The sequence below is a fragment of the Geodermatophilus sp. YIM 151500 genome, assembly GCF_025716945.1.
Taxonomy (GTDB): Bacteria; Actinomycetota; Actinomycetes; order Mycobacteriales; family Geodermatophilaceae; genus YIM-151500.
Genome location: NZ_JAOVZT010000008.1, coordinates 1 through 57,295, shown reverse-complemented (window position 1 = coordinate 57,295; position 57,295 = coordinate 1). Strand labels below are relative to the sequence as shown.

The following is a 57,295-nucleotide window of genomic DNA, read 5'->3' as shown; positions in this document are numbered from 1 at the left end:
CCGGGCTCGCGCGGGGGGTGGCTCCTGATCGCGGTGTCGCGACGTGCGGGAGCCGGAGGCTCCCCCGAGGAGTGACGGGAACGGCTCCGCGCGACGGGGGCCCCTGATCGCGGTGTCGCGACGAGCGGGGGGCCGCAGGCTCCCCCGAGGAGTGACGGGAGCGGCTCCGCGCGCGGGGGGTGGCTCCTGATCGCGGTGTCGTCCGGTAGGACGACCATGTGATCGCGTGGCTGGACCTGTCCGCGGGCGCGTCGGGGGACATGCTGCTCGGCGCGCTCGTGGACGCCGGCGTGCCGCTCGACGTGCTGCAGGCGGCCATCTCGGCGCTGCCCGTCGAACCGGTCACGCTGTCGGCCGAGCCGGCCGCGCGGCACGGCCTCGGCGGCACGCGGGTGGTGGTGCACGCGCCGGCGTCCGACGTCCGGCGCACCTGGGCCGACGTCCGGGCCCTGCTGACCGGAGCGCCTCTGGACGCCGCAGTGCGGGACGGCGCGCTGGACGTCTTCGCGCGGTTGGCTCGCGCCGAGGGGCGGGTGCACCGGGTGCCCGCCGAGGACGTGCACTTCCACGAGGTGGGGGCGCTGGACGCGCTGGCCGACGTGGTGGGCGTCGTCGCGGGGCTGGCGCACCTGGCGCTGGACCGGCTGGTCGCCTCGCCGATCGCGCTGGGCAGCGGGTCGGCGCGCGGCGCGCACGGCGTGGTGCCGATCCCCGGCCCTGCGGTGCTCGAGCTGCTGACCGGGGTGCCGGTGCTGGCCGGGCCGGTCGCCGCCGAGATGTGCACCCCGACCGGCGCGGCGCTGCTGGCCGCCAGCGTGACGGACTGGTCCGACCTGCCGGGGATGCGGGTGCAGCGGGTGGGCGTCGGCATCGGCGGCCGCGACCCCGCCGAGCTGCCCAACGTCGTGCGCCTGGTGCTCGGCGAGCCGACCGGCGGGGACGGCGCGGCAGGGGCGGTGGTGCTGGAGGCCAACGTCGACGACCTCGACCCGCGGCTGTGGCCCGGCGTGCTGGACGCCCTGCTCGCGGCCGGCGCCTCGGACGCCTGGCTGACGCCGATCCTGATGAAGAAGGGCCGCCCGGCGCACACCCTGTCGGTGCTCTGCTCCCCGGCGGCGGTCGAGCGCGTGCGCGCCACGGTCTTCGCGCACACCTCGACGATCGGGCTGCGCACGCTGCCGGTGGGCAAGGTGGCGCTGGAGCGCACGACGGCGTCGGTGGAGGTGCTCGGCGGCCGGGTCGGCGTCAAGGTGGCGTCGTCCGGAGGCCGCGTGCTGAACGTGGGCGTGGAGTACGAGGACGTCGCCGCATTGGCCCGGGAGGCCGGCGTCCCGGTCAAGGAGGCCCTGCGCGCCGCCACGACCGCCGCGGAGTCGGCCTACCCGGTGGCCCGCGACGACGACCAGGTCACCCGTCCCGCGACTCCGCCCACTCGGCCAGGCGCCGTTCCGCCTCCTCCGGGCTGACGTCCTCGACCCGGGTCATCACCGCCCAGCGGTGCCCGAACGGGTCGTAGATCGACGCGAAGCGGTCGCCGGTGACGAAGGTGCTCGGCTTCTCCCGCACCGTGGCGCCGCGTTCGACGGCCGCGGCGAACACCGCGTCGACGTCCGGCACGTAGATGCAGGTCGAGCCGCTGACCCGGTCGTCCGCGTGCCCGGTGGGAGCGGCCAGCCCGTACGCGTCGTTCGGGTCACCCAGCTGCAGCCGCCCGGTGCCGTAGTCGAGTTCCGCGTGCACCACCGTGCCGTCGGGGCCGTCCATCCGGCTGACCGTCGTGGCGCCGAAGACCTCCTCGTAGAACCGGATGGCCTCCGCGGCCGGCGCGCAGACGAGGAAGGGGGTCAGGGTCGTGTAGCCGTCGGGCCGGCCGTCGGTGATCGCCATGTCCACCACCCTGCCTACGCTGCGGCCGTGGCGTCTTGGACGAATGCGACGACCTCGCCGACCACGCGCGGCGTGCTCCGCCCGGCCGAGACCGAGCGCGTGGCCGGGCTGCGGCGGGACGCGCCGGTCGCGCCCGAGGTGGCGCCGTTCGTCGAGCGGTACTGGTCGGTGCGCTGGGACCGCACCGGTAAGCCGCCGTTCCGCTCCGAGGTGCTCAGCCACCCCAGCGTGAACCTGTCGGTGGAGAGCGGGTCGGAGCCCCGGTTCGGCGTGGCGCTGCCCGCGGTCCTGCTGCACGGGGTCGTCACCCGCCGGTTCACCGTCGACCTGGTCGGCACGGGGCGGGTCACGGCGGCCAAGTTCCGCCCGGGCGGCTGGGTGGCCTTCGGCGGCCGGCAGCCGGCGCGCAACGGCGTCGCGCCGCTGCGCCGCGAGCTCGACCTCGACCTCGACGCGGGCCGCCTGCTCGCGGAGGTGCTCGGCGAGGCCGACGACGACGCGCGCGCCGCCGTCCTCGACGCCGCGCTGGCGCCGCTGGCGCCCGAACCGCCCGCCGCCTACCTGGAGCTGCAGGCCCTGCTCGACCGGATGATCGAGGACCGCTCGCTCGTCCGCGTCGACCAGGTTGCCGCGCTGGCCGCGACGAGCACCCGCTCGCTGCAACGGCTGTTCGCGGGCTACGTCGGCGTCAGCCCCAAGGCGGTGCTCGCGCGCTACCGGCTGCAGGACGCCGCGGCGACCATCGACGCCGGCGGGGGAAGCGACCTCGCCGGCCTCGCCGCGTCGCTCGGCTGGTTCGACCAGGCCCACTTCAGCCGCGATTTCCGGGCCGTCGTCGGCATCACCCCGTCGCAGTACCACCGACAGGCTCGGCAGGTCCCGCCGGCACCCTGACGCGCAGGCCGGCGGCCACGACCGGGACGACGACGAGGAAGACGACCGCCACCGCACCGGCGCCGCCGAGCGCCGTCCCCCCGCCGAGCGCCCACGCGGCGAACACCGGCAGCGACGACAGCTCGACGCCGAGCCCGGCGACCGAGGTGATCGTGGCCCGGTGCGGTCCGGTGATGCGGTGCTGCAGCCGTGCCTCGGCGACCACGAGCACCGCCAGGTACAGCCCGTACGAGACCGCGACGGCGGCCAGCGCGGCCGGCCGCGCCCACACGGCCGCGGTCAGCAGCAGCACGCCGCTGGCGGCCAGCGCGGCGGGCAGCGCGGACGACGGCAGCCGCTCGGCCCGCCCGGCGAGCGCCGCGCCGGCCGCGCCGGCCAGCGCCATGGCCAGGACGGCGAACGGCACCGCCGCCGTCGGCACCCCCCAGTCGCCGGCCATGACCGGGAAGTACTCCTCGACCGCGTCGAGCCCGCCGACCAGCGCCGCGGCGAGCACGACCGTGCGCAGCCCCGGGGTGCGGACGGCCTCGGTCACCCCGGCGCGCAGTGTCGCGAGCACCGGCTCGGGCTCGTCGTCGTCGACGGCCCGGGGCGCCTCCGGGAAGCGCAGCGCCAGCGCGGCGGCGGCCAGGCACACGGCCACGCTGGCCCAGCCCACGAGGGCGTAGCCGCCGACGGCGAACAGCAGGCTGGCGGCGACCGCGGTCGGGATCTGCACCAGCAGCTCGGCCGAGGTCATCCAGCCGTACACGCGGGCGTAGGAGCTCGCCGCGCCGACGTCGGCCAGGCCGTCGTAGACCAGCGCCTCGGCCGCGCCGGAGACCAGCGCACCCGAGACGCCCCAGACGACGAAGCCGACGGCGAAGGCCCACAGCGCGGGGGCCGCCGTCCAGAACACGAATCCGGCCGCCTGCAGCACCCCGGCGAGGACGACGACGCCGCGGCGGGACCAGCGGTCGGCGAGCGCGCCGGCGGGCACCTCGGTCACGAAGCCCGTGACCGACCACAGCGCGAACAGCACCGACACCTGGGCACCGGAGAGCCCGGTGTCCAGGAAGAGCAGCGCGTACAGCGGGTAGTACGGCACCAGCTCGGACAGCGCGGCCCAGCCCACGGCCAGGCGGGCCAGCGGACGCGCCGCCGGCGGCAGGGCGGACGTCGAGGTAGTGCGTCAACGGAACGGCATGCCCGGAACCGTAGCGTCGTCCGGGCGTTCCGGTCACGCCGATTAGGCTTGCCGGCCGGTGCCCGCGGACGTCCGGGCCGAGGGGGGCCCGTGGTCGCGTCGGTCGTGCTGACCGCCTTCGTGCTCGTCCTGCCGGTGGAGCTGCCCGACAAGACCCTGTTCGCCTCCCTCGTGCTGGCCACCCGCTTCCCGCCGCTACCGGTGTTCGTCGGCGTGGGCACCGCGTTCGGCCTGCAGGTCGCCATCGCGGTCACCGCCGGCTCTCTGCTGTCGCTGCTGCCCGATGCCCTGGTCAGCGGGCTCGTCGCGGTGCTGTTCCTCGCGGGCGCGGTGCTGCTGTGGCGCAGCGCGTCGTCCGGTCCCGAGGAGGCCGGCGAGGCCGCCGACGCCCGGGAGCGGACGTCGTTCCTGCGCGCGGCGACGATCTCCTTCGGCGTGCTGTTCGCCGCCGAGTGGGGCGACCTCTCCCAACTGGCGACCGCCGGGCTGGCCGCCCGCCTGGAGGAGCCGCTGTCGGTCTTCGCCGGTGCGTGGGCGGCGCTGCTCACGGTGAGCGGGCTGGCGGTCTTCCTCGGCCGCACGCTGGCCGACCGGCTGCCCGTGCCGCTGATCCGGCGGGTGGCGGCCGGGCTGTTCCTCGTCTTCGCCGTCCTGGCCGCCGTGGAGACGGTGCGCACGCTGGCCTGACCGCCGATCCGACCGCACCGACCGCACCGCGTGGCGCCCGACCTCGCGCTGCAGGGTGAGGTCGGGCGCCACGCCGTGCGGACGGCGGGTCCCGCGGCGGTGGGAGCATGGCCCGCGCGATGGAAGCCACCACTCCCGACCACGCCGATGACGGCGCCGCGCCCGCCCCTCCCGGGCACCCCGCCGCGTCCGCCCCTCCCGACCACGCCGCCGTGCAGGTGACCGACCTGGTCAAGCGCTACCCCGGCCGGCCGGTCAACGCGGTCGACGGCGTCTCGTTCGAGGTGCGCCGCGGCGAGGTCTTCGGCCTGCTCGGCCCCAACGGCGCGGGCAAGACGACGACGGTCGGCATCCTCACCACCCGGGTCCTCGCCACCAGCGGGCAGGCCCGGGTCGCCGGCGTCGACGTCCGCACCGACCCGGTCACCGCCCGCAGCCGGCTGTCGGTCGTGCCGCAGCGGCCCAACCTGGACCGGGCGCTGACCGCCCGGCAGAACCTGGTCTTCCACGCCGCCTACCACGGCATGGGCCGGGCCGAGCGCAACCGGCGGGCCGACGAGCTGCTCGACCTGCTGGGGCTCGGCGACCGCGGCGGCGACAAGGTCGACGACTACTCCGGCGGCATGGCCCAGCGGCTGCTCATCGCCCGGGCGCTGATGCACGGCCCGCAGGTGCTCTTCCTCGACGAGCCCAGCACCGGGCTGGACCCGCAGGCCCGCCTGTTCGTCTGGGACCGCGTCCGCGAGCTGCGCGACCAGGGCGTCACCGTCGTCCTCACCACGCACGACATGGACGAGGCGGCCGAGCTGACCGACCGCGTCGGGGTCATGGACCACGGGCAGCTGCTCGCCCTCGACACGCCCGCCGCGCTCACCCGCGGCCTGCCGGGCAGCGCCACCCTCGAGGTCGACGTCGAGCGGGCGGACGACGACACCGACGACGGCGTGCTCGCCGCGCTGGCCGGCCTGCCGCAGGCCGAGCGGGTGGAGCCGGTCGCCGACACCGGCGCCCTGCGGGCCCGGCTCTACCTCTCCGGCGACGCCGCCGCGCTGGTCGGGCCGGTCTCCGACGCGCTGACCGCCCGCCGGGCGCGGCTCACCGGCGTGCGGCTGGGCGAGCCGAGCCTGGAGGACGTGTTCCTGTCGCTGACCGGGAGGGAGCTGCGGTGACCGCCGACGGAGGGCCGGCCGCCGGACCGCTGACCGCCGGGCCGGTGCCCGCCACCCCGACGCCGGCCGCGGTGCCCCGCCCGGACGTCGGACGCGCCTTCCGCGCCCTGGTGTGGAGGGACCTGTTCGTCACGGGCCGGGAGTTCGTGCCCTTCCTGCTCCAGGTGGTGCTGCAGCCGGTCTTCCTGCTGTTCGTGTTCGGCAAGGTGCTGGTCGACCTCGGCTTCACCGACCAGCGCTACGCCGACGTGCTGCTGCCCGGGGTGGTCGCGCTGGCCGCCTTCCTCACGGCGCTGCAGAACACCGCGTTCCCCCTGGTCATCGACTTCAGCTTCACCAAGGAGATCGAGGACCGGCTGCTGGCACCGCTGCCCACCTCCCTGGTGGCGCTCGAGAAGATCGTCTTCGCCACGCTGCGGGCCCTGGTCGCCGCGCTGGCCATGTTCCCGATCAGCTGGGGGGTGCTCGGGTCGCTGCCGGTCGGGTGGGACGACGTGCCGGTGCTGGCGCTGTTCCTCGTGCTCGGCTCGCTGGTCGGCGCGGCGATGGGCATGACACTGGGCACCTTCGTCCGGCCCAACCGCATCAACGTCGTCTTCGCCGTCGTCCTCACCCCGCTGCTGTTCACCGGCTCGACCCAGTTCCCCTGGCCGTCGCTGGACTCGCTGCGCTGGTTCCAGGTGGTGTGCGCGGTGAACCCGCTGACCTACGTCAGCGAGGCGCTGCGCGCACAGCTCGCGCCCGGGCTGCCGCACCTGCCGCCGTGGCTGTGCGCGCTGGCGCTGCTCGGCTTCCTCGCCGTCTTCGGCGTCACCAGCCTCGTCGGGTTCCGCCGCCGCGCGCTCGACTGACAGGCTGGGCGCCATGCGGTTCCGGACGACGGTGGTGCTCGGCGGGCGGACGGCGACCGGCCTGCAGGTGCCCGACGAGGTCGTCGAGGCCCTCGGCGCCGGCAAGCGGCCCCCGGTGCGGGTCACCGTCGCCGACTACTCGTACCGGACGACGGTGGCGCCGATGGGCGGGGCGTACTGGGTCCCGCTCGCCGCCGAGCACCGGGAGGCCGCCGGCGTGCGGGCCGACGAGGAGGTCGACGTCGACATCGAGCTCGACCACGCGCCGCGCGAGGTGACCGTGCCCGACGACCTGGCGGCCGCCTTCGACAACGAGACGCGCGCCCGCTTCGACGCCCTCGCGTACACGCACCGCAGGGAGTGGGTGCGCTGGGTCGAGGAGGCCAAGAAGCCCGAGACCCGCGCCACCCGCATCCAGCGGACCGTCGAGTCGATCCGGGCGGGCCAGCGGGTCCGCTGAGCAGCGGTCCCCGGCGCCGCTGCGCGGTCCGCTCCGGGCAGACGCGAGGCGCGGCGGGCTACGGCAGCGAGCGGATCCAGTCGGCGAGCGCCCGCCCCATCTCGTGCGGGGAGTCCTCCGGCACGAAGTGCGAGCCAGGCACGGTGACCTCCGTCAGCGCCGGCCAGGTGCGCACGAACATCCGCTGCCGGCCGGTCAGGATCGAGCCGGGCTCGGCGTTGACGAAGAGCTTGGGCAGGTCGCTGCGCCGCAGCCACTGCGCGTACCGGTCGACCAGGTCGTGCACGCCCGGCGGCACGTGCTCGATCGGGATCTGCCGCGGCCATTCGAGGGTGGGCCAGCGGTCGTCGCGCTCTCGGAACGGCCGGCGGTAGCGCTCGTGCGCCTGCGGGTGCAGCCCGCGGGCGACCGAGGCCGGCAAGATCTTCTCGACGAACACGTTCCTGTCGAGCACCGCCGCCTCCCCGTCGGGGCCGCGCATGGTCTGGAAGATCTTCTTGGCGGCCGGCGGCCAGTGCGCCCAGATCAGCGGCATCACGATCGCCTCGGTGAACGCGATGCCGCGCACCCGGTCGCGGTGCCGCTCGGCCCAGGAGAAGCCGAGGGCCGAACCCCAGTCGTGCAGCACGAAGGTCACCCGGCCCACGGGGACGACCGCGTCGAGGAACGCGGCGAGGTGGGCGGCGTGCGTGTCGAAGGAGTAGGTGCCGGGCCCCGGAGCGGGCAGCTTGCCCGACTCGCCCATGCCGACCAGGTCGGGCGCGATGCAGCGGCCGAGCCGCTGCACGTGCGGGACGACGTTGCGCCACAGGTAGGACGACGTCGGGTTGCCGTGCAGGAAGACGACCGGAGCACCCTCGCCGACGTCGACGTAGGCCATCTCGACCGGGCCGAACCCCGCCGGCTGCACGGTGACGCGCTGACGCGGGAACGGGTCGTCGGGCGAGATCTCGTCGGCCATGCCCGGGATCCTCACACCGCCGTCGACGGGCCGCCGTCCGGCGGTGGACGGAACCGCCGCGCCGCCCGTTCGATCCGGTCGCGGTGCGCGGCCAGCTCGGCGGCGGTGCGCGGGGGGATGTTCGGATCGCCGGTGCGCTGGCCGTGCGCCCCGTCGACCAGCTCGCGCAGGATGTCGGCGTGCCCGGCGTGCCGGGCCGTCTCCACGCACAGGTGCACGAGGACCCGGTGCAGGGTGACCCCCCGCTTCTCCGGCGCCCACCACGGAACCTCGCCCACCGCGTCGAGGGGCAGCGCCTCGATCGTCGCGTCGCCGTGCGCGGCCGAGAAGCGGTGCAGCTCGACGATCTCTTCCAGCGTCTCGTCGGCGGGCACCCACAGGTCGGCGTCCGGCTCGGCGTCGTCGGCGAACCAGGGCAGGGAGCGACCGGAGGGCCGGCCGAAGACCTCACCGAGGTAGCCGAGCTCGACGCTGGCCACGTGCTTCACCAGGCCGAGCAGGTTCGTGCCGGTCGCGGTCATCGGCCGGCGGACGTCGTACTCGTCGAGCCCGTCGAGCTTCCCCAGCAGGTCGGCCCGCAGGCGGCGCAGGTAGGCGTGCAGTGTCGTCTTCTCGTCGTCCACGGACGGCATGTTCGCAGCACACGGACAGCTGTTCACCAAGGTGAATGGCGTCTACCGTGGTGAACGTGGGGACGGAGGAGTTGGGGATCTCGCTCGCCGCCGCGCGAGCGGCCCGGGGATGGTCGCTGCAGGCGGTGGGCGAGGCGGCGAAGCTGTCGCCGGCGTACCTGCACAAGCTCGAGGCGGGCCGGGTGGGCAGCCCGAACCCGCGGCTGCTGGCGCGGCTGGCCACCGCGCTCGGGCTGTCGTACCGGCGGCTCATGGCGCTCGCCGGGTACCTGTCGGGCGACGCCGAGGAGGACGTCGACGCGTCGTCCGGGACCCCGGTCGGCGACGCCGCGCCGGCACGCCCCGCGCCGGTGGGGCGTGGGCTGGTGGGGCCTGGGTCGGTGGGGCCGGGGCCGGCGGGCTCCGCGCCGCCGGGTTCCGCGCCGCCGGATTCCGCGCCGACCAACGCAGAGCTGCTCGCCGCGCTGGTCGACCTGCGGCGGCTGCTCGGCGACGTCCGGGCGGAGCAGGCGCGGCTGGCGGACGAGGTCGCCCGGCTGGCGGCCCGCTGAACGCCGTCCCGAATTCCTCCTTGACCCTGACGCCACGTCAGGCCGCACGCTCGTCCCCGTACAGGAGGGAGGAGCCGTGAACGTGGGCGAGGTGGCCGCGCTGGCCGGGGTGACGGTGCGCACGCTGCACCACTACGACCGCATCGGTCTGCTGTCGCCGTCCGGGCGGACGGCGGCCGGCTACCGGCAGTACGCGCCGGCGGACCTGGACCGGCTGCACCGCGTGCTGATGTACCGCGAGCTGGGCTTCTCCCTCGAGGACGTCGCGGCAGTGCTCGACGACCCGGACGCCGACCCGACGGTGCACCTGCGGCGGCAGCACGCGCTGCTGCGGGAGCGGCTGGAACGCACCCGGGCGATGCTCGCGGCGGTGGAGAAGGAGATGGAGGCACAGCACATGGGCGTTCCGTTGACGCCTGAGGAGAAGTTCGAGGTGTTCGGCGGCTTCGACCCCGACCGGTACGAGGCCGAGGCGGAGGAGCGCTGGGGCGACACCGACGCCTGGGCGGAGTCCAAGCGCAGGACGTCGTCCTACTCGAAGGACGACTGGCTGCGGATCCGCGACGAGCAGACCGCGGTCGACGAGCGGTTCGTCGCGGCCATGCGGTCGGGCGCACCGGCCGACTCGGAGGCCGCGATGGACGCGGCCGAGGCCGCCCGGCAGTCGATCAGCCGCTGGTTCTACGACTGCCCGCCGGAGATGCACGCCGCCCTGGGGCGGATGTACGTCGAGAACGAGCGGTTCACCGCCACCTACGAGACAGTCGCGCCCGGCCTGGCGCAGTACGTGAGCACCGCCGTCCAGGCCAACGCCGCCCGCCAGTCGGACTGACCGCGGCCGCGACACGGTGCGCGGATGTGCACGTACCGAGCCGGGAACCGCACATCCGCGCACACCGTCGCGCCGCGGCGACGCCGGCGCTGTGCCAGCCTCGGGCCCATGACCCCGCCGCCCGCGTCCCCGAGCAGCGACCCGACGCCCGTCGTCGGCGCGACCACGGAGGTCGGCCGGCTGCGCACCGTGCTGCTGCACCGCCCCGGCGCCGAGCTGCGGCGGCTCACCCCGCGCAACAACGACCAGCTGCTCTTCGACGGGGTGCCCTGGGTGGCCCGGGCCCAGGAGGAGCACGACGCCTTCGCCGCCGCCCTGGCCGATCGCGGCGTCGAGGTGCTGCAGCTGGACCGGCTGCTCGCCGACGTCCTCGCGCTCCCGCCGGCGCGCGAGGAGCTGATCGCCGCGGCCGTCGACGACCCCCGGCTGGGCGCCACCCTCCGGCGCGACGCGGCCGCGCACCTGTCGGCCCTCGCTCCGGAGGACCTCGCCGAGGCGCTCATCGCCGGCCTCGCGCACGACGAGCTGCGCGACGGGCACGGGCTGGCCTACCGGCTGATGGACCGCGGCGACTTCGTCGTCCCGCCACTGCCCAACCTGCTGTTCACCCGCGACTCCTCGGTCTGGGTGGGCGACCGGGTGGCCGTGACGTCGCTGGCCATGCCCGCCCGGCACCGGGAGAGCACCATCACCGCGGCGGTCTACGCCCACCACCCGCGGTTCGCCGGCGTCGAGCGGCTGTACGGCGCGCACCTCGAGCACCTCGAGGGCGGCGACGTGCTGCTGCTGGCCGAAGGCGTGGTCGCCGTCGGGGTCGGCGAGCGGACGACGCCCGGCGGAGCCGAGCGGCTGGCCCGGCGTGCCTTCGCCCGCGGGCTGGCGCACACCGTGCTCGTCGTCCCGATCGCCCAGCGGCGGGCGACCATGCACCTGGACACGATCGCCACGATGGTCGACGCCGACGCCCTCGTCATGTACCCGGCCGTCGCCGGCTCGCTGTCGGCGTGGACGGTCACCGCTCCCGACGGGATCGCCGACGACGAGGACGGCGCCGAGCTCGCGGTGACCGGGCCGCGCCCCTTCGTCGAGGCGGCCGCCGCGGCGATGGGCATCGACCGGCTGCGGGTGATCGACACCGGCCTGGACCCGGTCACCGCCGAGCGGGAGCAGTGGGACGACGGCAACAACACCCTCGCCCTGGCACCCCGGCTGGCGGTGGCCTACGAGCGCAACACGGTGACCAACGCGGCGCTGGAGGCGGCCGGCATCGAGGTCGTGCGCATCGCCGGCTCGGAGCTGGGGAGCGGCCGTGGCGGGCCGCGCTGCATGTCGTGCCCGGTGACCCGCGACCCCCTCTGACGACCAGGGCATTGGAAGCTTTGCCTGCATCTCAGCGCCCGTCCTGCCGGCAAAGCTTCCAATGCCTCGTCGAGTTCTATGCCTCGTCGAGTTCTATGCCCTCGTCGAGTCCGATGCCCTCGTCGGGCCGGACCCGCCGGGGGCCGGTCAGCGCAGCGTGATCTGGCGGGAGAGCAAGCCGGCGCGAGCGCGACGCTGGTCGGCGTCCAACGGTTCGGACGACGCCAGCGCCTGCTCGAGCCGGGTCTGGAACTCCGTCGCCGGGCCGGTCCACTCCCCGGCGGGGGTGTCAGCGGGCAGGTCCCACACCGGGACGACGAGACCGTGGGCCCGGAAGGCACCGGCGTAGCGCGTGCCCTCGCCGAGCAGGATCTCCCCCGACGCCCGCAGCCGGGCCAGCGCGTCGAGCAGCTGCTCCTCCGGCTCCGGGCGCACCCAGCGCAGGTGGGCGCGCTCACTGCCCGGGCGCACCCAGTAGGCCGCACCCAGCCCGGCGAGCCGGACGGTCGGCAGGACCGCCTCGTTGGCCCGCTCCAGCATCGCCTGCGCCTCCGGGCCGGCGCCGGTGCCCTCCAGCCAGAAGCTGAAGTCGTCGTGCACCGTCACCTCGAGCGGGGCGTCGAGGTCGAGCAGCTCCTGCAGCCGTGGGCCGGCCGAGCCGGCGCCGCCGATCGGGCCCGGCTCGACCGGAGCACCGGCGGGCGCCTCGAGTGCGGCGGCCAGGGCGGTCCCGAGGTCGCGGCTGACGTCGTCGGAGGAGGTCTGCAGCTGGGCGCCGAGCAGGATCTCGCGGTTGGCCCGGACGAGGGCGGGCGCGCCGCCGGGCAGCACGCTGGCCAGGGTGGCCGTGCGACCGTCGGCGGTCTTCAACGGTGCCGTGGCGGCCGGCACCAGCTCGCGCAGGGCCACCCAGTCGGCCTCGCCCGGCAGCCCCTCGAACGGCCGCGTGACCGGGGGCGCGTAGCCGGAGCCGTGGCAGTGCTTGTACCGCCGGCCCGAGCCGCACGGGCACGGCGCCTTGGGGTGGACCGCTCCCGCGGCGGCGGTCTTCCCGGCGGGGGCAGCCGGGGCGTTCGGGCGGCGGGTCGTCGCGGAACGGGCCATGCCGACGAGCGTAGGTGCCGGCCGGGAACGGGCACCGCCGGGTCGGCCCCGGCCCGGGGCTCGGTCGCCGGGCCCGCAGGCCGGCCCCGGCCCGCGGGTCGGTCGCCGGGCCGCCCGCAGCTCGGCTGCCGGGTCGGCTCCGGGCCCGCGGGGAGCGGACCCGGAGCCGGCCGGGCCGAGGGTCAGTGGCCGGTGGCCGCCGCCCGGCGCCGGGCCAGCGCGTCGACGCTGGCGGCCAGCAGCAGCACGCCGCCGGTGATGATGAAGTTCAGGTACGCCTGGACACCCAGCAGGCCCAGCCCGTTGGCGATGATCGCCACGACGAGGCCACCCAGCAGGGCGTCACGCACCCTGCCCCGGCCGCCGAAGAGGCTGGTGCCGCCGATCACGGCGGCACCGACCGCGTACAGCAGGGTGTTCCCCGCGCCGGAGCCGGGCGTCACCGACCCCAGGCGGGAGGCGGCGGCGATGCCGCTGATGGCCGCCAGCGTCGAGGCGATCACGAAGACCGACACCCGGATCCGGGTGACGTTGATGCCGGCCCGGCGGGCGGCCTCGGCATTGCCGCCCACGGCGTACACGTGCCGACCGAAGCTGGTGCGGCCGAGCACGAAGGTGAGCACCAGGAGGAGCACCACCACCAGAGGCACCGCGTACGGGATGCCGGCGAGGTCGACCGCCGCCGAGAGCGCCCGGTCGATGCTCAGCAGAGCGGTGATCCCGAGGGTCACCGCGGCGATGATCACGATCCGCCCGACCACGATGACGGTCGGCTCGGACGCCAGGCCGCGCGACCGCTGCCGGCGCAGGCGGTTGAGCTGCAGCGCCGCGTAGACCAGGACCACGGCCAGGGCGAGCACCCAACCGAGGACCACCGGCAGGTTCTGGTTGCTGACCCCGATGATCACGGGGTCCCGCACCGGCACCGTGCCGCCCTGGCCGATCAGGCGCAGCGTCACGCCCTGCCAGCCCAGGAACAGCGCCAGGGTCACCACGAACGACGGGATCCCGATGACGCCGACCAGGCTCCCGGTGAACAGGCCGATCACCGCACCGGTGACGATCGCGGCGAGGACGGCGACGTACCACGGTGCCCCGGCCTCGGCGAGCAGCTGGGCCATGACGGCGGCGGCCACCCCGCTGACCACACCGGCGGAGAGGTCGATCTCGCCCAGCAGCAGGACGAAGACCAGGCCCATCGCCAGGATGGTGATCGGCACGGCCTGGACCAGCAGGTTGGTGATGTTCAGCGGCGTCAGGAAGGTCTCCGGCCGCAGCGCCGCGAACAGGATGCCCAGGACGACGATGCCCAGCACCGCCGGCAGCGCGCCCAGGTCGCCGCCCCGGATCCGGTCGACGTACCCGCGGACGATCCCGCCCAGGGAGGTGTCGTCGCGGCGATCGCCCTCGAAGCCGGCCGGGGCCCCGCCCGGTTCCTTGTCGCTGGTGGTGGTCGAGACCGTGTTGCTCGACATCTCAGGCCCCCACTTCGGCGACGGCGGACTGCAGGCCCAGCTCGCCGGACCGTCCGGCGGTGATCAGCTCGATCACCTGGCTCCGGTCGACCTGCGAGATCGGGACGTCGGCGGCCATGCGGCCGAGGTAGAGGGCCGCGACGCGGTCGGCCACCTCGAAGACGTCGACCATGTTGTGGGAGATGAAGACGACCGCGTGACCGGTGTCGGCCAGCCGGCGGACGAGGTCGAGGACCTGTCGGGTCTGCGCCACGCCGAGCGCGGCGGTCGGCTCGTCGAGGATGACGAGCTTGGACTCCCAGAGCACCGCCTTGGCGATGGCCACGGTCTGCCGCTGGCCACCGGAGAGGCTCGACACCAGCTGGCGCACGGACTTGAGCGTGCGCACGGAGAGCTTGGTCAGCGTGTCCCGGGCCGCCTGCTCCATCGACGCCTCGTCGAGCAGGATGCCGTTCCTGCGCTCGCGGCCGAGGAACATGTTCTGGACGACGTCGAGGTTGTCGCACAGGGCGAGGTCCTGGTAGACGACCTCGATGCCGAGCGCGGCCGCCTCCCGGGGACCGGCGACGGTGACCGGCCGCCCCTCGAAGAGGAACTCACCGGCGTCGATCGCGTGGATGCCGGCGATGGACTTGATCAGCGTGCTCTTCCCGGCACCGTTGTCACCGACGAGAGCGGTGACCTGGCCCGGGTAGACCTTCATGCTGACGCCGTGCAGGACCTGGACGGCCCCGAAGCTCTTGTTGACGTCGCGCAGCTCGAGGGTGGGCGTCGTGGTGGACGTGCCGTCGTCGGCGGATGCGGTCGGAGCGGACATGTCCCTCCTTCCTGGGGGCCGACTCGGGTGGGCCGGAGCGGTGACGGGGCCGTGGGACGCCGGCCCCGTCGGACGGGGCCGACGACAACCGTCGGACGGCGCCGTTGGACGGTGCCGTTGGATGATGCGCCGCCCGGGCTCCCGTGGCGAGGTCTCGCGCGGTGCCCGGCGGACGAGCGGCACCGCCGGGGCGCCCCGCAGGGCGCCCCGGCGGACCGGGTCACTGGATGCCGAGCTCGGTGCAGGCCGCGGCGAACTCGCCGGTGCAGAGGTCGGCGGCGGTGACGAACCCGTCGTCGACGACCTCCTTGACGTTGTCACGGGTGACCGACACCGGGTCGAGCAGGACAGCCGGGACGGAGCGACCGCCCTCCGGGTCCTCGGCCTCCCCGTTGGTCTCGCCCTCCTCGCCGTTGATCAGCGCGATGGCCAGCTCGGCGAGAGCGTTGGCCTCCTCGGCGATCGGCTTGTACACGGTCATGCACTGGCTGCCGGCGAGGATGTTCTGCAGGCCCTCGACCGTGGCGTCCTGCCCGGTCACCGGCACCTGGCCGGCGACGTTGTTGCGCGCCAGGACGGAGATGACGGCGTTGGCCAGCCCGTCGTTCGCCGCGAGGACGCCCTGGATGTTGCCGTCGTTCTGGGTGTACATCTGCTCGAAGATGGTGGCCGCCTGCTGGTTGTCCCAGCCGGGGACCGCCTGCTCGGCGACCTGCGTGTACTGGGTCATCGCGTCGAGCACCTCGTGGGCGCCCTCGGAGAACAGCGTGGCGTTGTTGTCGTCCGGCGAGCCGTTGAGGAAGGCGATGTTGGCCGGCTGCTCGCCGAGGCACTGGGCCAGCCCCTCGCCCTGCAACCGCCCGACCTGGGTGTTGTCGAAGGACACGTAGTACTCCGCCTGGCCGCCCAGGGTCAGCCGGTCGTAGTCGATCGTCTGCACGCCCTGCTGGGCGGCCTGCTGCTGGATCTGGGCGCCGGAGGCGGAGTCGAGGTTGACGATCGCCAGGACGGTCACCCCACCGGTGATCATCTGCTCGGCGATGGTCGCCATCCGCTGCGCGTCACCCTCGGCGTTCTGGATGTCGTACTCGACGCCGGCCTCCTCGAAGGCCGCCTCGAGCAGCGGGCGGTCGGCGGACTCCCACCGCACGGACGACTCGGTGTCGGGCAGGATCACGCCGACCTTGCCGGCGGCCTCGCCGCCGCCACCACCCCCGCCGCCTCCGGTGTCGCCACCGCCACCGCCACCGCAGGCGGCCATGGTGAAGAGCACAGAGGCGGAAACCGCCGTGGTGAGGAGCCGCCGTCGCACGATGTAGCCCTGCCGTTTCGTCGAAGTTGCCGGAAGACCGTCGCGTAGTGTCTGTGCCCGCGGTCACGCCCGGCAAGATCGCGGGCAACCTGTTGCCGATCCGTGACCCGCGGCACACGAGCCCGAGATCGCCGGGCGTCCTCCTACCCTCTGCCGGGTGACCGGTCCCGTCCCGCTCGACCTCGCCGACCCGACGGTGGTCGCCGATCCGTACCCGGCCTTCGCGCGGGCGCGGGCGGCCGCGCCGGTGCAGTGGCACGAGGGCCTGCGACTGTGGCTGGCCTTCACGCACGCGGAGGCGAACGCGGTGCTGCGCGACCGTCGGTTGGGGCGCATCTGGGTCGACCGCTCCCCCGCCGACCGGTTCGCCGCGTTCAACCTGATCCACCGGAATGCGCTGCTGGAGATGGAGCCGCCCTCGCACACGCGGCTGCGACGACTGGTCAGCGCCGCCTTCGCCCGCGGGCACGTGGAGCGGCTGCGGCCGTGGGTCGCCGGGCTGGCCGGCCGGCTGGTCGACGAACTGGTCGAGCGGTCCGCCGGCACCGAGCCGGTCGACCTGCTGCCCGGCCTGGCCGAGCAGCTGCCCGTCGCGGTGATCGCCGAGCTGCTGGGCGTGCCGGAGGCCGACCGGCCGCTGCTGCGCCCGTGGTCGAACGCGATCGTGAAGATGTACGAGTACCAGCGCACCTCCGAGCGGGAGACGGCCGCCGAGCGCGCGGCCGACGAATTCGTCGGCTACCTGCGCGCGCTGGCCGCCGACCGGCGCCGGCACCCCGGGGACGACCTGGTGAGCTCCCTGGTGGCGGTCCGCGACGCCGAGGGCGACCGGCTGACCGAGGACGAGCTGGTCACCACCTGCATCCTGCTGCTCAACGCCGGCCACGAGGCCACCGTGAACGTCACCGCCAACGGCACGCTGGCGCTGCTGCGGCACCCCGACCAGCTGGCCCGGCTGCGCGCCGACCGGGCGCTGCTGCCGGCGGCGGTCGAGGAGCTGATGCGGATCGACTCCCCGTTGCAGCTGTTCGAGCGCACCGCCACCGAGGTCGTCGCGATCGGCGGGATCACCGTCGAGCGGGGGCAGAAGATCGCCGCGCTGCTCGGCGCCGCCAACCACGACCCCGCCGTCTTCACCGACCCGGCGTCGCTCGACGTCGGCCGGGCGGACAACCCGCACGTCTCCTTCGGCGCCGGGGTGCACTTCTGCATCGGGGCGCCGCTGGCCCGCGTGGAGCTGCAGGCCGCCTTCGGCGCGCTGCTCGACCGGACGTCGGCGCTCGAGCTCGGCGGGGAGCCGGTGCGCCGTCCGGAGTTCGTCATCCGCGGCCTGGCCTCGCTGCCCGTCGTCCTCGCGCCCTGACCCGCGCCGGAGGTCAGGACGCCGACGCCCGGACGACGGCGGCGACCGCCGCGGCGACCCCGGCGGGGTCCTCGTCGACCGACAGGTGCCCGGCACCGGCGAGCTCGACCAGGTCGGTGCCCAGGCGCTGCCGGACGGCGGGCCGGAGCAGATCCGGTGGCAGGAAACGGTCGAACTCCCCCGTGAGCACCGCGCGCGGGACGCCCGACCACCGGCCGGTCACCGCCCGGGGGAGCGGTCCCGGCGCAGTCGTGGGCCGCGTGTGCCGGGCGACGACGGTCATCCACCCGGCGAGCGCCGGGTCGACGGGTCGCCCGGGGGCGACCATCCGGGCCAGGAGGGCACCGGACCGCTCGGGCGTCGGCCGCAGCAGCCAGGGCACGGTCGCGCGGAGAACGGTCGCCGGAACCCGCAGCCGCACCAGCCCGGCCGGATCGACCAGCACGAGCCCGGCGATGCCCACGGTCGGCGCGGCGAGCGCCACCGCCCCGCCCAGCGAGTGGCCGACCAGGACCAGCCGCCCGGGCGCGCCGGCCGAGACGGCCCCGACCACCTCCCCGGCCCAGCCGCCCCAGGCCCGCAGCCGGTCGCCGCCCGGGAGCTCCCCGGTGCTCGCCCCGGGTTGTCCGGGCAGGTCGGCGACGACCACGCGGACGTCGGCGGCCAGCGCGGCCGCCAGCGCCAGGCTGGTCGCCGCGTTCATGTTCGTGCCCGGCAGGTACAGCACCGTGGCCTCGCCGCCGCCCGCGGACACCAGGTGCGTGCGGCCGGCGGAGGTCTCGATCTCCGAGCGCTCGTGCGGTGTCGTCCACGCGTCGAGCCGCCGCTCGCACCACGCCCGCACGGCCGCGCGCCCCGCGTCGCTGCGGTAGCGGCTGGTCACGGCGCGCGGTCCTCCTCGGTGGCGGCCGGCCCCGGGCGGGGCCCGGCGAGCGGGTGGAAGGTGAGCCGGGTCACTGGCACGATGCGGCCATGCGCGGGCTCATGCAGGACTTCCCCCTCACCATCGACTCGATCTTCCGGCACGCGGAGGCCCACCACGGCGACGCGACGATCGTCACGGCCACGCCGAAGGGCGTCGTCCGGACGACGTACGCCGACTGGGCGAAGCGCACGCGGAAGCTCGGTGGGGTCCTCGACGCGCTGGGGATCGGCGCCGACGGCCGGGTCGCGACCTTCGGCTGGAACACCGCGCGCCACCTGGAGCTCTACTTCGCCGCGCCGTGCACCGGTCGGGTGCTGCACACCCTCAACATCCGGCTCTTCCCGGAACAGCTGACCTACATCGCCAACCACGCCGAGGACGAGGTCGTCTTCGTCGACCGCTCGGTCCTGCCGCTGCTGTGGCCGCTGGTCGACACGATGAAGACCGTGCGGCACGTCGTCGTGATGGACGACGGCAGCGACAACGAGATCCCCGACGATCCGCGCGTCCTCGACTACGAGACCCTCCTCGCCGACGGGCAGCCGGTCGACTTCGACGTCCGCGACGAGTACCAGGCAGCCTCGATGTGCTACACGAGCGGCACCACCGGGCACCCGAAGGGCGTCGTCTACTCGCACCGCTCGACCGTGCTGCACACGATGGGCGTGCTGACGCCGAACGCCTTCGCGCTGAGCATCCGCGACGTGGCGATGCCGGTCGTGCCGATGTTCCACGCCAACGCCTGGGGCATCGCCCAGGCCGCCCCGGCCGCGGGCTCCTCGCTGGTCTTCCCCGGCCCGATGATGCAGCCCGAGGCGCTGGCCGACCTCATCGTGAACGAGGGGGTCACCTTCACCGCCGGCGTCCCGACCATCTGGCAGGGGGTGCTGCCGCACCTCGCCGGCCGCCCGCACCGGCTGCGCGACATCGGCTGCGGCGGCTCGGCGGTGCCCAGGGCGCTGTCGGAGGCCTACCGGCAGCAGGTCGGCCTGCCGATCCTGCAGGCCTGGGGCATGACCGAGACCAGCCCGGTCGCCTCGTCCGGCGTGCTGGCCCCGCGCTTCGACGACGCCGACGACGAGACCAAGGCGGCGCAGCGGGCCCGGGCCGGGCTGCCGTTCTTCGGGGTGGAGGCGCGCATCGTCGACGCGGACACGATGCAGCCGCAGCCGTGGGACGACCGCGCGACCGGTGAGCTGCAGGTGCGCGGCCCCTGGTGCGCGCAGGAGTACTACAACCCGGACGAGGGCGTGCAGCTGTCCACACCCGACGGCTGGATGAAGACCGGCGACGTGGCGGCGATGGACGCGTTCGGCAACATCCGGATCGCCGACCGCACCAAGGACCTCATCAAGTCCGGCGGCGAGTGGATCAGCTCGGTCGACCTGGAGAACGCGATCATGAGCCACCCGGCGGTGAAGGAGGCCGCCGTGGTCGGCATCCCGCACCCCAAGTGGGACGAGCGGCCGCTGGCCTGCGTCGTGCTCAAGGAGGGGCAGACGGCGACCGAGCAGGACATCCTCGACCACGTCCGTCCGCTGGTGGCCAAGTGGTGGCTGCCGGACGCCGTGGAGTTCATCGACGAGGTGCCCAAGACCAGCGTCGGCAAGTTCTCGAAGAAGGACCTGCGCGCCCGCTTCGCCGGCTACGAGCTGCCGAACGCCCCGGCCGGCACGCCGAGGTGATTCGTCGTCCGCGTGCGCGCGACCCCGGGTGTCCGCCCGTGTCGCGCGCACACCGGCGACGACCGACCCCGCGCTGTCAGGCGCCGAACAGGACTCCCCGCCCGGCCAGCGCCAGGCCGACGAGCAGCACCAGCGCCGCGGTGGCGACCGGCGCCGTCCGGGCGACGACGCGGAGCAGCGGGTGCGCGCCGAGCGCGGTCAGCCGGCGGTCGAGCCGGTCCCGCAGCGTGACGAGGGCAAGCCCGACGGCGGTCAGCGTCGCGGCCATGCCCAGCCCGTAGGCGACGACGAGCAGCACACCGAAGGCGCTGCGCCCGAGGCCGATCGAGGCGAGCAGCACGACGAGCGCCGACGGGCTGGGCACCAGCCCCCCGGCGACGCCCATGCCGATCAGCCCGCCGCGGCCTGGGCCGTGCGCGTGCCCGCCCGGCCCGTGCCGGTGCACACCCCACGACCAAGCCCGCGGTCCGTGGGCCTGGTGGTGCCCGTCCTGGACGCGGGCGGGCGGGTGGTGGTGGTCGCGCGAGCGCACGTGGCCGTGGCTGTGCGCGTGACCGTGGTCGAGTTCGCGCGAGTACGGGGTTGTGTGCCGGTGCACCGCCGAGGTGGACACTGCCAGGCCCGCCGTGGCCGGGACACCGGCCCGAGCCACCAGCCCCGCGACGGGCGCGGCCGGTCCGCCCGTGAGGGATGGCTCGACCGGCTCCGCCCGCCGGTCCCGCAGCGCCCGGCGGAGGAGCAGCGCACCGATGAGGGCGACGAGCAGGCCGCTGGACACACCCAGCCAGCGCAGCACCTGGTCGCCGGCCAGCGTGCTCGACAGGAACACCGCCACGCCGAGGACCAGCACCCCGGAGGTGTGCGTCACGGTGACCGTCGCGCCCACCGTGACCGCGTCCCGCGGACGGCCGTGGCGGCCGGTGAGGTAGGCGGCCATCACCGTCTTGCCGTGGCCGGGCAGCAGGGCGTGTCCGCAGCCGAGCAGGACGGCGAGCAGCAGCGCCAGCCCGCCGACCAGCGGGGTGATCCCGCCGCCCACCAGGTCGAACAGTCGGCGGTCGAGGGCGGCGAGCGCGGCTCCGAACGGGTCACCGGCCCCGCCCACCGCGGCCCCGGCACCGGTGTGCTCGCCCGGCTCGACGGCCACCGTGAAGGAGCGCACGTCGACCGGCGAGGCGAGCAGGTCCTCCGGATAGGCGCGCAGGCCATCGCTCGGGCTGCGCACCGGCACGGGGCTGTCCAGCAGCCGCACGCCCTCGCCGTCCGCGGTGATCTCCCGCCACCCCGGCGGCCCACCCCCCGATTCGTGGCGGTAGACCACCGTCGCCGGTCGGCCCAGGTCGACCCTGGCACGCAACTCGCAGGTCGTCCGCAGGGTGGGCAGGCCCGCCTCCCCCGGCAGCACGTCCACGGCCGTCGAGCCGACGGCCCATCGGGCCGGATCGCCGTCGACGGCGATCACCACGTCGCCGGCCAGCTCGGCGCAGTCGTCGGACGCGGCCGCCGCCAGCCGGCCTCCGGACGGTGCGCTGTCGGGCCCGATCCTCCGCAGCGCCTGCGCGGTGGGGATCTCCGCGCGGTCGACGACCGCGGTGAGCAGCACGGCATCGGGCGTGAACACCAGGTGGTCGGCGGTGTTCACGGTGAAGCTCCCCAGCGGGTGCGCGCTCGCCGTGCCGGAGGGGAGCACGGCCAGCGCAGCGGTGGCCCCCGCCAGGAACAGAGCGCGGCCCCTCACGGAGGACCGCCGAGCGAGTCGAGCAGCTGCTCGGCGCGCGGCGCGTGCAGCGGGGAGAAGGACCGGTTCACCTCGAGCGCCTCGGCCAGGCTCGCGCGCGCCTCCTCGGTCCGACCGAGGGCCGCCTCGATGGCGCCGCGGTGGTAGACGAAGGTGGCGTTGCGGCCGCCCAGCGCGGTCGCCGCGCGGGCGTGCTCGAGTGCCTCGCCGTCGCGCCCGGCGCTGTGCAGCGCCCAGGCCAGTGCGTCGTGCGCGTCGATGCTCTGCCGGACGGCGAACTCGCGTTCGGCCGCAGCCACCGCGGCCGCCGGGTCGCCGTGGTCGGCCTCGAACAACGCCGTCCCGAGGTCGTCCCGGACGCCGCCGGCGTCGAACAGCTGCCGGACGGTGCCGACCAGCGCGAACTGCTCGGCCGCCTCTGCATCGCGCCCGAGATGGAGCAGGTACTCGCCGAACTCGACCAGGTGCTCGGGCAGCGGCCGGGCGGCGACGACCGACCGGTAGGCCTCGACGGCGGCTCCGTGCTGCTCACGCGCGGCAAGGACCCGGGCCCGGCCGAGCACCGGCTCGGCGGAGCCCGGAGCAGCGGCCGACCCGGCGGCGAAGTGCCGCTCGGCTGCGTCGAGATCACCGGTCGAGAGGGCGAGCATCCCGAGCCAGGTGCGGACGAACGCGGTGTCCGACGGGCCGGTGGCGCGGTCGAGCGCCTGCTCGAGCGCCGCCCGGGCGTCGGCGCCCCGGCCGTGCAGCTCGGCGTCGTAGGCGGCGCGGGTGAAGGAGGCGACCCCCGGTTGCAGGGTGAGCATCCGGTCCAGGGCCTCGGTCGCGCCCGGGTAGTCGCCCAGCTGGGTGCGCGCGTCGGTGAGCACGCCCCAGGCCACGGCGTCGTAGGGGTCGACGGCCAGCGCCCGCTGCGCCGCGTCGGCCGCCGCGGCGAAGTCGTGCCGCGCGTTGGCCAGGGCACCGGTGCGGGCAAGTGCGAGGTCGTTGCCCTCCGGCCGCAGCTCCAGCGACCGCCGCAGCGCACCCTCGGCCTTCGCGTAGTAGCTAGGGTCGGCGGTGATCCGCGCCTGCTCGACGTACGCGCCGCCGAGCTCGGCCCAGGTCCGCCAGTCGCCCGGCAGATCGGTGAGCCGCCGCTGCGCCGCCGTGATCGTCGCGGCCAGCGGATCGTCCGGCACAGTCCCGGTCGCGGCGCCGGTCGCCCCGACCGGCTCGGCTGCAGGCCGTGGCACGGCTGACGACCGGGCCACCACGGCGGCCGCCACGAGCAGCAGCAGCACGCCGGTCGCGAGAGCGGAGACGGCGGTGCGCCGAGAAGTCACGTCCGGGCCCGGTGGCGGATGGCAGACCCCTCACGGCGGTCCCCGTCGGGGAAGGTCATGTGGCTGGGCCCTCTCTCCTGGAGGTGCGGCCCCGGGACACCGCCGACTGCACCCGGGCCACGGTGCAACGGGGGCCGTCCGGCCGCGGGGAGCGACGGGCACCCAGCGGCCGCGGGTGCTCAGGCCTCCGCGGTCGAGCTCCCCGACGACGCGCTGCGGCTCCGGAGCAGCGAGACGCCGCCGATCCCCATCAGCAGCACCGCCAGGGCGCCGGTGACGGCGGGCACCCAGGTACCTCCGGAGCCCCCGGCCGGCGGGACGCCGGCCGCCCCGGCACTCCCGCCAACGGCCCGGTTGACCGCGTCGGTCTCCGGCGCGGCGAGGTACGGGAAGGTGTCGCCGAACGCCGCGTCGTTCTCCGGGACCCCGTCGCCGTCCTGCAGCGCCTCGAAGGCCGCGGCGCGGTCCTCGGGGACGTTCGTGACGTCGTAGATGCCCTCGAGTGCGAGCAGCTCGATGTCCACGACGTCGTCGGCGAGCCGCCGCCCGTTGGGGAAGCCCTGGATGTCCCCGCCGACGACGCCCAGGCGGCTGAGCTCCTCCAGCGGTTGGCCGTCCAGCCCGGTCGGCTCGGTGATCGACATGTTGAGCCGCAACATCTCGGACGGCTGGAAGGCCTCCGCAGCACCGGCGTTGAGCGCCTGGGAGTTGAGGTCGACGTCGATCGGGTTGGCCGTCGCCGGGTCTCCGTCGACGTCGAGCACCTCGGTGCTGACGATGCCGGTGAGGAACACCTCGAAGATGTCGTACCGCGGGGTGCCCGGTGCCGGGATCCCGTAGATGGTCTCGATCAGCATCGGCACCTCGGGCTCGAGCACCCGGGCGACGACGGCGCCGTCGGCCGCCTCGGCGTCCTGGGCCGGAGGGATCGCGTTGAAGGCGTCCTTGAGTCCGGCGGGGACGACGACCTCGTTCACCAGCGGCTGGCCGAGGCGGGAGACCTGCGTGTGGTCCGAGCCTTCCGCGGCGGTGCCGTCGGCGTTGCGCAGTGTCGGCCGGGTGGTGGTGCTCCAGACGCCGATGACCGGGTTGGCCGCCGCGTCGTGGTCGACGGCCACCTCGGCCTTGGGCACCTCGAGCACGATGCTGTTGACGTTGTAGCCCTCGAGGGTGTCCTGCCCGGTCTCGGAGAGGTCACCGCCGTAGAGCAGGTCGAAGATGCGCAGGTCGAGGAAGAACGGGTCCTCGGTCTGGGTGGCCAACGTCCGGCCGCCGCCGGCCACCTCGGAGATCGCGGGCTGCCGCAGGTTGTCGACGTAGTCCTGCGCCGAGCCCATGCTCGCGCGGCCGACGTACGACGGCACGACCGGCCCCTCGGAGACGGGGTCGCCGTAGGTCTCTCCGCCGTCGGTGCTGACGTCGAGGGTGAAGTGCTGCCGGAAGAGCAGGTTCTCGTCGTCCAGCGAGGTGACCGGCCCGTCGTTGTAGAGGAAGGTGTCGGTGCCACGGAGGTCTTCGGTCGTGAACCGCCACCGGTAGACCAGGTCGGCGACCGCGTCGCCGTCGTTGTCGATGTGCACCAGGTACTCGGCGTCGTCGGCCCACGGGTAGAAGTTGGGCCCACCGTTCGGCTCCTCGAACGGGATCCAGTTGGCGATCAGGGTGACGTGGTCGGCGTTCTCGGGGCTGGAGAAGGCGTAGACGTCGGTGTTGTCGGCCGCCGGGTCACCGAGGATCAGGGGTGCCTCGCGGTGGCTGGACGCGCCGGCGACGTCGGTGAGCACGCCCACGACGGCCGACGTGGCGAGCACGCCACCCGCGGCGATGCAAGCGGTGGCCCGTCTGCTGCTCGTCCGGACCGGACGGGAACCTGGCATCTCGTGGCCTCCCTCCCCGCCGCCGGTGACGGGTCCGTGGACAGGACGCCGCAACGGCCGCGTGACGAGGGGTGCCGCCCAGCCGGTGGGAGGGGGTGGAGCACTGTCGTCGAGGCCCGGCTACCCGCCCGTTGCGAGCAGGGGCACCGTAGGGCCGCCGGGTGACGCGGCCCACCGGGAGCGACGCGTCCGCGCGCCCGACGGCCTGTCGGACGCCCTCCGTGTCGAGGCCGGGACACTTCGGCCGGGCCGTCGCCGGCTGCCGTCGAGGGCACGGGCGACGGCTCGGCCGGACCGACGGCGCGGGCGGCATGGATCCGGGCGGGTCGGGCGCCCGCGGGTCAGACGACGGTCGGCGGTGCGCCCGTCTCGCTGACCATGGGCCGGCCGGCGGCCGCCCACTGCCCCATGCCCCCGCCGACGTTGACCGCGTCGAAGCCGTTGGCGTTCAGCCAGGCGGCGACCCGCGCGGAGCGGCCGCCGCTGCGGCAGGTCACGAACAGCGGGTCGGCCTCGGGCAGGTCGTCGAGGCGCGCGGGGACGTCGCCCATCGCGATGTGCGTGGCCCCCCGGATGTGGCCGGCCACCCACTCGGCGTCCTCGCGGACGTCGAGGACGACGGCGTCGTCGGGTACCTCGTGGGCGGGCACGGTCGGGACCTGCTGCGGCATCACGCCTTCCATCGTGGCACGCGGCCCGCGAGCCGGCCGCGGCCGGAGGGAGCGCGCGGACCTCGCCTCGGACGACGAGCAGCAGGAAGGCCGCCGAGTCGTCCACGGTTCCCGTCCAGCCAGGTCGGCGCGCCGCTGGCGAACCGGTCACGCGATCGGGTGCTCCCGACGCTGGGACGATGGGGGCGATGGCACACGACCCCGCCGCCGCGCTCGGCCCGGCGGTACCCGTCCCCGTCCGCGAGCCGGCCTGGCCCCTGTCCCGGTCGGCCATCGGCCTGTGGATGACCCAGGGCGCCATCAGCGCGGTCGTCTGGGCCCTCCTCACGGTGGTCTTCCTCTCCGTCGTCCCCGCATCGGTCGGCGGGCCGGTGCCGCTGCTGCGCTGGCTGGTGCCGGTGCTCGTCGGGGTGTACGCGGTCGTCGCCATCGGCATCCGCCCGTTCGTCCGCTACCGGGTGCACCGCTGGGAGGTGACCGGGGAGGCCGTGCACGCGCTGACCGGCTGGCTGAACCGCACCTGGACGCTGGTCCCGATCTCGCGCATCCAGACCGTCGACGTCAACCGCGGGGTCCTGCAGCAGGTGTTCGGGCTCGCCTCGGTCGCCGTCCTGACCGCGTCCTCGCAGGGCACGGTGCACGTCCCGCACCTCGAGGCCGACGTGGCCGAGCGGGTCGCCGACGACCTGGCGCGGCGGGCCGAGGCCGTCCGCGACGAGGCGACGTGACGCACCCGCCGCCGCGGCCTCCCGACGGTCCGGTCCCGCCGGGGTGGCCCGCCGCGCCGCCGCCAGAGCGGCCCGGCGGGCCGCCGGGGTGGTCCGGCCCCGCGCCGCCGGCACCCGTGCCGCCCGGTGGTCCGCCGGGGCGGCGCACCTCGCCGCGGATCGTGCTGGTGCACACCGTGACCTTCCGCCAGGCCCGCCAGTTCGTGCCGCTGGCGATCCCGCTCGGGGCCGCGATCGGATTCGACGGCGTGGGCACGGTGCTCGTCCTGGTGGTCGTGGTCACCCTGCTGTCCCTGGCCACGGCGGCGCTGTCCTGGTCGCGCTTCAGCTACGTCGACGGCCCCGGATCGGTCGTCGTCACCCGCGGCCTGCTGGCGCGCTCGGTGCGCACCGTGCCCACCGACCGGGTCCGCGGCGTCGAGGTCGAGGCGCCGGCGCTGCACCGGCTGTTCGGGCTGGTGCGGGTCCGCATCGACGCCGCGGCCGGCGCGGTCGCCGGCGATCGGGAGGAGCTGGTCGTCGACGGGGTCACCCGTGCCGAGGGCGACCGGCTGCGCACCGCCGTGCTGGCCCGCGGGCAGGCCGCCGTCCGGGCGGATCCCGAGGCCCCCGCCGCCGAGCCGGAGGAGGAGATCGCCCGCTTCGACCCCCGCTGGCTGCGCTACGCCCCGCTGGTCGGCAGCTACCTCGCCGTGCCGCTCGCGGCGGTCGGTGCGCTCTTCCGGCTGGCCGACGAGCTGCCCGAGGGCGTCCGGCCGGCCGTCGACGGCCCGGACCTCGCCGACGTCCGCGTGCTGGCCGTCGCGGTGGTCCTGGGGCTGCTGCTGCTCGCGGTCGGCTCCGTGGCCGGGGCCGCGGTGGTCAACTGGCGGTTCCGGCTGGTGCGGCGGGGCGGCTCGCTGGTTGCCGTCCGCGGGCTGCTCACCCGGCGGCACACGGAGCTGGAGATCGACCGCATCCGCGGGGGCACGCTGTCCGAGGGGCTGGGCATGCGGTGGGTGCGCGCCGCGCGCACCACCGCGCTGGTCACCGGCCTGGGCCAGGCGACGCGCCGCGGCCAGCTGCTGCCGCTGGGGCCGGAACCGGAGGCGCGGGCGCTGCTGCACCGCCTGGTCGACGACCCCGGTCCGCTGCTCCGGCACCCGCCCGCCGCCCGCCGCCGGCGGATCGGCCGGGCGATCACGGGCGGCCTGCTGGTCACCGGCGCCGGCGCGCTCGCCACCTGGCTGCTCGGCTGGTGGTGGCTGCTGGCCGCCGGTGTGCTGCTCACCGTGCTCGGCGTGCCGCTCGGGCTGGGCCGCTACGCCTCGCTCGGGCACCGTGCCGGCCCGCGGTCGTTCACCGTCCGCAGCGGCTGGTTGGTGCGCGAGCAGGCGGTGCTGCAGCGCCGGGCGGTGGTCGGCTGGCAGGTGCGGCAGAGCCTGTTCCAGCGCCGCACGGGCCTGGCCACCGTCGTCGCCTGCGTCGGCGCCGGCAGCGGCGGATACGCGGCGGTCGACATGGCCGCCGACGAGGTGGCGGCGTTCACCGAGGCGGCGTCCGGCCCGTGGGCGGCGGCTCTCCGGCCGCCGCAGCGCTGAGACGTTCCGCGACCGCCCTGGATCGTCGGCGGACGGCGCTACGGTCCCCGCGTCCGACGACGGAGGAGGGACACATGAGCACCGTGAGCACCAACCAGCCCGAGGGCACGCCGACCTGGATCGACCTGGGCGTCCCCGACCTCGACCGCGCGATGGACTTCTACGGCGCCGTGTTCGGCTGGGAGTTCGACGTCGGCCCCGAGGAGTACGGCCGCTACACGATGTGCCTGCTGCGCGGGCGGAAGGTGGCGGCCCTCTCGGCCATGCACGACCCGTCGGTGGGCACGTTCTGGAACGTCTACCTGGCCACGCCTGACTGCGACCGGACGGCGCGGCTCGTCCGCGAGAACGGCGGCACGGTCCCGATGGAGCCGATGGACGTCATGGACCAGGGGCGCATGGCGCTCGTCCGCGACCCCGTCGGCGCCCAGGTCGGCCTGTGGCAGGGCCGGGCGCACGTCGGGTGCGAGCTGGTGAACGAGCCCGGCGCGCTGCTCCGCAACGACCTGGTCACCGCCGATCCGGAACCGGCCCGCGCCTTCTACGCCGCGGTCTTCGGCTTCACCCTCGACGGCAACCCCGATCTGCCCGGCATGGATTTCACCTTCCTCCGCCGGCCGGACGGGCACGAGATCGGCGGCATCATGGGCGTGCCCGGCGCCCCGTCGGCCTGGGGCACGCTGTTCGAGGTGGCCGACGCCGACGACGCCGTCCGCCGCGCCCGCGAGGCCGGCGGGACCGCCGCCGACCCGCAGGACTTCGTGTACGGCCGGACGGCGGACGTCACCGATCCGTTCGGCGCAGTGTTCACCGTGGGGTCGCCGCCGGCGGGATGACCGGGTCGGCGTCGAGCAGGAGTGCGCGCGCGAGGCCCTCGGCGGCCCGCGGGTGGTCGGCGGCCACCAGGCCGGCGGCGGCGAGCACGTAGCGCCGGTCGACGACGACGGCCGCCCCGGCGAGCACGCTGCCGGCCCCGCCGCCGTCGGCGGCCAGCCGGGCCACCACGCCGGTTGGGTCGTCCGCGTGGCGGAAGACGCCACCGGAGAGCACGACCAGGCCGACGCCGCGCGCGCTCGCCCCGCCCGGCCCGTAGGCGGCCTCCGCGCGCAGGTGGCGGCGCAGCGCCACGGCCGCGGCGGCCTCGCCCAGCGCCAGCGGCCGGTCGCCGGGCGCGGGCAGGCCTTCGGCCGCGGCCGCGGCCCGCAGCGCGTCGGCGCTCCAGGAGACGCCGAGGTCGCCCTCGACGGTGCGCCGGCGGGCGGGCACGCCGACCGCCTCGCGGCCGAGCGCGGTCTGCTCGGCGTCCGGATCGGGCACGCAGTAGACGTCGGTGGTCGCCCCCCCGACGTCGACCACGACCACGCCCGGCGGCTCGGCGTCGGCCCGCACCCGGGCCAGGACGGCGACGCCCTCCAGCACGGCGTCCGGAGTGACCGCCCGCACCCACCGCCGCAGCCGCGAGTCGGTGGAGAGCCTGTCGCCGCCGATGACGTGCTCGAGGTAGACCTCGCGGATGGCGGCGCGCGCCGACTCCGGCGCCAGGCGCCCGATGTCGGGCAGCACGTTGGCGGCCTCGCGCACCGGCCGCCCCCCGGCCCGCAGGACCCCCGCGACCTCCTCGCGGACGGCGGCGTTGCCGGCCAGCACGACCGGGACGGACCGACGGAGGACCTCGCTGCTCCCCAGCCCTCGCCCGCGCGGGCCGGGACCCTGCAGCGGGGCCGGCGAGGCCAGGGCGGCCGCGTTGTGCCGCAGCACGCTCGCCTCGCCGCCGTCCGTGCCGCCCACCAGCAGCACCACGTCCGGCCGCGCGCCGTCGACGGCGGCGAGGCCGGCGGCGTCGAGCCGGCCGGCCGCCACGTGCACCACCCGGGCTCCGGCCGACAGCGCCGCCCGGTGCCCGGCCTCGGCGCTGATCAGCTCCTCGTAGCCGACGACGGCGAGCCGCAGCCCGCCGCCCGCGCTGGAGCAGGCGACCACCGGCGCCTCCGGGAAGTCGCGGGTGGCCTCGAGCACGCCGCGGACGACGTCGTCGAGGGTGGTCGGCGCCTGGGCGGTGGCCTCCAGCGCACCGCCGGGCAGCCGGACGAGCGCGGCCTTCGTGAACGTGGAGCCGATGTCGACGCAGGCGATCGGCGTCACGTCCGGCGCAACCCCGCCTCGGCCGCCCCCGCGGTGAGCGCGTCGAGGCCGAAGGCCTGCACCGGCCCGAGCGCGCCTGCGGCGTCGATGCCGCCGTCCGCGGCCGTCGTGGCCCCCCAGGCCAGCAGCGCGGCGGTGAGCCCGTAGGCCTCCGGGCCGGTCAGCTCGACCCGGCTGATCCGCTGCCCGTCGCGGTCGCGCACCTCGGCGACCGTGCGGGTCGTCGCCCGGGCGAGGGTCGCCGCGGACGGCGCCTCGCCCACCCAGCCGGCGAGCGTGCCGCTCACCAGGCGGGCGAGGGCTCCCGTCCCGGGCAGCCGGGCGGCCAGCGCCGACACCGGCGACAGCGCGGGGACGGCCGGGGCCAGCGGGCCGAACCAGGCCAGGTGGACGCCGACGTGCCGGAGACCCGGCGACAGCGGCGGCAGGGTCAGGTGCTCGGACCCGCCGACCGAGACGCCGGCCTGCGGCCGGCCGCCGGCGGTGAACCGCCACAGCCGCCGCCCGGGCGTCTCGTCCCGCAGCCTCCCGTCGCGGAAGGCGTGGCCGGGGGCGAACAGCAGGCCGGCCGCCGAGGCGAACGTGCCGCGGGAGAAGGCCTGCCCCGAGACCCCCTGGACGGCGTAGCCGATGTCGACCCGGTGCGCGCGCTCGCCCGCCTCGGCCAGGGCCAGCGCGCCGGCCAGCGTGCCGGGCACGTAGTCCAGCCCGAAGGCGGTCAGCAGCGCCGCGCCGGACTCCCGCGCCCGCGGGCCGAACTCCTCGAACACCCGCCGGACGAACGGTGGCTCACCGGTCGAGTCGAGGTAGACGGCGCCGGCGTCGACGGCCGCCTCGACGGCGGCCTCGCCGAGCTGCAGGAACGGCCCGACGGTGGTGACCAGCACGTCGCCGGAGCCGATCAGGGCACGGACGGTCGGCGGCCGGGTGACGTCGGCGACCGCCGTCTGCAAGCCGCCGAGCCGCTCGGCCAGCGGCGCCAGCCGGCCGGGGTCGCGCCCGGCGAGCACCGGCCGGGCACCGCGGGCGACCAGCGCCTCCGCCGTCCGCGCGCCCGTGTAGCCGGTGGCGCCGAGCAGGACGATGCGCGCGGTCACCCGCCGGACCCTATGCGACGTCGCTGCCGCGCCTCGCGGACCGCATTGCGGTCCGGGAGGCGCGGCTGCGTCGGCCCCGTCCCGAGGCTCGCCCCGAGCGTGCGAGGGGTGAGGAGGACGGGGTCCTCCGTCAGTGGTGCACGGCCTTCTCCGCGCCGATGCCGGTCAGCGCCCGCACCTCCAGCTCGGCGTGCTTCATCTCGTTCACCGGCTCCTTCGACACCACGGTGCCGAGCCAGCCGAGCAGGAAGGACGCCGGGATCGAGATCAGGCCGGGGTTGCGCAGCGGGAACCAGGCGAAGTCGACCGCCGGGAACAACGAGGTCTCCGCGCCCGACAGCACCGGCGAGAAGATGATCAGGCCGACGCAGATGATGAGCCCGCCGTAGATCGACCACAGCGCGCCCTGGGTGGTGAACCGCCGCCAGAACAGCGTGTAGATGATCGTCGGCAGGTTGGCCGACGCCGCCACCGCGAAGGCCAGGGCCACCAGGAAGGCGATGTTCAGCCCGGCCTGCAGCGCCAGGATGCCCAGCCCGATGGAGATCGCGCCGATGACCACGGCCGTGATCCGGGCCACGTGCACCTCGCCGTTGCCGGAGACCTGGCCCTTCTTGATCACCGATGCGTAGACGTCGTGCGCGAACGACGCAGACGCGGTGATGGTGAGGCCCGCCACCACGGCCAGGATGGTGGCGAAGGCGACGCCGGCGATGATGCCGAGCAGCACGGTGCCGCCGAGTTCGAAGGCCAGCAGCGGGGCGGCCGCGTTGACCGCGCCGGGGGCGGCCAGGATGCTCTCCGCGCCGACGAGCGCGCCGGCGCCGTAGCCGATGATCAGGCTGAACAGGTAGAAGATCCCGATCAGCCAGATGGCCCAGACCACGGACTTCCGTGCGTCCTTCGCCGTCGGCACCGTGTAGAAGCGCATCAGCACGTGCGGCAGGCCCGCGGTGCCGAGCACGAGCGCGATCGCCAGGCTGATGAAGTCGAGCTTCGTCGTCCCCGACAGGCCGTACTGGGCGCCGGGGGCCAGCACGTCGCTGCCGGCCGTCGCGTTCGCCTGCGCCCCGCCGAGCAGCGCCGACAGGTTGAACCCGAACCCGGCCAGCACCCAGACGGTCATCACGAAGGCCCCGGCGATGAGCAGCGACGCCTTGATGATCTGCACCCAGGTGGTGCCGCGCATGCCGCCGACGAGCACGTAGAAGATCATCAGCGCACCCACGATGGCGACGACGACGGCCTGGGCGGCCTCGCCGGTGACGCCGAGCAGCAGGGTGACCAGGCCGCCGGCGCCCGCCATCTGCGCCAGCAGGTAGAACAGCGAGACCGCGAGGGTGGAGATCGCCGCGGCGGTGCGCACCGGGCCCTGCCGCATCCGGAAGGCGAGGACGTCGGCCATCGTGTACCGCGCCGTGTTGCGCATCAGCTCGGCGACCAGCAGCAGCGCCACGAGCCACGCGACGAGGAAGCCGATCGAGTAGAGGAAGCCGTCGTAGCCGTAGACGGCGATGGCGCCGGCGATGCCGAGGAAGGAGGCGGCCGACAGGTAGTCGCCGGCGATGGCCAGCCCGTTCTGCTGGCCGGTGATGGTGCGCCCGGCGGCGTAGTAGTCGGCGGCGCTCTTGTTGTTGCGGCTGGCCCGGAAGGTGATGGCCAGGGTCACCAGGACGAACAGGCCGAAGATCGAGATGTTGACCCAGGGCGTGCCGACGGTCTCGCCCGTGGCCTCGGCGGCCAGCACGGCGGTGGGGACGGCGGTCATCGCGCGACATCCCGTCCGGTGGCCGCGCCGCCGCGGGCGTACTCGTGGTGCTCGAGCCGCTCGCGCATCTCGTCGGCGATCGGGTCGGTGCGCTTGTTCGCGTGCGCCACGTAGACGTGCGTGATCGCGAAGGTGCTCACGAACTGGGCCAGGCCGAAGAGGATCCCGACGTTCACGTCGCCGAAGACCGGGGTGCCCATGAAGTCCGGCGCGTAGGTCGACAGCAGCACGTAGAGCAGGTACCAGACGAGGAACGCCACGGTCATCGGGAAGGCGAAGGCGCGGAAGCGCCTCTTCAGCTCCTGGAACTCCGGCGAGGCCTGCGCCTCGCGGTACTCCTCCGGCGTCAGCAACCGCCGGTCCGGTGTCTCGCTCACGGGTGTCCCTCCCTGGTCGACGGGTGACCGGGATCACTGTAAGAACACCTGGCAGGTTGCGCTCAACAGAACGCGGACAGCACTCGACAGCGGCGTCCGGGGGCGGCGTCCGGGGCGGCGTCCGAGGGCGGTGTCGGGCCGGCGCGGGACGGCACCTCGACGGGTGCCGCCGTCGGCGATTGGCCCCGCCGGGCCAGGGATCGGCCCCCGTGGTCCACGGGGGGCGGGCAGATCAGCGGCGTCCCTGCCGACCGACCGCCGCGAGGCCGCCGTGTACCTCTCGAAGACCGAGGCAGCCCTGCTGCCCACCACCCTCGCCGGTCGCCCGCGCCTCCCGGACACCGGGACGCCGCCCCGACGACGGATCTGGCCGCTGCTCGGACCGGCGTTCGTCGCCGCGGTCGCCTACGTCGACCCGGGCAACTTCGCGACCAACTTCTCGGGCGGGGCCGCCTTCGGCTACACCCTGCTGTGGGTCATCGTCGCGGCCAACCTCATGGCGATGCTGATCCAGGCGCTGACCGCCAAGCTGGGCCTGGCCACCGGGCGCGACCTGGCCACCCTGTGCCGGGAGACCCTGCCCCGCCCGGTCACCTGGGGGCTGTGGCTGCAGGCCGAGGCGGTGGCCATCGCCACCGACCTCGCGGAGATCGTCGGCGGCGCCGTGGCGCTGCACCTGCTGTTCGGGGTGCCGCTGCCGGTCGGCGGGGCGATCACCGCGGTCGTCGCCTTCGCGCTGCTCGCCGCGCAGTCGCGCGGGCACCGGCCGTTCGAGCGGGTCATCGCCGGGCTGCTGCTGGTCATCGGCCTCGGCTTCGGCTACACGCTGGTCGGCTCGGGTGTCGACGTCGGCGGCGCCGCCGGCGGGCTGGTGCCCTCCTTCGCCGGGCCGGAGAGCCTCGTGCTCGCCACGGGCATCCTCGGTGCGACGGTCATGCCGCACGTCATCTACGTGCACTCGGCCCTCACCCCGGGCCGTTACGGCGACGCGGTCACCGCCGGCCGCACCGCGCAGGGGCGCCGGCGGCTGCTGCGCGCGCAACGGCTCGACGTGCTGCTCGCGATGGGCCTCGCGGGCCTGGTGAACGCCGCCATGCTCGTCATCGCCGCGCAGCTGTTCACCGGTGAGGGCGACCGGGCCGCCTCGCTGGAGGGCGTGCACGCGGGGCTCGGCGAGCAGCTCGGCGCCGGAGCGGCTGTCGCCTTCGGCCTCGCCCTGCTCGCCTCCGGGTTCGCCTCCTCCTCGGTGGGCACGCACGCCGGCCAGGTGGTGATGGCCGGCTTCCTGCGCCGCAACGTCCCGGTGCTGCTGCGCCGGCTGGTCACCCTCCTGCCGGCCCTGGCCGTCCTCGTCCTGGGCGGCGACCCCACGACCGCCCTGGTCTGGTCGCAGGTCGTGCTCTCCTTCGGCATCCCGTTCGCGCTGGTGCCGCTGCTGTGGCTGACCGGCCGTCGCGACCTGATGGCCGGCTGGGTGAACCGCCGGCGGACCACCGCCGCCGGCGCGGTCGTCGCCGCGTTGATCATCGGGCTCAACGTCCACCTGCTCGTCTGGCTGGCACTCGGCTGATGCCCCGGCGAGATCTGCGCCCCGCTCCCGGGCCGGGGCGGGGAACGGATGGGTGCGTGGATCTCGCGGACGGACGGGGCTCCGACGGCGGTCAGCCCGCCGGCCGCCGGTCGAGCCCCACCCGGCCGGCCAGCGCGGCCGCCTCCACCCGCGTCGCCACCCGCAGCCGCCGGAGCAGGCCGGCCACCAGGCGCTTCGCCGTCCGCTCGGACACGTGCAGCGTGGCGGCGATCTCCAGGGTGCCGGCGCCGGCGGCGACCAACCGCCACAGCCGGCGCTCGTCGGCGGTCAGCTCCCCCACCACGCCCTGGTCGCCCTCGGGTGCCGCCCGGTCGAGCAGCCGGCGCAGCAGGGCCTCGGGCAGCACCGACCAGCCGTCGAGGACGGCGAGCAGCGGCCGCACCAGCTGCTCGGGGCCGGCGGTCTTCGGCAGGAACCCCGCCGCGCCCGCCCGCAGCGCCTCGACCGCCGCGTCGGGCTCGGCCAGGCCCGACAGGGCGACCACCCGCACGGTCGGCTCGACCCGGCGGATGGCCGCGATGGCCCGCGTCCCCCCGGGCGGCGGCATGTGCAGGTCGACCACGGCGACGTCGGCGTGCTCCCGCTGGACCAGCGCCGCGGCGGCCGACGCGTCGTCCGTCGTGCCGACCACCCGGACCCGCCCCAGACTGACCTCGGGCAGGAGGAGCGACAGGCCACGGGCGAACAGCGGGTGGTCGTCGACCACCACCACGTCCACCGGCGGCCGGCGTTCAGCAGCAGCGCCGTCGTCCCCGCCCACGTCTCCCCCGGAGTCGGTGACCTCCCAGGCGTTGCTGACCCGGGCGGGCCGGAGGTGCCCGTGATCCTCGCCGTCCACACGTCCCAGCGGAACCCGTCGGGGCTGGTGCCGGACCTGCTGCGCGTGCTCCGCAGCCACCTGCGCCGCCGCCGGCGGGCGGCCGCCGAGCCCAGCACCGAGGACGCGCTGGTCCGCGCGCTGTGCCACGACATGCGCGGCTCGCTGGCCTGCCTGGAGACCGCGCTGGGCCGGCTGCACGGCGGCTCGGGAGGCCGGCTCGAGCTGCTGTCGCTGGCGCAGGCCCAGGCGGCCCACCTCACGTCCATGCTGCGGACGGCGGACGCGACGGGGGGCGCCCCATCGCACCCCGGCGCGCGTCGGCTCGGCGACGTCGTGGCCGCCTCCGTCGCGGCGTCCGGGCTGCCCCGCACCCAGCTCACGCTGGCGCTGGACGAGGAGGCCGCCGGGGTGACCGTCGGTGACGCCCGGCTGCAGCGGATCCTGGTCAACCTGCTGGAGAACGCGCACCGGCACGGCGGCGGTGCGCCGGTCCGGCTCGCGGTCTCCCGCCGCGCCGGCTGGGTGACCCTCGCCCTGACCCAGGACGGCGTGCCCGCCGCCCGCGTGGTCGGCCACCTGTGCACCGACCGCCCACCGGTCGACCTCACCGGCCTGGGCCTGTGGTCGGTGCAGCGCCAGGCGCGCGAGCTGGGTGGGCGGATCGTCTGGGCCGACGACGGCACCGCGCTGACCCTCACCGTCGAGCTCCCCGACCGCTGAAGCGGAGTGCGAGGAGCGAGGAACCTCGCTGCTCGCACCCCGACGTGGCACCGAAGGGCCAGCGGAGGGCACCGGGAGGCCAGCCGGGGCGGGCATCCCCGTGACGAGACCGCGACCGCGGTGCTCGCCACCCGTTCCGAGGAGCGCCCGTGTTCACCCACACCCAGGCCCTGCAGTTCGAGGCCAAGCCCGACGGTCCCGACCCCGCCTTCGCCCGACGGATGCAGGAGATCCTCGGCGGCCAGTGGGGCGAGATGACCGTCGCCACCCAATACCTGCTGCAGGGCTGGAACTGCCGGCTGCCCGGCAAGTACAAGGACATGCTGCTGGCCATCGGCACCGAGGAGCTGGCGCACGTCGAGATGATCGTGACGATGATCGACCGGCTGCTCGACCACCAGCCCCTCAAGCCCGACGCCTCCGACCGGTCGAAGGAGGCCGCGGCCGGCTTCGGCCAGGTGAACCCGCAGCACGCGATCGCCAACGGTGGCGGCGCCTACTACAAGGACAGCATGGGCGTGCCGTGGAGCGGCGGCTACGTGACCGCCAGCGGGAACCTCATGGCCGATTTCCACTACAACGCCACCGCCGAGATGCAGGGCCGGCTCCAGGTCTCGCGGCTGTACAACATGACCGACGACCCCGGCGTCAAGGAGATGCTGCGCTTCCTCATCACCCGCGACCACATGCACCAGAACCAGTGGCTGGCGGCCATCGAGGAGCTCAAGTCCGACGGGCTGGAGGGCATCCCGGTGCCCGAGGCCTTCCCGCTGGACGAGGAGCAGAGCGAGTACAGCTACGCCTTCATCCAGGCCTCGGACGGCGCCGAGGCGGCGGCCGGGCGCTGGGCGTCCGGGCCGGCGCCCGACGGCCGTGGCCAGTTCACCGCGCGGGCGATCGAGGCGACCGCCGACGCGCCGGTGCTCCCGCCGGGCGACCCGCGGCTGTTCGGCACGCCGCAGACGGAGGCGCACGGGCTGCTGCAGAAGGCCAAGGACATGCTCACCTGAGGCCTCCCGCGGCGCCGCGACACGGCGCCGCGAGAGGGCGCCGCCCACCCGGCGCCCTCGCCGTCCGACGTCATCCCGCCACCCGGACCGCACCGTCCGCGTCCTCCCGCCGCACCGGCGTCCCGGCCGCCCGGGACGCCGGTGCGCCCACCGCTGCCCGGAGGCTCCCGTGCGCCTGCCCACCCTCCTGCTCACCACCGTCTACCTCGCCGCGCTGTGCCTGGCGCTGCGCGACCCGTCCGACCACGCGCTCGCGGGCGCCGTGGTCCTCGCGGGCCTCGCCATCCGCTGGGCGGCCCGAGGGCCGGGTCGGACGCACCCGGTCGTCCTCGGCGCGGGCCGGCTGTGGCTGCGGCTGCCCGCGGAGCCGCCCGGACCGGCGCCGGTCCAGGACGACGCCGTCCCGATCCCGCCGTCGGCCCCGGCCCGCACCGGCACCGCGCCCGCCTGACCGGCGGGGGCCCTCGTCTCGGAACCTTTCGCCGGACGTAACGCCCCGACAACCCGGCGGCGCTGCACTGGTCCCATGACGACATCGGTACGACCGCCGGCCGTCCGGTCGGCGGGCTGGTTCCCGGTGGCCCGCGCCGCCGAGGTCGGGACGACGCCGCTGCCGGTCGGCGCCGGTGGGCAGGCGTTCGTCGTCGTCCGCCTGCGCCCGGGCGGCGAGGTGAGCGCCTTCCCCGCCCGCTGCCCGCACCGGCTGGTGCCCCTGTCGGCGGGCACCGTCGTCGACGGGCGGCTGCGGTGCCGCTACCACGGCTGGCGGTTCGACGCGGAGGGCCGCTGCGTCGCCGTCCCGGCACTGGGCCCGGACGGCGTCGCGCCGCCGCGGGCCGACCTGCCCGTCCCGTGGGCGGTCGAGGAGCGGCACGGATGGGTGTGGCTGGCACCGGAACGGACGGCGGTCGCCGTCCCCCCGCCGCCGGCCGACGAGCCGCGCCCCGAGCCGGCGCCGCCCCTCCCGGAGCCGGCGGGCCCGGTGTTCGGCAACCTCGATCCGTCGCTGGCGCGGGCCTGGCACCCCGTCGCGCTGTCGCGGGAGCTGCGCCCGGGCGGCTGGTCGCAGGTACGCCTGGCCGGGCGGACCTGGGCGCTGCGCCGGACCGAGGGCGGGCTGGTCGCCGAGCCGCCGGCCTTCGACGTCGGCGAGCGGTACGGCATCGTCTGGCTGGCTCCGGAGGCCCCGGCGGCCAAGCCGCTGCGCGTGCCGGAACTGACCGACCGGCGCTTCGTCGTCGCGCACCTGCAACCCGAACGCGCCGCCGGCCCGGCCGCACCGCTGCTCGACACCCTGCTCGACGAGACCCACGCGGACGTCCCGCCGTCCGGCGATCCCCCGCCCGTCTCGCCCGCGGACGGCGCGGTCGTGGACGAGCCGGGGGGCTTCACCGCCGTCCGCGAGCCCGGTCCCGCGGAGTCGTACCGCACGACCACCGTCGTCCGGGCGCCCTTCCAGCTGCGCCGGCGCGTCGAGGACCCGCGGACCGGAGCCGTGAGCACGCTCGTCGTCGTCCTGCAGCCGGAGGACGCCGACTCGACCCGGGTCTACGGCTGCCTGTTCCTCTCCGCCGGCCCGGGCCGGCCGCTGCCGGCGCCCGCGGACGTCGCCCGGGCGGTGGCCGCGCAGCAGGCGGCGCTCCGGGCGGACGTCGACCTGCAGGCGCACCTGCGCAGTCCCGGGCTGCCGCTCCTGCCCCGCGACGAGCTGCACCTGGCACCCGACCGCCTCGGCGTCGCGCTGCGCCGGGCGCTGGCCGGGTTCGCCCGGCGCACCTGATCGGGTGTCCTCGCGCCCCGCGCATGTCACCCGGAGCGGGCGCGAACCGTCGCCGTCCCGTTCCGCGGCGTGACACCTGGGATGCTGGAGGGCGTGCCATCGTCCCTCCTGCGCCGCACCGCCGTCACCACGGCCGCTGCCGCCACCGCCGTCCTCGCCCCGGTGAGCTGGCTCGTCCGGGCCACCTGGGGCCTGCCCACCGCGCTGGGAGCCAGCCGGCGCCGGCTGCTGCCCACGGTCGCGAGCTCGCCGCAGTGGTCCGACGGGAAGTTCCACAACGCCCTGCCCGCCCCGCCGATGCCGAAGAACGGCCCGCGCAAGGGCCTGCTGCGACAGGTGCACGAGGAACGGCACAACGGGCTGCCGGGAGCGCCCGTCCCGGTTGCCGCACCGGAGCTGCCCGCGGACGCCGCCGAGCTGGCGGTCACCTGGTTCGGCCACGCCACCGCCCTGCTGGAGGTCGACGGGCAGCGCGTGCTGGTCGACCCGGTGTGGGGCGAGCGGGTGTCGCCGTCGCCGCTGCTCGGCCCGACCCGGCTGCACCCGACGCCGATCCCGCTCGACCAGCTGCCGCAGGTCGACGCGGTGCTCGTCTCGCACGACCACTACGACCACCTCGACCTGCCGACGGTGCGCGAGCTGGTCCGCACGCAGACGGCGCCGTTCGTCGTCCCGCTCGGCGTCGGGGAGCACCTGCGCGGCTGGGGGGTGCCCGCCGAGCGGATCGTCGAGCTCGACTGGCACGCCGAGACCCGGATCGGCGGGCTCACGCTCACCTGCACCGAGGCGCGGCACTTCTCCGGGCGGTTCTTCGCCCGGGACACGACGCTGTGGTCGTCCTGGGTGGTCGCCGGCCCGCGCCGGCGGGTGTTCTTCGGCGGCGACACGGGCTACACGCCCGCCTTCGCCGCGATCGGCGCCCGGCTCGGCCCGTTCGACCTGACGCTGCTGCCGGTCGGCGCCTACAACGACGCGTGGGCGGCCATCCACATGACCCCCGAGGAGGCGGTGCGGGCGCACGGCGACCTCGGTGGCGACGTGCTGCTGCCCATCCACTGGGCGACGTTCAACCTGGCCTTCCACCGCTGGGCCGAGCCGGCGCAGCGGGTCTGCGCCGCCGCGGAGCGCTCGGGCGTGCAGGTCGTCGTCCCGCTGCCCGGGCAGCGGGTCGACGTGCTCGACCCACCGCCCGCTACCGACTGGTGGAGCGCGGTCGGCTCGGCCGTGGAGGGTCAGCCGGACGGCGACGACGCCGGCATGCGCACCGCGCTGCTCGCCCGGACGGCGTCCCGGCGCAGCCTCCGCCGCCCGGCCGGCTGACCCGCGGCGGCGCCCGGCCGGCCGGCCCGGCTGCCACCGACCTCCTCGCACGGGGCCCGACCTCACCCGGCAGCGTGAGGTCGGGCACCACCAGCGGCGGTCGGCCGGCGAGGCTGCCGGTTCAGGCCTCGGCGAGCAGCCGCTCGACGCCGCGCACGTCCTCCGCCTCGGCCCGCGGCGCGGGACCGGTCGGGTCGAGCTGGTGGCCGGGCCGGCGCAGCCGCACGACGCGCAGGCCGGCCTCCAGCGCCCCGCGCACGTCGCGCGCGGAAGTGGCCACGTGCACCAGGTCGCCGCCGGCCCGCTCGCGGGCCCGGTGGTACAGCGCCGGGGCCGGCTTGTAGGCGTGCAGCCGCTCGGAGGTGAGCACCAGCGCGTCGTCGACCAGCGGCGCGACCCGGGTGCGGGCGAAGATCGCGTCGTCCACGTTGGACAGCACGCCGACCCGGTGCCGGGTCGCGAGCTCCGGCAGCTGCTCGGCGACGTCGGGCCACAGCGGCCACTCGCCGACCGAGGCGTTGAGCAGCGCGGCGTCCGCGGCCGCCTGGTCGACGTCCTCGGAGACGTGCAGCTCGGCGTAGGCGACGGCCAGCGCGCGGCGGCAGTGCTCGGCGAACGGGATCCACTCCGGCTCGTCGCGCTGCGACGCCTTGTTGCGGCGGTCCCACTCGTCGTAGAGCCGCTCCCCGTCCACCTCCCACCCGCGCTCGGCGGCCAGCCGGCCGAACACCGCCGAGCCCCCGGTGCGGGAGTCGATCAGCGCGCTGAACAGGTCGAAGGTCACCAGGGCCATGCGGTGGAGTGTGGCAGCGCAGGAACACCGCGCCGCCGCACTCCACCTAGCGCAGCAGCTTGGACAGGCGGCGGTCGGCCAGCGGCTTGCCGCCGGTCTGGCAGGTCGGGCAGTACTGCAGGGACGTATCGGCGAAGCTGACCTCGCGCACGGTGTCGCCGCACACCGGGCAGGGCAGTCCGGTGCGGGCGTGCACCCGCAGCCCGGAGCGCTTCTCGCCCTTGAGCGTGGCGGCCTTCTGCCCGAGCTGGCGGTCGAGCGCGTCGGTGAGGACGGCGTGCACCGCGTCGGCGAGACGGACCAGTTCGGCCTCGCCGAGCTTGTCGGCCATCTTGAACGGCGAGATGCGCGCGGTGTGCAGGATCTCGTCGGAGTAGGCGTTGCCGATGCCGGCGATCAGCGTCTGGTCGGTGAGCGCGCCCTTGAGCTGCCCGTGCCGGGAGCCCAGCAGCGCGGCGAGCCGCTCGCGGTCGACGTCGAGCGCGTCGGGGCCGAGCCGGGCGATGCCGGGCACCTCGGCCGGGGTGCGCACCAGGTACACGGCGAGGCTCTTGCGGGTCCCCTGCTCGGTGAGGTCGAAGCCGGGGGCGGGTGGGTCGGCGTCGAGCGGCGCGAGGTGCACCCGCACGGCCAAGGGGCCCTTGCCCGGCTTCGGCGGCGCGGCGGGCAGGCCGGTGCGCCAGTGCAGCCAGCCGGCCCGGGCCAGGTGGACGACGAGGTGCAGGCCGCTGACGTCGAGGTCGAGGAACTTGCCGTGCCGGCCGACGCCGGTGATCTCCAACCCGCCCAGCGCCGACAGCGGCGGGTCGAAGGTCTTGATCGCCTGCACGGCAGCCAGATCGACGCGGGTGACCACCCGGCCGACGGCGTTCTCGCGGAGGAACGCGACCAGCGCCTCCACCTCGGGCAATTCGGGCACGCCGCCGATCATGCCCCGCCGGCGGGCCCCCGCGACGCCCGCTCACCCGCAGGCGTGACCGCCTCGGCGGGGGGACGCCCGATCCCGACGAGCGGGGGCCGGAGGCTCCCCCGCGGAGGGGCGGCAGCGGCTCCGCGCAGCAGGGGACGGCTCGTGCGACGCGGTCGGGTCCGGAGGACGACCGGGGACCCAGCCCGGTCGGGTCCGGAGGACGACCGGGACTCAGCTCGGCAGCGTCTCCAGGTCGGTGACCTGCGCGGTCGCGCCGGGCTCGTGCCGCGCCCGGTCGGCGACGGCCGCCGCCACCGCCGGAGCGACGGCCGCGTCGAACACCGACGGGATGATGTAGTTGGCGTTGAGCTGGTCGTCGCGGACCACGGCGGCCAGCGCGTCGGCCGCGGCGAGCAGCATCCCGTCGGAGATCTCGGTGGCCCGCGCGTCGAGCAGCCCGCGGAACACGCCCGGGAACGCCAGCACGTTGTTGATCTGGTTCGGCAGGTCCGACCGGCCGGAGGCGACCACGGCGGCGTGCTTCCACGCGCCGACCGGGTCGACGTCCGGCGTGGGGTTGGCCATCGGGAAGACGATGGCGTCCGGCGCCATGCGCGTCAGCTCCTCGACCGGCAGCACGTTGGCCGCGCTCACGCCGATGAACACGTCGGCCCCGTCGAGCGCGTCGGGCAGCTCCCCGCGGATGCGGTCGGGGTTGGTGCGCCGGGCCAGGTCGAGCTTGGCCGGGCCGAGCCGCTCGTCGTCGGGCGAGAGGATGCCCTCGCGGTCCCACACGAGCACCGACCCGACGCCGGCGTGCAGCAGCAGGTTCACGATCGCCGTGCCGGCCGCACCGGCGCCGGCGACCACCACCCGGACGTCGGTGATCTGCTTGTCCACGACCCGCAGCGCGTTGCGCAGGGCGGCGAGCACGACGATCGCCGTCCCGTGCTGGTCGTCGTGGAAGACGGGGATGTCCAGCTTGTCGCGCAGCCGCTTCTCGATCTCGAAGCAACGCGGGGCGGCGATGTCCTCGAGGTTGATGCCGCCGAACCCGGGGGCGATGAGCTCGACCGCGCGGACGATCTCGTCGACGTCCTGGGTGTCGAGGGCGATGGGCCAGGCGTCGATGTCGGCGAACCGCTTGAACAGGACGGCCTTGCCCTCCATGACCGGCAGCGACGCCCCCGGTCCGATGTCGCCGAGGCCGAGGACGGCGGAGCCGTCGGTGACCACCGCGACGGTGTTGCCCTTGATGGTCAGCCGGCGCACGTCCTCGGGGTTCTCGGCGAGGGCGAGGCAGACCCGGGCCACGCCCGGCGTGTAGGCCATGGACAGGTCGTCACGGGTCTTGAGCGCCACCTTCGAGGCGACCTCGAGCTTGCCGCCGAGGTGCAGCAGGAAGGTGCGGTCGCTGACCTTGCGCACGGTCACCCCGGGGACGGCGCGCATGGCGTCGACCATCTCCTCGGAGTGCGCGGCGTCGGCGGCCGAGCAGGTGACGTCGACGGTGAGCCCGTCGGAGCGCGACTCGACCACGTCGATGGCCGTGACGACGCCGCCCGCGGAGCCCACCGCGGTGGCGATCCGGCCGATGCTCGCCGGATCGGCGTGGGCGTCGAGCCGGACGGTGAGCGAGTAGGAAGCCGACGTGACCGGCCCGCGCGAGGCGGACGGGGCGGCGACGGGCTCACCCGCGGCGGTGTCGTCGGTGCGGGGTGCGGCTCCCGCGGGAGGCACGGTCTCGGTGCTCATAGCGGTGGCATCCTCGCACCACCGCCGCGCCGGCTTCGCGGCGGGCGGCTGCGGTGTCGGTCTCCCCCGGTGGCCCCGGCGCCGGTCAGGTCGCCGGCCGGGAGGTCCGCCCCTCGGCGAGCGCCTTGATGCCCGCGCAGAACTGCCGGAACGACGGGTTGAGGTCCGGGGAGGTGCGGTCGACCAGCGGCGCGAGCGGGCCGGTGTGGTCCTCGCGGACGGTGAGCACCGTGGCGCCGTCGTCCTGGGCGTCGAGGTGGTAGGTGCGCTCGATGACGGCCAGGCCGAACGGCAGCCCACCGCGCCAGCGCATCGCCTCCGCGGGCCGCAGCTCGGTGACGGTCACCGAGAAGGGCCGGCTGCGGATCATCGTCGCGTAGATCGTCAGCCGCTCCCCCAGCGCGACCCGCCCCTCCACCCGGTCGACGCCGGAATCCCAGTCGCGCCAGCTGCCCACGGCCACCAGCCGCCGCCAGACCTCGTCGGCGCTCGCGTCGATGCGGCAGGCGGCCTCGTAGCTCCGCATCGGCCCAGTCTCGCGGGTCGACCGGCGCCGTGCCAGGGCATCTCAGCCGATGAGCAGGGTGCGGGGATCCGGCCGCGCCCGCGTGCGCGCGACGAGGACCCGCGCGACGAGGACCAGGGCGACGGCGGCCGCCGCGGCTCCCGCGGCCACCGTCACCGGCACCGGGTCGGCCGCCGCGGCGATCGCGGACAGGCCCCAGGCGACGGCCAGCACGAACGGGCCGACCGCCACCCGTGCGGCGAGCGTGAGCGCGGCCGCGACGGCGGCCACCGCGAGCACCGCACCGACGGCCCACGCCTGCGCGGCGGGGCCGGTCGGCGCGGCGCCCCACGCCACGCCGCTGCTCCCGACGTCGGCCGCGGTGGCGACGGTCACCCACCCGAGCAGGAGGCCGGTGAGGGCGGCCGGCAGCACCCGCGCGAGCCCGTGCACCGGCAGGTCCTGCAGCCGGGTGAAGGCCACCGCCGTAGCGGTCACGATCGCGACGAGCAGGACCAGGGGGACGACGGGCAGCGCCTCGCCGACCAGCGGGAACACGATCTCCCAGACGGCGTTGCCCGCGAACGCCGCCGCCAGCAGCCAGCCGGTGCGGCGGTGCACCGCGCGCTCCCGCTGGCGCGGCAGGGCCTGGTACACCGCCCAGGCCACCGAGCTGGCGAAGACGAGCGCCCAGATGGTGAACGCCCAGCCGGCGGGGGTGAGCAGCGAGCGGGTCCGGTCGCTGACGTCGGCGATGCTCCGCCCGGCGACCGCCGTGCCCAGCGGCCCGCCGGCGATCTGCGCCCAGGCAGCGATCAGCACCGCCGTCGCCCGGACCCGGTCGTGCACGGCACCTCCCCGACGTGGCATCCCCGCCCGGCCGACGCTGATCATCGTCGAACGGCTGCCCGACACGCCGATGGGGTCAGCGATCCGACGATGATCGACTGACGGGCGAGGTCAGCCGGGGGACGCCGGAGCCGCCCCCGCGTGCCCAGCGGACCAGGCCGGCGACGTCGATGCCGTGCGGCGGCCGGCCGGCGTAGGGCTCGACGTTGGACGCGCCGCGCTGGAGCAGGGTGACCGCCCCGCGCCCGTTGCCGCGCAGCAGGTGCGTCAGCCCGACGGCGAGCTGCGCCAACCCCCGCCAGAGCTGCCGCTCGGCGTCCGGCGCCGACTTCCAGGCGTCCTCCAGCACCTCGTGCGCGTGGAAGGGCCGCCCCGCGTCGAGCAGCCGCTGCGCCTCGGCCAGCGCCTCGGCCGGCTCCCGGACGACGCCCTCGGGCGCCCGCTCCTCGCCGACCGCCCCGCGCGGCAGCGGCCGGCCCAACGCGTCGCGGGGCCGCGCGTTGCGCGCCCGCCCGGCCGCGTCCCGGTCCCGGTCGACATCCACACGGTGATCCTCCCGTGGCCGTCGGGTGAACAACCACGGGGCGTCCCCCGGTCAGGGGTTGTCAGCGCCGGACGCACGCGCCCAGGATGGGGGACGAGGACGGCGAGGCCCCGCGCCCACCGCCCCCGCACCGACCCGCGGTCGAGCACGTCGACCGGTCCGGACCTGGAGGGGGTGGCCCCGTTGTCCCCGATCCCCGTGGCGGCACCCGCCCTCGACGTCGACGCGACCGCCGACCACGTCGCCCGCACCGCGCTGCACCCGGGCGCGGTCGGCCCGGTCGGGCTCGAGCTGGAGGGCCACCTGGTCGACCTGGCCGAGCCCGCGCGCCGCGTGCCGTGGCCGCGGGTGCAGGCCGCCGTCGCCGGTGTCGACCCGCTGCCCTGCGGCAGCCGGATCACCGTGGAACCCGGCGGGCAGGTGGAGCTGTCCGGCCCGCCGTTCCCGGACGTCGCGGCCGCGGTCGCCGCCCTGCGCGCCGACCGGACCGCCCTCGGCGCCGCGCTGGCCCGCGACGGGCTGGCCCTCGCGCTGCTCGGGAGCGATCCGCTGCGCCGCCCGGCGCGGGTCAACCCGGCCGCCCGCTACGCCGCGATGGAGGTGCACTTCGCCGCCGTCGGCTGTCCCACCGCAGGCCTGGCGATGATGACGTCGACGGCGGCGCTGCAGGTCAACCTCGACGCCGGCCCGCCCGACGGCTGGCGTGACCGCGTGGCCCTCGCCCACCGCCTCGGTCCGGTGCTGGTGGCCGTGTCGGCCTGCTCCCCGCGGCTGGCCGGGCGGCCGTCCGGGTGGCGGTCGGTCCGCCAGCAGGTGTGGGGCGACCTGGACCAGGCGCGCTGCGGCCCCCTGCTCGGCCGCGGCGAGCCGGCCGCGGAGTGGGCGGCGTACGCGCTGGCCGCGCCGGTGATGCTGGTCCGCCGGCCCGGAGGGGGCGCCGAGCCGGTGCGCACCCGCACGTCGTTCGCGGAATGGGTGCGGGGCGAAGTGCGCCTGGGCGGCCGCCGGCCCACGGTGGCCGACCTCGACTACCACCTGTCGACGCTGTTCCCGCCGGTGCGGCTGCGCGGCTACCTGGAGATCCGCTACCTCGACGCGACCCCCGAGCCGTGGTGGCCGGCACTGGCCGCGGTGACCACCGCGCTGCTCGACGACCCCGGCGCCGCCGACCGCGCCTGGGTGGCGACCGCGCCGGTCCCCGGCGCCTGGGACCGTGCGGCCCGCCTCGGCCTGGCCGACGGCGACCTGCGCCGGGCGGCGACCGCCTGCCTCGCCGCCGCCGGCCCCGCCGTCCCGGCGTCCCTGCAGCCGGACGTCGACGCGCTCGCCGCCCTGGTGCACGCCGGGCGCAGCCCGGGGGACGCCGTCCTCGCGCGGGCCGGTGGGGACGGTCCGGCCGCCGTCCTCGCCGCCGCCACCGACCTCCCGCAGGTGCTGCCGTGAGCGACCTCCGCGAGCGGCTCGCCCGCGACCTGACCACCGCCCGCGACCGGACGCTGCGGCTCACCGACCACGACGAGCCGGAGCTGCTGCGCCAGCACACCCCGCTGCTGAGCCCGCTGGTCTGGGACCTCGCGCACATCGGCCAGCAGGAGGACCTCTGGCTGCTGCGCCGCGGCGACGCCCGCCGGCCCGGGCTGCTGCCGCCCGACGTGGAGGCGCTGTACGACGCCTTCACCCAGCCCCGCGCGGTCCGGGCGCGGCTGCCGCTGCTGCCGCCGGTCGAGGCGCGGGCCTTCGGCCGCGAGGTGCGCGGGCGGGTGCTCGACCGGCTGGAGCGGCTCGGGGCGGACGACGACGGCGACCCGTTCGACTTCGCCATGGTGGTCAGCCACGAGCAGCAGCACGACGAGACGATGCTGCAGGCGCTCAACCTGCGGGTCGGACCGCCGCTGCTCGCCGCGGGGACGCCGCTGCCGCCGGGCCGGCCCGGGGTGGCGGGCACGTCGGTGCTCGTGCCCGGTGGCCCGTTCGTGCTCGGTGTCGACCCGGCGGACGAGCCGTTCTCCCTGGACAACGAGCGGCCGGCGCACCCGGTCGACGTGCCCGCCTTCCGCATCGGCCGCGTGCCCGTGACCAACGCCGAGTACGCGCGGTTCGTCGCCGACGGCGGGTACGCCGACCCGCGGTGGTGGTCGGCGCGCGGCTGGGCGCAGCGGTGCGAGGCCGGGCTGGACCGGCCGCAGTTCTGGGGCGTCGACGGCACGCGCACGCGGTTCGGCGTCGTCGAGCCGCTGCCGCCCGACGAGCCGGTCCAGCACGTCACCTCCTTCGAGGCCGAGGCCTACGCCGCGTGGGCCGGCGGCACCGGCGTCGTCCCGCCCGGTGCCCGGCTGCCGACCGAGGTGGAGTGGGAGAAGGCGGCGGTCTGGGACCCGGCGGCCGGGCGGCGACGGCGGTGGCCGTGGGGGTCGGCCGAGCCGACGCCGTCCCTGGCCAACCTCGGCGGCGACGCGCTGCGCCCGGCGCCGGTGGGCGCCTACCCGGCATCGGCGTCGGCGTGCGGCGCCGAGCAGATGGTGGGCGACGTCTGGGAGTGGACGTCGTCACCGTTCCGGCCGTGGCCGGGGTTCGTCCCGATGCTCTACGCCGACTACTCGGCGCCGTTCTTCGGCGGCGACTACCGCGTGCTGCGCGGCGGCTCGTGGGCGGTCGACCCGGCCATCCTGCGGCCCAGCTTCCGCAACTGGGACCACCCGTACCGGCGGCAGATCTTCAGCGGTTTCCGGCTCGCCTGGTCCGTCGAGCCGTCCGCGGACGGCGGCTGAGCCGTGTGCCGTCACCTCGCCTGGCTCGGCCGGCCGCGTTCGCTGGCCTCGCTCGTGCTCGAGCCGCCGTCGTCGCTGCTGGTGCAGTCGTGGGCGCCGCGGCGGCAGCGGTACGGCACGGTGAACGCGGACGGCTGGGGCGTCGGGTTCTGGGCCGACGGCCGGCTCGCCCGGTGGCGCTCACCCCGGCCGCTGTGGGCCGACCCGTCGTTCGCCTCGGTGGCGCCGGTGCTGCGGTCGGGCTGCGTGGTGGCCGCCGTCCGGTCGGCCACCGTGGGCATGCCGCTGGAGGAGGGCGCCGCCGCGCCCTTCACCGACGGGCGGGCGCTGCTCTCGCACAACGGCCGCGTCTCCCTGGACGCGCTACCGGCGTCACGGGCGGCCGAGTCGACGGTCGACAGCGCGCTGCTCGCCGCCCTGGTCTTCCAGCGCGGACTGGACGCCATCGGCGACGTCGTCCGGGAGGTGGCCGCGGCCGACCCGGCCGCCCGGCTCAACCTGATCGCGGCCGACGGCCGCCGGTTGCTGGCGACCACCTGGGGCGACACCCTCTGCGTGCTGGTCACCGACGAGGGGACGGCGCTGGCCAGCGAGCCGTGGGACGACGACCCCGCGTGGTCCGACGTGCCGGACCACACCCTCGTCGAGGTGACGCCGGACGGCGTCCGCCTCACCCCGCTCGACCATCCGGAGCCGCCGGCATGACCATCTCGCTGACCGACCACCTCGCGGCCGACGACGCGACCGCCGAGCTGCGCGCCGACGCGCTGGCCGGGCTGACCGCCGCGCCGAAACAGCTGCCGCCGCGCTGGTTCTACGACGAGCGCGGCAGCGCGCTGTTCGACGAGATCACCCGGCTGCCGGAGTACTACCCCACCCGCGCCGAGCGGGCGGTGCTCGCCGAGCGGGCGGGTGAGATCGCGGCGGCGTCGGGCGCCGAGGTGCTGGTCGAGCTGGGCAGCGGGACGTCGGAGAAGACGCGGCTGCTGCTCGACGCGCTGCGCGACGCCGGCACGCTGCGGCGGTTCGTGCCGTGCGACGTCGACCCGTCGGTGCTGCGCGCCGCCGGGGAGGCGATCAGCGCCGAGTACCCCGGCGTGGAGGTGCAGGCCGTCGTCGGCGACTTCACCCGGCACCTGCGGGAGCTGCCGCGGGGCGGGCGGCGGCTGGTCGCCTTCCTCGGCTCGACGATCGGCAACCTGGAGCCGGGGCCGCGCGCGGAGTTCCTCGCCGACGTGGCCGCGACCCTGGCCCCCGGTGACTCCTTCCTGCTCGGTACCGACCTCGTGAAGGACGTCGACCGGCTGCTGGCCGCCTACGACGACGCGGCCGGGGTCACCGCGGCGTTCAACCGCAACGTGCTGGCCGTGCTCAACCGGGAGCTGGGGGCCTCGTTCGACCTCGCGCTGTTCGAGCACGTGGCGCACTGGGACGCGGAGGACGAGTGGATCGAGATGCGGCTGCGGTCGCGGGTCGAGCAGGTGGTGCACGTGGCCGCGCTCGACCTCGACGTCCCCTTCGCCGCGGGCGAGGAGATGCGCACCGAGGTGTCGGCCAAGTTCCGCCGCGAGCGGGTCGCCGAGGAGCTGACCGCCGCGGGCCTGACGACGACCCGGTGGTGGACCGACCCAGCGGGCGACTTCGGCGTCTCGCTGTCCGTGCTCTCGGGGTGAGGCCCGGGCCGGCCGTCCCCCGGGGCACGCCGGGCACGTCCGCGACCCGGTCGGACGGGGGGTCGCCGGGCCGGGCCGGGTGGCTGCGGCCGGCGCTGCTCGTGCTGCTGCTCGGCGCCGCGGTCACCGGCGCTGCCGTCGTCGGCGTGCCCGACACCGCCGCGCTGCGGGCCGACGTCGAGGGCCTCGGGCCGGCCGGCCCGCCGGTCTTCGTCCTGCTCTACGCCGCGGCGACGCTCCTCCCGCTGCCGAGGAACGTGCTCAGCGCCGCGGCGGGCCTGCTGTTCGGATTCGTGCAGGGCGTGCTGGTGGTGCTGCCAGGTGCGCTCCTGGGTGCGCTGGCCGGCTTCGGGCTGGGCCGGGCGCTCGGCCGCGGGGCGGTCGAGCGGTTCACCGGCACGCGGGTGGCGCGGGTGGACGCGCTGCTGGCACGGCGCGGGTTCGTCGCGGTGCTGGTGGCCCGGGTCGTCCCGGTGGTGCCGTTCACCGGGGTCAACTACGCGGCCGGGCTGACCGCGATCCGGTCGGGCTCCTTCGCCGTCGGGACGGCGCTCGGGATCGTCCCCGGGACCGTCGCCTACGTCGCGCTGGGCGCGTACGGCACATCGCCGGCGTCCTGGCCCTTCCTCGTCGCGGTGGCCGCGCTGGCCGGGCCGGCGGGGCTCGGCTGGGCCCTCGCCCGGCGGCGGCCGGGTCGGCTGCCGTCGCGGCGGGGACGGGCGCGCCGGCCCGTCGATCGGGCTTCCTGATCCTCGCCCGGAAAGTTTTGCTCTCAACTGCATCCGCTGCCGTGGGCGGCCCGGAAGACCCGGTGACAGGCACTCCTCCTGAGGAAGGAACCGCATCGTGGTCAAGAACCGTGCCCTCGTCGGGCTCACCGTCGGCGCCACCGGCGCCCTGCTCGCCCTCGGCGCCGCCCCGGCGTCGGCCGCCGGCAACGCGACCGTCTCGGTCCTGCACGGCGTCCCGGACACCCCCGTCGACGTGTACGCCAACGGCGAGCGGCTGCTCGACGACTTCCAGCCGGGCACCCTCACCGATCCGCTGTCGCTGCCCGCCGGCAGCTACGAGCTGGCCGTCTACCCGGCCGACACGCAGGACGCCGCCGCCGCCCAGCCGGTCATCAGCGCGACCGCCGACGTGCCCGCCGGCGCGAACGCCACCGTCGTGGCCCACCTGGACGCCGGGGGCAACCCGGTCCTCACGCCTTTCGTCAACGACACCTCCGAGGTGCCCGCCGGCCAGGCGCGCGCCACGGTCCGGCACACCGCAGCGGCCGGTGCCGTCGACGTGGCCGCCGGGGGGCAGGTCGTCGTCCCGGGGCTGACCAACCCGAACGAGCAGAGCCTCGAGGTGCCCGCCGGCACCGTCAGCGCCGAGGTGCGCGCCGCCGGCACCGACACGGTGGTCATCGGCCCGGCCGACCTGGACCTGCAGGAGGGCACCAACACGATCGTGTACGCGTGGGGCTCGCAGGAGGCCGGCTACGAGCTCGCCGTCCAGACGATCTCCGCGCACTCCGCGCCGGGCGGCGTCCCCGGTGGCACCGCCGGCCTGGCCGACGACTCCCTGCCCGGGCCGCTGATCGGCCTGTCGCTGGCCGGCCTCGTCGCCGCCGGTGTGGCCGGTCGCCGGCTGGCCGCCAACCGCGGCTGACGCGGGCGATCGGAGCGACGTGCAGGTGCGTCTCGCCGCCGCCGGAGCGGTCCTCGGTCTGGCCCTCGCCATCGGCGTGCCGACGGCGTGGGAGCTGACCCGGCCCTCCGCGGCGGCGGGTGCGCCGGTCGAGGAGGCCGTCTCGGGCTCCCCGGGTCCGGTCCCGCCCCCGGCGCCGGCGGCGCCGACGACGTCGCCGCCGGCGCCGGATCTGCTGCCCGAGGCCACCGGCCGGGACGCCCGCCCGACCTCCGCCGTCGCGGCCCCGGCACCCACCCGGCTGGTGGTGCCGCGCCTGGGGATGGACGCCCCCGTCGACCAGGTCGCCGTCCGGGACGACGGCCAGATGGAGCTCCCCGAGGACGTCCGGCGGATCGGCTGGTACCGGTTCGGCCCGGTGCCCGGCGCGCCGGGCTCGGCGGTGATCGCCGGTCACGTGGACGACGCGGAGCAGGGGCTCGGGGCGATCGCTCCGGTGCGCGGCGCCGAGGTCGGCGACGTGATCGAGGTCGTCGACGCCGCGGGGTCGACCACGCGCTGGCAGGTCGTCTCCCGCGAGCTCATCGAGAAGCAGGCGCTGCCGCTGGACGCGCTCTTCCAGCGGGACGGCCCGCCGCGGCTGACGCTGATCACCTGCGGCGGACCGTTCCTCCCCGAGCTGTCCAGCTACAGCAGCAACGTGGTCGTCGTCGCCGAACCGCTCGGGTGAGTGACGGATGAGTGACGTGCTCGACCTGCGGCCGCGCCTGATGGGTAACGTCGCCGCCGTGGTGACGGAGGCCGATCCCGCCCCGCGCGGCCCGTCGGACCCCGACGACGACGAGGTCGCGCGGCGGTTCGCCCTGGGCGACGAGCAGGCGCTCGCCTGGGCGTACGAGCGCTGGGCGGGCCAGATCCACGGCATGGCCGTGCGCGCCTTCGGGCCCGGGCCGGACGCCGAGGACGTCACCCAGCAGACCTTCGTCTCGGCCTGGACCGGCCGGGCCGGCTACCGGCGCGACGCCGGCCCGCTGCCGGCGTGGCTGGTCGGGGTGTGCCGGCACAAGATCGCCGACACCTGGGCCCGTCGCGACCGCCAGCGGCGGGTGGCCGAGGCCGCCGCCGCCCAGGCCTCGGGAAGCCCGGCCACGACGCCGACGTTCGACGGTGCGGTGGCCGATCGCGTGCTGCTGCTCGGCGAGCTGGACCGCCTGGGCCAGCCCCAACGCGGCATCATCGAGCTCGCCTTCTTCGAAGACCTGACCCACGCGCAGATCGCGGACCGGACCGGGTTGCCGCTCGGCACGGTCAAGTCCCACATCCGGCGCACGCTCGAACGTCTGAGGACACGGTTGGAGGTGGACGGTGCAGCACTGCACGCCTGAGCAGCTCGCGCTGGCCGCGCTCCACGAGCCGCTGCCCGACGTCGACGCCGCGCACCTGGAGACGTGCTCCCGGTGCCGATCGGAGGTCGTCGCCTTGCAGCGCAGCGTCGACGCGCTGGCCGTACCGGAGTTCGCCTCGTCCGGAACGTCGGTCCCGCCGCCCCCGTCGGTCTGGGCCGGGATCGCCGCCGCCACCGGGGTGAGCGCCGCGCCCCGTCCCGACGTGCTCGCCGCCGCCGGCGCCGCCGCGGCGGGCGCCTCCGCGGCGCCGGTGGACGCCCCACCGGCCGCACCGCTGACCGCGGTGCCCTCCTCGCCCGCTCCCGGCACCCCTCGGGACGGCGACGCCCCGTCGTCCTCCGTCGTCCGGCCGCTGCGTCCCCGCCGCACCGCCCTCGTCCTGGCCGCGGCCGCGTCGCTGTTGGTCGGCGCGGGGCTGGGCGCCGGCGCGGTGGCGCTCACCGACGGGCCGGGGGGCGACCCGGTCGCCGCCGCGGACCTCGCCCCGCTCGAGGACAGCGGGGCGGCCGGCACCGCGGCCGTCGTCGCCGGCAGCGACGGACGGCTGCTGCAGGTGGAGCTCGACGCGCCGCCGCTGGCGTCCGACGGCTACTACGAGGTCTGGCTGATCGAGCCGTCGCTGGAGCGGATGGTGCCCGTCGGCGTCGTGCGGGAGGGCAGCACCACCCTGGAGGTGCCCGAGGGGCTCGACATCGCCGAGTACGCGATCGTCGACGTCTCGGTGGAACCGCTCGACGGCGACCCGACGCACTCCGGCGACTCGGTGGCGCGCGGCATCCTGGGCGCCTGACCGCTCCGCGAGCACCTGGCATCCTCCGCTCCGTGACCTCTGCGCCGCCGGCCGCCGATCCCTCGTCGGGGCCGTCCCCGGGTTCCGGCGCGCTGCCGTTCGCCGACCTCGGCGCCTCGTGGCGTGCCGTCCGCCCCCGGCCGGCCGGGCGGCACCTGGACAGCGCCGCGTGCAGCCGGCAGAGCCGCCGCGTGCTCGAGGCGACGGCGCTGCACCCCCGCCACGAGGCCGAGCTCGGCGGCTACGTCGCCGAGGCCACGGCCGACGACCTGCTCCAGCAGGGCCGGTCGGTGCTCGGCGGACTCGTCGGCATGGCTGCCGCGGACGTCGCCTTCGTCGAGTCGGCCCAGGCGGCCCTGGTCGCCCTGCTCATCGGCTGGCGGCTGCCGGCCGGGTCGCGAGTCGCCTGCCTCCCCGGCGAGTACGCGCCCAACATCGCCCAGTTGCGGGCCTTCGGGTTGCGCCCCGTGCCGCTGCCCGTCGACGGTTCCGGGCGCGCCGATCCGGACGGCGTCGCGCGGCTGCTGGCCGACGACCCGCCGCGCTTCGTCCACCTGACGCACATCGGCAGCCACCGCGGGCTCGTCCAGCCCGCCGCCGAGGTCGCCCGGCTGTGCCGGTCCGCCGGGGTGCCGCTGGTCGTCGACGCCGCGCAGTCGCTCGGGCACGCCGACACCGACGTGGGCGCCGACGTCGTGTACTCGACGTCCCGCAAGTGGCTGGCCGGTCCGCGCGGCGTCGGCGTCCTGTGCGTGCGACCGGCGCTGGCGGCCGGGCTGACGCCGGTGCTGCCGGAGCCGGAGGGGGAGCCGCCGATGCGGGCCTTCGAGTCGGGCGAGGGGCACGTCGCGGGCCGCGTCGGGCTGGTGCTGGCCGTCGGCGAGCACGTCGCGGCCGGTCCGGAGCGGGTGCGTGCCCGGCTGGCCGCGATCGGCCGGCTGACCCGGGAACGGCTGGACGGCGTCGCCGGCTGGCGGGTGGTCGAGACGGTCGACGAGCCGAGCGCCATCACCACGCTGCGCCCGCCGGACGGCGTCGACGTCCCGGCCACCCGCGCCCGGCTGCTCGCCGAGCACGGCGTCGTGACCACGGCGATCGGCCGCGAGCGGGCGCCGGGCCAGCTGACCGGTCCGGTGCTGCGGGTGTCACCGCACCTGGACGTCGTCCCCGAGGACCTCGAGGCCCTGGCCACCGCGCTCCGGGAGCTCGCCTCCTGAGCGAACGATCCACCGACGAACCGCCCCGCCGGGGACCCGTCCTGCGGCGAGCCGCTCCGGACCTCCGCGGCCCGGCGGGCCGCTACCGGGCCGCCTGCACCCGCTCGCTGACCCGCCGGTGGGCGGCGAGCCGCTCGTCGAGGCCGGGGTGCGTGGGAACGCCGTCCTCGACGACGAACCGACCGGCCACGACCGTGTGCCGCGCCGAGGTGGGGCCGCTCCGCAGCCACCCCTCGACCGGGTCGGAGAGCGCGCCGGCGAAGGGCACGCCCTCCAGCGACCACACCGCGAGGTCGCCGCAGGCGCCGACGGAGAGCTCGCCGATCTCACCGGTCCGGCCCAGGCAGGCGGCGCCGCCCCGGGTGGCCATCTCCAGGGCGTCGCGGGCCGACATCGACGCCGCGCCGTGCCGCAGCTTGCCGAGCAGCATCGCCGTCCGCGCCTCGAGCCAGAGGGACGCGGAGTCGGCCGAGGCCGAGCCGTCGACCCCGAGGCCGACCGGCGCACCGGCGGCCCGCAGCTCGGCCACCGGCGCCAGTCCGCTGCCGAGGATCAGGTTGCTGCTCGGGCAGTGCGCCGCGCCGACCCCGGTCTCGCCCAGCCGCGCGACCTCCGCCGACGACGGCCACACGACGTGCGCCAGCCACACCCGGTCGGTCATCCAGCCGACGTCGGCGAGGTGCTCGACCGGGCGCCGCCCGTAGCGATCGAGGCAGAAGTCGTCCTCGTCCTGCGTCTCGCACAGGTGGGTGTGCAGGCGGACGTCGAGCCGTTCGGCCAGCTCGGCGGTGCGGGCCATGAGCTCGGTCGAGACGCTGAACGGTGAGCAGGGGGCCAGCGCGACGCGGGTCAGGGCTCCCGGCGTCCGGTCGTGGTGCTGCGCCACCACGCGCTGGGACTCGGCGAGGATCTCGTCGTCGTCCTGGACGACGGACGCCGGTGGCAGGCCGCCGTCCTCGACCGACAGCGACATCGACCCGCGGGTGGGGTGGAAGCGGAACCCGAGCTCGCCGGCCGCGGCGATCTCCGCGGTGACCAGGTCCCCGGCGCCGCGCGGGTGGACGTAGAGGTGGTCGGTGGAGGTGGTGCAGCCGCCCAGTGCCAGCTCGGTGAGTCCGACGTACGCGCTGATCCAGGCGGCCTCCTCGTCGAGCCGGGCCCAGAGCGGGTAGAGGGTGACCAGCCAGTCGAACAGGCCGCCGCGCAGCGCGGGCGCGTAGGCCCGGGTCAGGTTCTGGTACAGGTGGTGGTGGGTGTTGACCAGGCCGGGCGTCACCAGGCAGCCGCGCGCGTCGACGGTGCGGTCGGCGTCCGGGGCGGGGTCGGACGGGCCGCCCATCGCGCTGATCCGGCCGTCGGTGACCGCCACCCAGCCGCCGGGGATCTCCCGCCGGGCCTCGTCGACGGTGGCGACGAGCTCGGCGTCGGTGACCAGCAGGTCGGCGCGTGCGGGTCGCTGCGCGGTGGTCTCCACGCCGCCATCCTGGCCGATCTCCCCCCGGTAGCGGCTGCGGGTGGCGCGTCGTCCCGGCCAGCGGTCCCGGCACGCCTCGCGGCACGGCACGCCTCGCGGCACGGCACGCCTCGCGACACGGCGCCGCGCGCGAGCCCGGTCGCCGGCACCGGTCGGACCGCGGCGCCGGGTCGCCGCGGGGACGGCCGCCGGCCGGCCGAGCGCTCCGCCCGCCGATCGGAGGAACGGGTCGGCCGACCGCCGGCTGAGCAGCGGGAACTGTCGGACCCCGTGGCTACGGTG

General features: G+C 76.0%; 55 protein-coding genes. 30 read left to right on the top strand and 25 right to left on the bottom strand.

Annotated elements, in window-relative coordinates; genetic code table 11:
* Positions 1–218: 218 nt before the first annotated feature.
* On the top strand, positions 219–1,466 hold the full coding sequence (gene larC / locus OF117_RS14510; protein WP_263553551.1) for a nickel pincer cofactor biosynthesis protein LarC: 1,248 nt from the start codon (positions 219–221) through the stop codon (positions 1,464–1,466).
* Here larC and OF117_RS14505 read toward each other — a convergent pair.
* Positions 1,408–1,887, bottom strand: coding sequence for a VOC family protein (locus OF117_RS14505; protein ID WP_263553550.1), 480 nt, complete (start codon positions 1,885–1,887; stop codon positions 1,408–1,410). The two genes, larC and OF117_RS14505, sit on opposite strands and share 59 nt — an antisense overlap.
* A gap of 27 nt (positions 1,888–1,914) precedes the next feature.
* On the opposite strand from OF117_RS14505, the gene OF117_RS14500 reads away from it, so the two are divergent.
* Complete coding sequence (locus OF117_RS14500) at positions 1,915–2,781, top strand: helix-turn-helix domain-containing protein (RefSeq protein ID WP_263553549.1); 867 nt, start codon at positions 1,915–1,917, stop codon at positions 2,779–2,781.
* On the opposite strand, the gene OF117_RS14495 is transcribed toward OF117_RS14500, so the two are convergent.
* Positions 2,729–3,895 carry an MFS transporter gene (locus OF117_RS14495; protein WP_263553548.1) on the bottom strand — a complete coding sequence of 389 codons (1,167 nt, stop codon included), beginning with the start codon at positions 3,893–3,895 and terminating at the stop codon, positions 2,729–2,731. The two genes, OF117_RS14500 and OF117_RS14495, sit on opposite strands and share 53 nt — an antisense overlap.
* A gap of 162 nt (positions 3,896–4,057) precedes the next feature.
* On the opposite strand from OF117_RS14495, the gene OF117_RS14490 reads away from it, so the two are divergent.
* The 4 genes from OF117_RS14490 to OF117_RS14475 all read left to right on the top strand — a co-directional run bounded on the left by OF117_RS14490 (position 4,058) and on the right by OF117_RS14475 (position 7,134).
* The gene (locus OF117_RS14490) at positions 4,058–4,654 is read left to right on the top strand and encodes a TMEM165/GDT1 family protein (protein WP_263553547.1); all 597 of its coding nucleotides are present in this window, start codon (positions 4,058–4,060) and stop codon (positions 4,652–4,654) included.
* Between the two features lie 119 nt (positions 4,655–4,773).
* Complete coding sequence (locus tag OF117_RS14485; protein ID WP_263553546.1) at positions 4,774–5,823, top strand: ABC transporter ATP-binding protein; 1,050 nt, start codon at positions 4,774–4,776, stop codon at positions 5,821–5,823.
* Positions 5,820–6,674 (top strand): ABC transporter permease, encoded by an 855-nt coding sequence (locus tag OF117_RS14480; protein ID WP_263553545.1) that lies wholly within the window; start codon positions 5,820–5,822, stop codon positions 6,672–6,674. The genes OF117_RS14485 and OF117_RS14480 overlap by 4 nt, the downstream gene beginning before the upstream one ends.
* A 13-nt stretch (positions 6,675–6,687) precedes the next feature.
* Positions 6,688–7,134, top strand: a complete 447-nt coding sequence (locus tag OF117_RS14475; protein WP_263553544.1) for a YdeI/OmpD-associated family protein — start codon at positions 6,688–6,690, stop codon at positions 7,132–7,134.
* A gap of 58 nt (positions 7,135–7,192) precedes the next feature.
* On the opposite strand, the gene OF117_RS14470 is transcribed toward OF117_RS14475, so the two are convergent.
* Together OF117_RS14470 and OF117_RS14465 are read right to left on the bottom strand one after the other, a co-directional pair.
* The gene (locus OF117_RS14470) at positions 7,193–8,095 is read right to left on the bottom strand and encodes a haloalkane dehalogenase (RefSeq protein WP_263553543.1); all 903 of its coding nucleotides are present in this window, start codon (positions 8,093–8,095) and stop codon (positions 7,193–7,195) included.
* An 11-nt stretch (positions 8,096–8,106) separates the two neighbouring features.
* A complete protein-coding gene (locus tag OF117_RS14465) occupies positions 8,107–8,727 on the bottom strand; it encodes a DinB family protein (RefSeq protein WP_263553542.1) in 621 nt (206 codons plus the stop codon).
* A gap of 56 nt (positions 8,728–8,783) precedes the next feature.
* Here OF117_RS14465 and OF117_RS14460 point away from each other — a divergent pair, with 56 nt between their 5' ends.
* The 3 genes from OF117_RS14460 to OF117_RS14450 all read left to right on the top strand — a co-directional run bounded on the left by OF117_RS14460 (position 8,784) and on the right by OF117_RS14450 (position 11,469).
* Entirely contained in the window at positions 8,784–9,278 is a 495-nt protein-coding gene (locus OF117_RS14460; protein WP_263553541.1) for a helix-turn-helix domain-containing protein, read from the top strand.
* A gap of 76 nt (positions 9,279–9,354) precedes the next feature.
* Entirely contained in the window at positions 9,355–10,110 is a 756-nt protein-coding gene (locus tag OF117_RS14455; protein WP_263553540.1) for a MerR family transcriptional regulator, read from the top strand.
* Between the two features lie 108 nt (positions 10,111–10,218).
* Complete coding sequence (locus tag OF117_RS14450) at positions 10,219–11,469, top strand: arginine deiminase (protein ID WP_263553539.1); 1,251 nt, start codon at positions 10,219–10,221, stop codon at positions 11,467–11,469.
* Positions 11,470–11,616: 147 nt separating this feature from the next.
* Here the strand turns inward: OF117_RS14450 and OF117_RS14445 are convergent, their stop codons facing one another.
* The 4 genes from OF117_RS14445 to OF117_RS14430 form a co-directional block, all read right to left on the bottom strand.
* On the bottom strand, positions 11,617–12,573 hold the full coding sequence (locus OF117_RS14445; RefSeq protein ID WP_263553538.1) for an SEC-C domain-containing protein: 957 nt from the start codon (positions 12,571–12,573) through the stop codon (positions 11,617–11,619).
* A gap of 182 nt (positions 12,574–12,755) precedes the next feature.
* Complete coding sequence (locus OF117_RS14440) at positions 12,756–14,048, bottom strand: sugar ABC transporter permease (protein WP_263553537.1); 1,293 nt, start codon at positions 14,046–14,048, stop codon at positions 12,756–12,758.
* Between the two features lies 1 nt (position 14,049).
* Positions 14,050–14,865 carry an ATP-binding cassette domain-containing protein gene (locus OF117_RS14435; protein WP_263553536.1) on the bottom strand — a complete coding sequence of 272 codons (816 nt, stop codon included), beginning with the start codon at positions 14,863–14,865 and terminating at the stop codon, positions 14,050–14,052.
* A gap of 220 nt (positions 14,866–15,085) precedes the next feature.
* On the bottom strand, positions 15,086–16,138 hold the full coding sequence (locus OF117_RS14430; RefSeq protein ID WP_263553535.1) for a sugar ABC transporter substrate-binding protein: 1,053 nt from the start codon (positions 16,136–16,138) through the stop codon (positions 15,086–15,088).
* A gap of 196 nt (positions 16,139–16,334) precedes the next feature.
* Here OF117_RS14430 and OF117_RS14425 point away from each other — a divergent pair, with 196 nt between their 5' ends.
* The gene (locus OF117_RS14425; RefSeq protein WP_263553534.1) at positions 16,335–17,540 is read left to right on the top strand and encodes a cytochrome P450; all 1,206 of its coding nucleotides are present in this window, start codon (positions 16,335–16,337) and stop codon (positions 17,538–17,540) included.
* A 13-nt stretch (positions 17,541–17,553) separates the two neighbouring features.
* On the opposite strand, the gene OF117_RS14420 is transcribed toward OF117_RS14425, so the two are convergent.
* Positions 17,554–18,423 carry an alpha/beta fold hydrolase gene (locus OF117_RS14420; RefSeq protein WP_263553533.1) on the bottom strand — a complete coding sequence of 290 codons (870 nt, stop codon included), beginning with the start codon at positions 18,421–18,423 and terminating at the stop codon, positions 17,554–17,556.
* A gap of 89 nt (positions 18,424–18,512) precedes the next feature.
* On the opposite strand from OF117_RS14420, the gene OF117_RS14415 reads away from it, so the two are divergent.
* Positions 18,513–20,150: a long-chain fatty acid--CoA ligase gene (locus OF117_RS14415; protein WP_263553532.1), complete on the top strand. Its 1,638-nt coding sequence runs from the start codon at positions 18,513–18,515 to the stop codon at positions 20,148–20,150.
* Between the two features lie 76 nt (positions 20,151–20,226).
* Here OF117_RS14415 and OF117_RS14410 read toward each other — a convergent pair whose 3' ends face one another.
* The 4 genes from OF117_RS14410 to OF117_RS14395 all read right to left on the bottom strand — a co-directional run bounded on the left by OF117_RS14410 (position 20,227) and on the right by OF117_RS14395 (position 25,761).
* The gene (locus OF117_RS14410) at positions 20,227–21,888 is read right to left on the bottom strand and encodes a hypothetical protein (protein WP_263553531.1); all 1,662 of its coding nucleotides are present in this window, start codon (positions 21,886–21,888) and stop codon (positions 20,227–20,229) included.
* Positions 21,885–23,213 carry a tetratricopeptide repeat protein gene (locus OF117_RS14405; RefSeq protein ID WP_263553530.1) on the bottom strand — a complete coding sequence of 443 codons (1,329 nt, stop codon included), beginning with the start codon at positions 23,211–23,213 and terminating at the stop codon, positions 21,885–21,887. Before OF117_RS14405 ends, OF117_RS14410 begins: the two co-directional genes overlap by 4 nt.
* Before the next feature lie 179 nt (positions 23,214–23,392).
* On the bottom strand, positions 23,393–25,024 hold the full coding sequence (locus tag OF117_RS14400) for a DUF4331 domain-containing protein (protein ID WP_263553529.1): 1,632 nt from the start codon (positions 25,022–25,024) through the stop codon (positions 23,393–23,395).
* A gap of 407 nt (positions 25,025–25,431) precedes the next feature.
* Positions 25,432–25,761 carry a rhodanese-like domain-containing protein gene (locus OF117_RS14395; protein WP_263553657.1) on the bottom strand — a complete coding sequence of 110 codons (330 nt, stop codon included), beginning with the start codon at positions 25,759–25,761 and terminating at the stop codon, positions 25,432–25,434.
* A 188-nt stretch (positions 25,762–25,949) separates the two neighbouring features.
* On the opposite strand from OF117_RS14395, the gene OF117_RS14390 reads away from it, so the two are divergent.
* From OF117_RS14390 to OF117_RS14380, 3 genes are all read left to right on the top strand, one after another.
* A complete protein-coding gene (locus OF117_RS14390) occupies positions 25,950–26,489 on the top strand; it encodes a PH domain-containing protein (protein ID WP_263553528.1) in 540 nt (179 codons plus the stop codon).
* A gap of 167 nt (positions 26,490–26,656) precedes the next feature.
* Positions 26,657–28,069, top strand: coding sequence for a PH domain-containing protein (locus OF117_RS14385; RefSeq protein WP_263553527.1), 1,413 nt, complete (start codon positions 26,657–26,659; stop codon positions 28,067–28,069).
* 74 nt (positions 28,070–28,143) lie between these two features.
* Positions 28,144–28,905, top strand: coding sequence for a VOC family protein (locus OF117_RS14380; protein ID WP_263553526.1), 762 nt, complete (start codon positions 28,144–28,146; stop codon positions 28,903–28,905).
* Here OF117_RS14380 and OF117_RS14375 read toward each other — a convergent pair.
* From OF117_RS14375 to OF117_RS14360, 4 genes are all read right to left on the bottom strand, one after another.
* Positions 28,877–30,211, bottom strand: a complete 1,335-nt coding sequence (locus OF117_RS14375; protein WP_263553525.1) for a glutamate mutase L — start codon at positions 30,209–30,211, stop codon at positions 28,877–28,879. The genes OF117_RS14380 and OF117_RS14375 overlap by 29 nt on opposite strands.
* Complete coding sequence (locus OF117_RS14370) at positions 30,208–31,308, bottom strand: saccharopine dehydrogenase family protein (RefSeq protein WP_263553524.1); 1,101 nt, start codon at positions 31,306–31,308, stop codon at positions 30,208–30,210. Before OF117_RS14370 ends, OF117_RS14375 begins: the two co-directional genes overlap by 4 nt.
* 130 nt (positions 31,309–31,438) lie before the next feature.
* Positions 31,439–33,076, bottom strand: coding sequence for a cation acetate symporter (locus OF117_RS14365; protein WP_263553523.1), 1,638 nt, complete (start codon positions 33,074–33,076; stop codon positions 31,439–31,441).
* The gene (locus OF117_RS14360) at positions 33,073–33,453 is read right to left on the bottom strand and encodes a DUF485 domain-containing protein (RefSeq protein WP_263553522.1); all 381 of its coding nucleotides are present in this window, start codon (positions 33,451–33,453) and stop codon (positions 33,073–33,075) included. Before OF117_RS14360 ends, OF117_RS14365 begins: the two co-directional genes overlap by 4 nt.
* Before the next feature lie 271 nt (positions 33,454–33,724).
* Here OF117_RS14360 and OF117_RS14355 point away from each other — a divergent pair, with 271 nt between their 5' ends.
* Entirely contained in the window at positions 33,725–35,023 is a 1,299-nt protein-coding gene (locus OF117_RS14355) for an Nramp family divalent metal transporter (protein WP_263553521.1), read from the top strand.
* Positions 35,024–35,114: 91 nt separating this feature from the next.
* Here the strand turns inward: OF117_RS14355 and OF117_RS14350 are convergent, their stop codons facing one another.
* Positions 35,115–35,882 carry a response regulator transcription factor gene (locus OF117_RS14350; protein WP_263553520.1) on the bottom strand — a complete coding sequence of 256 codons (768 nt, stop codon included), beginning with the start codon at positions 35,880–35,882 and terminating at the stop codon, positions 35,115–35,117.
* On the opposite strand from OF117_RS14350, the gene OF117_RS14345 reads away from it, so the two are divergent.
* The 5 genes from OF117_RS14345 (at position 35,865) to OF117_RS14325 (ending at position 40,694) form a co-directional block, all read left to right on the top strand.
* Complete coding sequence (locus OF117_RS14345; RefSeq protein WP_263553519.1) at positions 35,865–36,584, top strand: sensor histidine kinase; 720 nt, start codon at positions 35,865–35,867, stop codon at positions 36,582–36,584. The genes OF117_RS14350 and OF117_RS14345 overlap by 18 nt on opposite strands.
* 149 nt (positions 36,585–36,733) lie before the next feature.
* Complete coding sequence (locus OF117_RS14340; protein ID WP_263553518.1) at positions 36,734–37,594, top strand: manganese catalase family protein; 861 nt, start codon at positions 36,734–36,736, stop codon at positions 37,592–37,594.
* Between the two features lie 169 nt (positions 37,595–37,763).
* Positions 37,764–38,045 (top strand): hypothetical protein, encoded by a 282-nt coding sequence (locus tag OF117_RS14335; RefSeq protein WP_263553517.1) that lies wholly within the window; start codon positions 37,764–37,766, stop codon positions 38,043–38,045.
* A 75-nt stretch (positions 38,046–38,120) separates the two neighbouring features.
* Positions 38,121–39,374 (top strand): Rieske (2Fe-2S) protein, encoded by a 1,254-nt coding sequence (locus tag OF117_RS14330; RefSeq protein ID WP_263553516.1) that lies wholly within the window; start codon positions 38,121–38,123, stop codon positions 39,372–39,374.
* A 93-nt stretch (positions 39,375–39,467) separates the two neighbouring features.
* Positions 39,468–40,694 (top strand): MBL fold metallo-hydrolase, encoded by a 1,227-nt coding sequence (locus OF117_RS14325; RefSeq protein WP_263553515.1) that lies wholly within the window; start codon positions 39,468–39,470, stop codon positions 40,692–40,694.
* Between the two features lie 121 nt (positions 40,695–40,815).
* On the opposite strand, the gene OF117_RS14320 is transcribed toward OF117_RS14325, so the two are convergent.
* From OF117_RS14320 to OF117_RS14295, 6 genes are all read right to left on the bottom strand, one after another.
* On the bottom strand, positions 40,816–41,487 hold the full coding sequence (locus OF117_RS14320; RefSeq protein ID WP_263553514.1) for an HAD family hydrolase: 672 nt from the start codon (positions 41,485–41,487) through the stop codon (positions 40,816–40,818).
* 46 nt (positions 41,488–41,533) lie between these two features.
* The gene (locus tag OF117_RS14315; RefSeq protein ID WP_263553513.1) at positions 41,534–42,406 is read right to left on the bottom strand and encodes an Fpg/Nei family DNA glycosylase; all 873 of its coding nucleotides are present in this window, start codon (positions 42,404–42,406) and stop codon (positions 41,534–41,536) included.
* A 222-nt stretch (positions 42,407–42,628) separates the two neighbouring features.
* On the bottom strand, positions 42,629–43,861 hold the full coding sequence (locus OF117_RS14310; protein WP_411969457.1) for an NADP-dependent malic enzyme: 1,233 nt from the start codon (positions 43,859–43,861) through the stop codon (positions 42,629–42,631).
* Between the two features lie 376 nt (positions 43,862–44,237).
* Complete coding sequence (locus OF117_RS14305; RefSeq protein WP_263553511.1) at positions 44,238–44,678, bottom strand: SRPBCC domain-containing protein; 441 nt, start codon at positions 44,676–44,678, stop codon at positions 44,238–44,240.
* 42 nt (positions 44,679–44,720) lie between these two features.
* Positions 44,721–45,506 (bottom strand): hypothetical protein, encoded by a 786-nt coding sequence (locus OF117_RS14300; protein WP_263553510.1) that lies wholly within the window; start codon positions 45,504–45,506, stop codon positions 44,721–44,723.
* A 76-nt stretch (positions 45,507–45,582) separates the two neighbouring features.
* The gene (locus OF117_RS14295; RefSeq protein ID WP_263553509.1) at positions 45,583–46,050 is read right to left on the bottom strand and encodes a DUF309 domain-containing protein; all 468 of its coding nucleotides are present in this window, start codon (positions 46,048–46,050) and stop codon (positions 45,583–45,585) included.
* Between the two features lie 183 nt (positions 46,051–46,233).
* On the opposite strand from OF117_RS14295, the gene egtA reads away from it, so the two are divergent.
* The 10 genes from egtA (at position 46,234) to egtE (ending at position 55,539) form a co-directional block, all read left to right on the top strand.
* Positions 46,234–47,493, top strand: a complete 1,260-nt coding sequence (gene egtA / locus OF117_RS14290; RefSeq protein ID WP_411969456.1) for an ergothioneine biosynthesis glutamate--cysteine ligase EgtA — start codon at positions 46,234–46,236, stop codon at positions 47,491–47,493.
* Positions 47,490–48,818 (top strand): ergothioneine biosynthesis protein EgtB, encoded by a 1,329-nt coding sequence (gene egtB, locus OF117_RS14285; RefSeq protein WP_263553507.1) that lies wholly within the window; start codon positions 47,490–47,492, stop codon positions 48,816–48,818. The genes egtA and egtB overlap by 4 nt, the downstream gene beginning before the upstream one ends.
* Positions 48,819–48,821: 3 nt before the next feature.
* Positions 48,822–49,523 carry an ergothioneine biosynthesis protein EgtC gene (gene egtC, locus OF117_RS14280; protein WP_263553506.1) on the top strand — a complete coding sequence of 234 codons (702 nt, stop codon included), beginning with the start codon at positions 48,822–48,824 and terminating at the stop codon, positions 49,521–49,523.
* Entirely contained in the window at positions 49,520–50,491 is a 972-nt protein-coding gene (egtD, locus tag OF117_RS14275; protein ID WP_263553505.1) for an L-histidine N(alpha)-methyltransferase, read from the top strand. The genes egtC and egtD overlap by 4 nt, the downstream gene beginning before the upstream one ends.
* Positions 50,488–51,240, top strand: a complete 753-nt coding sequence (locus OF117_RS14270; RefSeq protein WP_263553504.1) for a TVP38/TMEM64 family protein — start codon at positions 50,488–50,490, stop codon at positions 51,238–51,240. The genes egtD and OF117_RS14270 overlap by 4 nt, the downstream gene beginning before the upstream one ends.
* A 97-nt stretch (positions 51,241–51,337) precedes the next feature.
* Positions 51,338–52,147 (top strand): DUF4397 domain-containing protein, encoded by an 810-nt coding sequence (locus OF117_RS14265; protein ID WP_263553503.1) that lies wholly within the window; start codon positions 51,338–51,340, stop codon positions 52,145–52,147.
* A 19-nt stretch (positions 52,148–52,166) separates the two neighbouring features.
* Complete coding sequence (locus OF117_RS14260; protein ID WP_263553502.1) at positions 52,167–52,856, top strand: class F sortase; 690 nt, start codon at positions 52,167–52,169, stop codon at positions 52,854–52,856.
* A gap of 7 nt (positions 52,857–52,863) precedes the next feature.
* Complete coding sequence (locus tag OF117_RS14255; protein ID WP_263553501.1) at positions 52,864–53,511, top strand: RNA polymerase sigma factor; 648 nt, start codon at positions 52,864–52,866, stop codon at positions 53,509–53,511.
* Complete coding sequence (locus tag OF117_RS14250; protein WP_263553500.1) at positions 53,492–54,322, top strand: anti-sigma factor; 831 nt, start codon at positions 53,492–53,494, stop codon at positions 54,320–54,322. The genes OF117_RS14255 and OF117_RS14250 overlap by 20 nt, the downstream gene beginning before the upstream one ends.
* Before the next feature lie 32 nt (positions 54,323–54,354).
* Positions 54,355–55,539 carry an ergothioneine biosynthesis PLP-dependent enzyme EgtE gene (gene egtE, locus OF117_RS14245; RefSeq protein WP_263553499.1) on the top strand — a complete coding sequence of 395 codons (1,185 nt, stop codon included), beginning with the start codon at positions 54,355–54,357 and terminating at the stop codon, positions 55,537–55,539.
* Between the two features lie 82 nt (positions 55,540–55,621).
* On the opposite strand, the gene OF117_RS14240 is transcribed toward egtE, so the two are convergent.
* The gene (locus tag OF117_RS14240) at positions 55,622–57,013 is read right to left on the bottom strand and encodes an 8-oxoguanine deaminase (protein WP_263553498.1); all 1,392 of its coding nucleotides are present in this window, start codon (positions 57,011–57,013) and stop codon (positions 55,622–55,624) included.
* Between the last annotated feature and the right edge of the window lie 282 nt (positions 57,014–57,295).

Coding starts and splice junctions, on each gene's coding strand:
- OF117_RS14505 (WP_263553550.1), bottom strand. CDS start 1,887: ATGGCGATCACCGACGGCCGGCCCGACGGCTACACGACCCTGACCCCC.
- OF117_RS14485 (WP_263553546.1), top strand. CDS start 4,774: ATGGAAGCCACCACTCCCGACCACGCCGATGACGGCGCCGCGCCCGCC.
- OF117_RS14475 (WP_263553544.1), top strand. CDS start 6,688: ATGCGGTTCCGGACGACGGTGGTGCTCGGCGGGCGGACGGCGACCGGC.
- OF117_RS14470 (WP_263553543.1), bottom strand. CDS start 8,095: ATGGCCGACGAGATCTCGCCCGACGACCCGTTCCCGCGTCAGCGCGTC.
- OF117_RS14465 (WP_263553542.1), bottom strand. CDS start 8,727: ATGCCGTCCGTGGACGACGAGAAGACGACACTGCACGCCTACCTGCGC.
- OF117_RS14450 (WP_263553539.1), top strand. CDS start 10,219: ATGACCCCGCCGCCCGCGTCCCCGAGCAGCGACCCGACGCCCGTCGTC.
- OF117_RS14445 (WP_263553538.1), bottom strand. CDS start 12,573: ATGGCCCGTTCCGCGACGACCCGCCGCCCGAACGCCCCGGCTGCCCCC.
- OF117_RS14440 (WP_263553537.1), bottom strand. CDS start 14,048: ATGTCGAGCAACACGGTCTCGACCACCACCAGCGACAAGGAACCGGGC.
- OF117_RS14435 (WP_263553536.1), bottom strand. CDS start 14,865: ATGTCCGCTCCGACCGCATCCGCCGACGACGGCACGTCCACCACGACG.
- OF117_RS14415 (WP_263553532.1), top strand. CDS start 18,513: ATGCGCGGGCTCATGCAGGACTTCCCCCTCACCATCGACTCGATCTTC.
- OF117_RS14395 (WP_263553657.1), bottom strand. CDS start 25,761: ATGCCGCAGCAGGTCCCGACCGTGCCCGCCCACGAGGTACCCGACGAC.
- OF117_RS14390 (WP_263553528.1), top strand. CDS start 25,950: ATGGCACACGACCCCGCCGCCGCGCTCGGCCCGGCGGTACCCGTCCCC.
- OF117_RS14380 (WP_263553526.1), top strand. CDS start 28,144: ATGAGCACCGTGAGCACCAACCAGCCCGAGGGCACGCCGACCTGGATC.
- OF117_RS14365 (WP_263553523.1), bottom strand. CDS start 33,076: ATGACCGCCGTCCCCACCGCCGTGCTGGCCGCCGAGGCCACGGGCGAG.
- OF117_RS14330 (WP_263553516.1), top strand. CDS start 38,121: ATGACGACATCGGTACGACCGCCGGCCGTCCGGTCGGCGGGCTGGTTC.
- OF117_RS14320 (WP_263553514.1), bottom strand. CDS start 41,487: ATGGCCCTGGTGACCTTCGACCTGTTCAGCGCGCTGATCGACTCCCGC.
- OF117_RS14310 (WP_411969457.1), bottom strand. CDS start 43,861: ATGGTCGACGCCATGCGCGCCGTCCCCGGGGTGACCGTGCGCAAGGTC.
- OF117_RS14305 (WP_263553511.1), bottom strand. CDS start 44,678: ATGCGGAGCTACGAGGCCGCCTGCCGCATCGACGCGAGCGCCGACGAG.
- egtD (WP_263553505.1), top strand. CDS start 49,520: ATGACCATCTCGCTGACCGACCACCTCGCGGCCGACGACGCGACCGCC.
- OF117_RS14255 (WP_263553501.1), top strand. CDS start 52,864: ATGAGTGACGTGCTCGACCTGCGGCCGCGCCTGATGGGTAACGTCGCC.